Origin of the sequence: Paenibacillus sp. NPDC101420, assembly GCF_050277435.1 — a bacterium.
Classification (GTDB): Bacteria; Bacillota; Bacilli; order Paenibacillales; family Paenibacillaceae; genus Paenibacillus_AQ.
The window spans coordinates 1,104,031-1,161,701 of sequence record NZ_JBNNSE010000001.1; the positions used below are offsets into that span (position 1 = coordinate 1,104,031).

Below are 57,671 nucleotides of genomic sequence, written 5' to 3' on the forward strand. Positions count from 1 at the left end.
TGCTCCCTGTTCTTGAATCGCTTCGCTAAGCTTGTTCATTTCCTGCGCTGCTTCAGCGTAAGTAGTGAATTTAGAGCCTTGAAGCGCCACGAGACCCGGCATCACCATCTTTGCATGTCCAAATCCCTGTAGTTCTTCAAGCATGTCAGGAACCTCTGTACATAGCTCTCTTTTCTTCTCCCCAACCGCAGCGAAAATCACCTTACTTCCGCTGTTTAGTCCTGTACCAGAATAATCAAGGGTATCAATCGTTGTATTCGTATAGAAATGAATATCTCTGCGAAGATTAATTCGCTCTAAAATATACGTCAAGAAATCCTCAACATCATGTGTGCTGATAGGTTGTTTCTCTTCGGCTGTAATAAACAAGAATTTAGCTAAACTAAGCTGACCTGTGCCTAATATCCGATTCGCGATCGTAAGAATCTCCGCTGGCTGCTTCACTTGTTGATAAGGTGTATAACGTTCACTGCCAATCGCAAACAAAAGGGGATGAACACCTGCAGCATCTACTGCATGAACTTCTTTGACACCCGGGATTTCTTGTCGGATAGCTCCGCCCGTCAACTCGTGAATTAACTCACCAAAAGCGGTATCCTCTTGTGGGGGTCTGCCGACAACCGTAAATGGAAAGATTGCATTCTTTTTAGCGTACACTTTATGTACTTTCATAACTGGAAAAGGATGCACCAAGCTGTAATAGCCTAAATGATCGCCAAAAGGTCCTTCCGGCTTCGTCTCACCAGGATGAATCTCCCCTGTGATCACAAAATCCGCATCATTACTAATGCAATATCCATCTACATAGCTATAGCTGAAATGACGTCCCGAAAGTAAACCGGCAACGATCATCTCACTCATACCCTCAGGCAAAGGCATTACAGCCGATAACGTATGCGCTGGAGGTCCGCCGATAAAACAGCTCACTTTAAGCGGTTCTCCTTTTCGATTGGCTCTTTCTTGATGCACGCCGATACCGCGGTGAATTTGATAGTGAATACCAACCTCTTTATTGAGTTCATAATCATTACCATTCAATTGAACACGGTACATCCCCAGATTGGAGTTCATAATGCCAGGCTTGTCTGGATCTTCGGAATACACTTGCGGCAATGTGACAAAAGCGCCACCATCCTCTGGCCAATGTGTGATCAGCGGAAGATCAGAAATACTGATTTCCTCAAAACCACTTGGTAGACCCCCCGGCTTTTTGATAGGCAATGCTTTTCTCGCAGATAGTCCTGTCCCTACATATTTAAAAGGATTCTTAAGTGCCTTCATAGGATCGTTACGAAGTGCAATTACGTTATGTGTGGAGTTCCAAGTACGCCGAAAAATAAACTTACTGCGCTCTAGCGTTCCAAAAAGGTTAGATAAGGCACGAAATTTCGAGCCTTTTACATTTTCAAATAATAATGCAGGGCCACCAGCTTCATAAACCTTCAAGTGAATCGCGGCCATCTCCAGATAAGGGTCCACTTCTTCACGAATACGAACCAAATGTCCATGTTTCTCTAAATCATTAACACACTCTTCTAAATTGCTATATTTCATTTCATTACTCCGATCTCTAGAAGGTTATTACAAGATTTCTTGGATGCTTTAATTATACCCTGTAACTTTTTAAAATAAAGCGATACCCTATGTAATAGAACATCCCGCCGTTATCTTGTATTCTCAGGTTTGGGTTCATCTCTTAAAATATTTCTGGCAGGAATCCCTACTGCCGAAGCATTATCCGGCACATCTTTAACCACAACAGACATAGCTCCGATATTAACATCGTTCCCCAGCGTAACCGGGCCTAGTATCTTAGAACCTACTCCGATAAATGCTCTATCACCAATCACGGGTTCCCCTAAGTTATTTCTCCCCCCAATGGTCACTTGGTGAAAAATAGTAGCGTTGTTGCCAATCACCGCTTTAGGACTAATGATAATTCCATTTAACCCATGCGGTAAATGAAGTGCATCACCAATTTGAGCCTCTGCATGAAGCTCTCCACTGGCAACAATTCGAACAAAAAGCACATCCATTATTCGATATAGGAGCCACAAAGGTTTGCGGATCAGGCCACTTTTCACCCGATAATACACCCAATTTCCAAAACGATAAGTAAACAAAGCCATAATCGTTTGTGGATTTTTTAGATTCGCCTTCCAGTCCGTTTTGAATAATTTCATCATTGTATCATCCTCCTATTGGGGCAAGATATGAACTATATTCTCGTGAAATGAAAGCCTTAGTGTGGCAAGCATAAACGCCTTCGGCGTCCTTACAAGGACGGTAAGCGTTTAAGCGAGAAATATAAGGATGATGTATAGCGTGAAACTTATACTTTCTTATATTTTGAAAAAATATTCTGGGAGGATCGCAGGATGGAGAGTCATTCGGGTGATTGTGCTTTCACCAGTGTATGTTAGATTCAGAGATTCATCAAGAAGTGGACAGTTCTCCCTATATAAACATCAACCGATTACAAGCCTTCTTAAACAACAACACGCGTCGAGGTGATATCGGCGCGCGCTGAATGCTATCTTTTCTATTAAATAAGATCCAGAACAATCACGTTCACAGAATGGGCAGCTAGATTTACAATTGCAGTGTCTTTATCAAACCTGATTTCCGTTTCAACTGGAGTAACCTTCTCATCATTTTTTCTGTTCACATTAGGTGTGTGAACTAGCGAAGCATCGCCCGTTAAAGTAATCCATTTACCGGTAGTAGCTACGTTTAAGCCTTTCAGATCAAGCTTCGTTGCTTTATCTACACGATCCGCATTCACAAGCTTCACATAGAGATGCTTATCATCTTTAGTAACGGAATTGTATAATTCTCTGTTATACGCTTCGAGCTTATAATCAAGCACTTTGCTTGTTGCCTTGCCATCTGTGTAAGAGCAAATCAAATGCTTGCCATCTGCTCCACCATAATTAACAGTGATGGTATATTCCGTATGATCCGCTAGCTCTTCATAGCAACTAGCTCTAAGGTTACCCGCTGCTGTACTAGAGGAATAATCGCCGAGTGTATAAGCCTCAATCCCTTGCTTGTACACCTTGACTCCTGTGGCATCGCCATTATAGCCAATCGCATATTCGATAACATCTTTATTTTCCGGTGAAATGTCTGTCAGACCTGCACCTACATAGAAGCCATCTTCGCCGGAAGCTTTTTCAAGAACGACCTCTACTTTATAATTAGTCCACGCGTCATTGAGAATATACAATCCATTCAGCCCGCTGTTCTGTGCCTTCAAGACTAGACCTTTGGAAGGATCAATCGTATATCCGGCAGAACCAGGAATGACTTTCCAAGCTTCATGCAGCGGCTGTGTAAAATCTTGCTCTAACATAACGCTGCCATCCGTATTCGAAGTAACCTTCACCCGCTTCACAACTACAGATGATTTCCCGGCAGCCACTTCAATTCCTCCGTGAGGAATGAGGTCTACCTTTTCCCCGTTGCGATATGTCGAGAACGATGTGCCAACCACTTTGGTGCCGAGATATTTAGCGTACAGCTGTTGAACATAGTAGTTCGGCGTGTACCATACAGTTTCATCATCAAACCAAATACAATCTGGTGTCCATCTGTAGGTGCCATCTGTTAATACCTTATTGAACAAAGGTGCCGTTGCAGCTAGTCTAATCACATCAGAGTTATTCTCGAAGCTGGACATAATCGCTGCTTCAGCAATCGCTCCTGCCAAAGTATTTTTATCTGTCGAAGCATATTCACCCACAAAAACCTTCGAAGTTTCAGCCTCGTCCAAGCTGCCATCTTCTTTATAAGCTCTGTAATAGTAATTGTAGCGATCCGCATTCTCTAACAAATACTCGTTGGAACGGTAGTAATGCTCGTCCGCAATCGTATCCATGTAGTTCTTTTGTTTCTCATACCAGGTAACCGTCTCTTCAATACTCGATGTTCCATCCGTGAAGCTGATCTGTTCCGAGCCCTGTAGATTTCCACTTAGGAATTTCCAGCCTTGTTGATAGGCATCATCATCTGCTTGTGCTCCAACCGTAGAAAGAATGGTCAGTTCATGATCAGGGTAGTTTTTCACCATATATTCATCAATCGTTGTTTTAAAATACTCGAAGTTGGCAAAAAACTCTGTGCCCCAGTTTTCATTCCCCACACCCAAGTAACGCAGGTCAAACGCTGCTTCATGGCCCATCTTTTTACGCAAAGCGGCCCACTCGTTATTGTCAAAATCCATGCTAATCGCGAAATCAATCAGATCCGTAAAGTTCTTCACATAATAATCTCTTAACGCACCGCCAGCTGGATTCGCATAATCCGAACGAGCTTGACAGAGTACGCCGCAGGCCATAACCGGAAGTGGTGTTGCATTCAAATCTTCGGCTAATTGAAAATACTCCATATATCCAAGACCCATGGTCATCATGTAGCCCCATACATTATAGTTCTCTTTGCGAAGCTCAATATCGTTGACAGACTCTTTCCAATCGTACACATTCTCCCAAATGTGAGAGCCTTCAGAAATACAGCCCCCCGGGAAACGTAAGAATGTAGGATGAAGATCAACAAGTGCATTCACTAAGTCTTTTCGCAATCTATAGTTGGAATTTCCTTTATAGTTAGCATGAGCTGTTGCAGAGCGTTCTTCTTCCCCAGCGCCCCAAACATCTTCCGGCATTAAGGAAACCATATCAATGGAAATCTCACCGTTAAAGGTTAAAGCAAGCTGACCAAGTACAGTTTCAGATCCTGTTAATACAAGCTTAGACTCTACACCATACTTCTTCCAGTTACCGTCACCGTTCACCTCAACTACCGTTGCATCACTAATGGCTTTACCATCTTTGTCGAGCAATTGCAGGGTGATTGTTCCCGCTGCCTCTGCCTTCGCCCAAATCGTGAAGTTATACTTAGCATCCTTCTTAATAAACATTGAGCAGTGCTGATTGGAATCCGCAAAGCCTCTATTATTGATCGTCGCGCCATCTGCCACTGTCACATAATGCGCATTCATATCTTTATCTTCGATTCCGAAGAAATCATTTAATCCGCCTGTATGATGAACCGTCATTTTGTCCGTGTCACCGGACCATGCATGAAGAGGTGTATAATTTCTTCCTGTTGAAGTCCCGTGCACACCACATACATGCGAATAGCTGTCAAAAGCAAACGACTCAAAGGAACGATTCTGCACTAGCTCTGCATAAATTCCACCATCTGCCGCATTATTAATATCCTCATAGAAAAGGCCATATAAAACTTCGCTAACATCCAAAATCTCATGGTTTCCATCGATCGTTAAGGTGTAGGGTGGCAAACCTTCTGGGAGCACAGATACGGTGAAGCTCTTCTCTACTGTACTGTCACCTTTTTTCAAAACTGCTGTAAGCGTTACACCTTTAGCAGAATGGACGGTTTTATTCACAACTCCCGCATTAGAAATAATTGCTGAGTCACTGGATACCCAGGACACGTCAACTTTTCCACCCATGAGCGAAGCTGGTAATTCGATATCTTTGGTGATGATTGAACTAGTGAAGTTTAAATATTTATCTTTTGCGAGCTTAACGATCTCTTCATCTGTCAAAGACTCGCACATAATCGCAATCACTTCGTCCTGCGTTAATCCCGCTTTATATACACGGAAGTCCGAAAGAGAGCCGCCAAAATCTACATCTGCAGCGTACTGGGACTTGCCGATCGTATTGTTACTATAATTCACTTGATCCTCAAATGTAGCAAACCACGTGCGTAGCTTAGCATATGTACCGCTAGAAGTCTGACTTATCATTCCATCTGCAACGATCTCACCATTGATATACATCACAGGTCCTGCACTGCTTAGTGTTCCACCTTTTGTTCCTGTGACCGCAAAGGCAACGTGCACCCATTCACCAGCAGCAAAGGATTTACCAGGATCTGCGACTAAATCTTCCCCCGCAAAACAAGTCCCCCGGAAATTACGCGTTAAAAAAATATAGGGTCCTGTCTCGCCTTTGCCGAAATCGAACAGTCTTTCCCATAAGCTCCCGCCAGCACTTACATGCATCCATGTCGAGACAGTAAGGCCAGTTTGGTCGCTGACCTCTTTAAGAAGATCATCTGGCAAAGAAATATAGGATGTGCCATGTTCTCCACCCGCTAGTGAAACAGCAATTCTACCCGCTACAGTCTGTATGGATGGCAGCTTAGTCCCTGAAGCGGTTCCATCTTTCCCATTCCCCGAGTAATCTTGACCCACATGATCGGGGTTATCAAACTTATAATGCGCTATCAAGTTACCATTAATAGATTTGTTACTGTTGTCATTGTTCATAGAAGATCACCTGTCATCTTTTGTATTAGAAATCATAAAATCCTAACCAATCTACTGATTACTACGACAAAACCGCCCCATCCGTGAATCATTTAACCTTTATACGAAACATAATAACACACTTTATAATCAATTAATATATTAACTAATTAATATTTTTGTGAAATAAAAGAAAACTTTTTTTATAATCAAAGATTACCAAATCGTACTTTTTATTCATGATAAAATGAATTTGAATGCACGAAGGAGAGATGAAATATGAATAACCATGTAGGTTATGAAACAACAAAACGCGATTTATTTACAATTGAATGTAAAGATATCCTGTTACGAGAGTTTAGAGTGGAGGATTTAGACGAGTTTCACGCACTTACCACGCAGCCTGAAATCATAGAATTTCTGCCTGACTGGAATGTCCCTAAAGAACAACGGCTAGATTGGTTAATAAACTATGAAATGAAAGAAAACCAACAATTTCTACAAGCGGTCTCAGCGGATGGAAATATCGGGGAGCTTCGTCTTCGTTTAGGCATTATTTTAAAAGAGACGAATGAGTTTATCGGTTGGTGCTGTACAGGAATGAAGGATGAATTACCCGCTCCGAACAGAGAAATCATGTATGCCATATCCAAGGATCATCGCGGCAAAGGGTATACCACACAAGCTGCCAAGGGGTTAATTAAGTATTTGTTTGAGCACACTTCTACCGATGTATTAAACGCTATTGCTCTGGTACACAATACACCCTCAAATAAAGTTATACAGAAATGTGACTTCGAGTTAATTAATGAAATTACGATTGAAAATGAAAGTTATAATTATTACCAGCTTTCTAAGCGGTAATGGTATAAGAAAGAGCTGCCTGAATAATCTCAGGCAGCTCTTTCTTTAGTTCCAATTAGTTTATGAATTTAATGGATTGTAGAGATTGTTTAAGAATCTTAACCGCTTGTGCACGAGTTGCCAACGCTTTAGGAGCGAAGGTAGTCTCTGTCATCCCATTCATAACCTGGTTAGCGATTAATTCGGAGACAGATGCTTCAGCCCAGCTTCCAATAGATCCTTTATCTTTATAAGAAGCTAAAACATTACTTGGGTTCGCTGCAGATGAAGTATAGCCTGCATAGGTCAGTGCACGAAGCGTCATCACTGCCATTTCTTCACGGCTGATCGGTGCTAATGGGTGGAAGCTGTTATCTTCAAGCCCATTTACAATCTTCGCATCTGTTGCTGCAGCAACAGCGCCATAGAACCAATCACTCGCCTTCACATCCTTGAACTTCACCGTTGTCCCTTGAGCATCCAGCCCAAGTGACCGTACTAGTAAAGCTGCGAACTCCGCTCTTGTAATTTGCTGCTCAGGTGCAAAACGTGTAGAGGTTTCACCCTTAACAATTAATTTAGATGCAAGAAGCTCGATATCGCTCTGCGCCCAATGACCTTTAATATCATTAAACGTAACATCAGAGTGGATAACTGTGTAGGTGCTGTTTCCATTTCGTTTCATCTCTGCTACGGTTTCATTGCCTTTTACCGTAAAGAATGTCGGTACGAATACAAGCTCACCAGTTGCTTCATCATAACGGACTCCCGTACTGACTCGTGGATCAAGTACTGTATTCAGATTAATGCCCCTAGATACATAATACGTACCAAAGTTATTAATCTTTATCATCTTGCCATTACCCTCTGCGGTAATTTCAAACTTCAACGCCTGGCTTATCAAGCTGGCATTCTTTCGATTCACTGCTTGATTGATAAGACTAGCTAATTGATCATCCACTTTTGAAATCACAATCGTAATCGTAATATCTTTCATATCCACACCTAGACTACTAATCAACTCTGCCGAAGGAATCACACTAGAAGGAAGATTATAGAAGTAGCCGTTATTCTGAATCAGTAGACTAGATCCTTTTCTAGAACCGTCCGTTGGTGCAAATGCCTGTAAAGGCAGTTCGATTTTAATCGGATTTGTGGAAACCTGAACTCCTAGAACTGCTTGTGCATGCGCTTGAAGAGCTTTAGTAAGTGAATTGGCATCGACAGATACTTTATCGTATGTCACGCCATCCTTACCCACTTCAGTGGTCACGGATATCTTACTGTTATCCAATAATGCCGAATGATCTGCTGGCACTGGTGTTGACGTCGGTTTCGGTGTCGGTGTCGACACTGAAACTGGTGATGTTGGATCTGCTGATGGAGATGGTGTTACCACCGGTGTTGCTGTTGCTGTTGCTGTTGCTGTCGGCGTTGGCGTTGCTGTCGCTGTTGGTTCCGGCGATACTGTTGCCGTAGGTGTTGGTTCATCTGTACCTTTAGCCAATTCCTTAGTATCCCGTACACGGATACGAGTTCCTTCCGTATTCTTGCCGGTAACCCCCACGGCTACCAACGTGTCACCGATTGCCAATACCGGAACAGGACCACTCTGTTTCACGATATACCCATCGGCAAAGACCAGAATTGGACCTGAGCCATCATCAATAACATAGGAGTTCTCATCGAATTGTGAACGAACCTTCCCCGTCACTTTTACTAACAGCCCTTGATTACTATCCAAATTAGCCTGTGCTGTAGTTAATGTAAGTGGTTGTACCGGATCCGTATGTCCTGTTTTAATTACGTCCATTGCGAACGAATCAAATTCAAGTTCATAGTTATTCTCGAATAGTTTCGTTTTTCCGTAAATTCGTACAATATCCCCTTCAACCAAACTCTTCTCAGGAACTTCTTTAAAGGCCATAATCCCACCGGAAGCATCCTGAACATAGAACGCATCGAAGAAGATGTCCGAGCCCGTAACGACTGTTCCCTCAACTACTCCAGCTGTTCCTTCTGGTTGTGTCTTAAGACTAGCAATAGTGTCGATCTTCGTTTCTCTGTGAGCTAGCCAATTGATAGAATTCAATCCAAGTTCATTATTGCCTTTAGGATTATAAGATTCATCCAATTGCTTATCATTCACAAAGTTCATGCCGGAGACAATAATACGTCCCTTTCCTACTTCTTCCGAAGCAATGGCAGGAATTGCCGAGCCACCAACACCGTCATCGACGATATCATAAACATATCCGCCGGCAGCGATCTTATCTTGGTAGGTCGTTTCATTTCCTGATACAAGGACGGTTACTTTATCCGTATCTGCTAGTGCTTGATGTCCGACTTTTTCCAAGCTGGCCCCACTGTAATACTCAACGGTCAATGCCCGGTCTGTAATATAGTTTTTCACTAATCCTGGATGTAATCTAACCGTATATGTGTTCGTTCCTACAGGTTGAGACCAGAAGTTACCTTCAGGACTTGTATCAAAAATACCGTCATTACTGACCTGAATCGTAGATCCAATCTTTGCTAGTAGATCATTACTGATGGTAGGTCTTGAACTACCATTATTACTCTTCTCTGTTAAGAACAATGAACCTCCGTGCGCTATAAAATCTTTTATCGCCGTGCTTTCAGCATCAGTCACAGCCGCCGAAGGATGTGTAAACATTAGTACACTTACATCCGTAAATGTTGTATCTGTGATAGCTCCAGTGTTCTCTACGACAGTGTATCCTTCCTGCCGAAGCTGTGTGGTGAAACTTTTCAGATTGTCTTTATACGTACTTCCATCGGTTGATGTGTTCTCATTTTTATGTGAGGCATCGATCAATACTTTAATTCCCAAGGAAGCCTTAATGGCCACTTCCAACTCGAACTGGTTATCATCCGGTGAATCGCCAGGCGGCGCATCTACTACTGCAATTAATTTATGATTGCCTTGAACTGGATTGGACCATAACACTTGAGCAGTTGCTGTACCCTTAGATAATACGGAAGGAACTACAACTTCGTTAATCAAATGAGCGGAGTCAACAACATCATAATAAAAGTGAACCTTAAGATTACTTAGATCCTGTGATCCAAGGTTAGTTAATCCCGCTTCCAAGGTAGTCGGACTACCGGAAACCAAGCTGTTGCCTACAATATTAATACCGCTAATCTTAATGTCTGTAGTTACATCTTGTGACCAGATTGGAGCGGAATAAATTTGCTCTCCGTCCATTTGTGTTACCTTTACAACGAACCATTGTTGACCGCCTGTTACTTCAACAGAAGGACTCCAAGTGAAATCTTTAGTCATTGGTTTTGCTGTTTGGATAATTTTGTTGCCATTCGTGATCAATTCTACCTTAGCAACACGATCGTCTGATTTATATGAACTGCTGAGGTAACTATATTCAGGCTTGCTCTTCTCTTCAACAACATCATCTTTCCCTGCGATTGAGAAGTTAAGGGTATTGCCCTTCACTGTTGCTCCCATGTAACTGCCATTCGCAAGAACATCTAATGTAAAGTTTGGATCTTCACTCATGTACACGCGCATATTGCGCATCGACTGTAGCAAAGATTCCTGCGACAAATCATCGGATACGATTACTGTTCTCGCATTGGTCTGACCCCATGTACCATCATGGTTATCTTCACCATAAGTTGGGGCTACATGCCATCCCAAATCCAGTGCTTTGAAATATTTACTTTCTGCATTCGCATAGCCATAATGACCTGATCCATTACCCACCTCAAACATGGTGAACAATTTATCAACATTTTTGTCATAAGGTGCGAAATTATTAAAAGCGTTCGCTGACATATCGGGATGATTGAACTGCGCCACGATATCGTCATACGTCAATACCCATGCATAATACTTACTCAAATCTTGATATTGACCGGAGTTTTGTTTACGATCAATAAAATTGTCGGTTCCAAATACGTTGGAATGACCCCAAGTAGTTGAAGTCATTTCAAACGCTGGGAATACAACAAAGCTATCATTTTTAGTGTATTGCTTCGCTAGATCCTTCGTTAATTTCCAGTCTTCTCCACCCGTACGTTCCGGTTGACCTTTATGATCTACGGTATCCGAGCCTACCATCGCGGCATCAATATCATGCGAATGATCTGAAAAAGCGAAAAAATCATAGTTATGTGCTTCGGCTGCCTTCAATGCATCTTCAGGCGTACCCGCAGCATCATGTGAAATATTAGTGTGATTATGAGTGGTTCCACGATAGTGGTTACCGCCTGTAAAGATAGGTGTAATTGTAAAAGTCCATTTATACGTTCCCGCATTATGCTTGTTATCACTAACATTCACGACAACCGTATGATCACTAATCGCAAGTTCGCTGCTATTGGTAATCATAATGGTATCTCCGTTAATGGTAGCCGGAACAGTATTTCCATCCAGCTTGACCACTAAAGTGGATGCATCCAAACCGCTTGGTTCATCATATTTCACGGAAATTACTGGCTGTCTATCTTCAATCCTCGTACCTGACATTGGAGTCTCTTCGAAAAACTCAGGTGCAAATGTATCCTCAACTACAGAAACCTTAAAGGGTGCATCCGGTGTACCCAACTGCTTAGTGACTTCACCCATCTTAGCCTCTATGTAATACTCAAAACTATTACCTGAAGCAACAAAGCTAGAATTCAAATGTGCTGTGTAGCTGCTGCCATCAGTAGTACTCATAGGTAATGAAGCATATACCCCACCAATGGTTCTGTAGTGAATAATTACAGAATCAGCATTTTTAGCTTTAGCGGCAAATTGAATATCCGCATTAGCATAAGCCTGTGTAATCGCTTGATGTGTAAGTGCAAGCTCTTTAACTTCTTTTACATCTTCGATGGATCTAGGAAATACCTGATACCCACTCTTAAAAGTAGTACCTGACACATACTGACTGAATATCCCGGTAAATGTGTAGGTTAAATCCTTCTCCAGCTTCGTCGGAACATCAATTCCACTAGCTGTAGTAACACGAACCGTAATCGTTTTGTTCGTTACAGTCTCTGCAACGGTAATGTTATAACCATTCCCAGCCATCGCTGGAATGTTAGTGATTTTACCTGTGAATTGAACTAATGTGCCTTCCAGTGGTTCTGCCTTTGTGTAATTGATTAAATCTAACAAAGTAGATTCTGTAGGAATAGGAAGCGCGGCTTTTCCATTCTTCACAACTTTCGTAGGGGTTATTTCTGTTAAGCCATTATAAAATTGAATCGCACCTGTGACTGTAACTAAATCACCTTGTGTTACTGTAACACCCGTTGGAAGGGTTCCAAAGACCGCGATTCCTCCTGTAGCATCTTGCATATAGAAGGTATTACTTGCTGTCAATTCATTATTACCAATGACTACACCTTGAATCGTAAACACTTGATTAATTTTATCCGATTTACCGTTGCTATCATTCGTGTGTATCGTGCTGATCGGTGTAATAACCGATGTGTCTTCTTTAGTAACTACAGTTCGAGGACCCTCCAAATTTCTACCATTAGAGGTTACGGTCAACTGTGATACATAAACATCATCCATACCACCTGTGAAAGTAAAGGTGAACGATCCATCTGCTCCAGCAACAACATAGTCTTTTCCATCTGTTGTATTGGAGTTACGGCTTCCAGTTGTGGAGCTATTGTAGCTGTAGATTGTTGAATTAGGAACAGCAGCACCTGCAGCACCTACAATTCTACCTCCACCTTGGGAATCAAGATAATAGTTAAGCTTGTCCGGATTAAGAGCTGCACTCGGCACAGCCAAACGAATAACTACAGGACTACTTGCACTTTTATCTAGATCTTTAGCCGTTAGGTAAACTTGTGTACTGCCGCCAGTATTATCAAAGGTTAAATTGTTAAATGCCCCTGACGCATCTGCATAAACAGCATTCGTGACCGCAACTGAACCTGTACTTGGATCATTAAGATACAAGGATACGTAAGTGTCTGCTGTAACAGATGCAATATTTCCTGTGACCATACCCAATGTATCTTCATTAGTGAATTGAATGTTCTGCCCAAGCGGTTGTGAGCTTTTGGTAATCACAATAGCTGGTGTAGCAGAGTTTCTTGGAGCAAGGACAGGCCCCACAACGAAATCCGTACTGTTGTTATCTGTATCTAATCCAGCACCTTTACCTGGTCCAGTGTTACTTCCATCCTCTGATCTCCGTTGTGCACTGGTCGAATTGCTTAGAGCCGATAATTTAGTTCCTTCTGACTCGTTGGCACCACCGAAGCCTAGAAAGTCAACCACACTAGGATCTGAAATCCCTGAAATGGCAGCCTGTATGCTTGTAAGTGCAACCTTTCCTTCAGTTCCTGATAAATTAATATTTCCAATCACATCAGCTTGAACAGGAAGGTCTGCCGGAGCATTAGCTCCCTTTGCACCCTGAATTAATAAAAATCCATGTGATTTAATAACTTTACCCGTGAGTGGTGTCATACTTACGGTCCCTGATGTAACAGCCGTAAATGCCCCCGCCTTGGAAGCATACTGAACAGCATAATTATTCAGATCCACATCATCGTCAGTTGGGTTATACAGCTCTATAAAATCATAGGAATATGGAGCCCCGTTATTCCCTCCCCCACCAAATACTTGGCTGATTACTACATGCGCAGAAGCAGCTCCTGCAACCTTAGGCAATAGCAATCCTTGCGGAATCATAGACAAGAACAGCAATACAGCTAATGCTAAACTTGTCCGTTTTTTCACTTTCTCAAACTTCAAACTCATGAACAAAATTCCTCCTCGTATAACATGTCAGCTATATTTTCATCATAAACCTGCTTTGTAAACGAGTTGTTATTGTTTTATTTCATTTTGTAAAATTTAATTAAAAAAATATTAGAATTTTTAGTTTTTATTTAAAATATTCGCTCATACAACCCTTATTTTATCTTTTCAGTTAACACTCCAATGACAATTTAAGATTATGATCAACTGTAATAACATCATTTAATACATATTTATCTTCAAGGGGGAACAACTTTGTTAGCTCGTAAGAATCGCTCCAACCTATTAAAATCATTAATTTTTATTGTAATTTTCCTTATTTCTATGACTTCTTCTCAACTAACGGCTTCCGCACATCCACTTAGTGCCAGTTATACTACCGTTACTTTTGATAAGGACAAGACCGATTTTTCATTTTCATTGGACGTCATTTCGATTATTGAAAGCATGGATAACGTAGATATGAACGGAAATGGAATATTGGAAGAGAATGAGATTGAGAGCAATAAGCATCGTTTAGAAGAATGGATCGAAGATAGCGTCATCTTGGAAATGAATGATCAACAGCAAGCTCCAGAGCTTCAAGATCTATTCCTTGATAAAAAAGGGGATAAAGAGGTTCTTACCTGGAATTTTATCTATCCTGCCTTTGAGCCTGGACAAACCATCGCAATCAACAACGGCCTATATTCACAAGCTACAAGTTCACCGTATGTCAATTTAATTACTGCACATAACGGAAATCAGACTAGCGAAACCGTAATGCAAGGAAAAGACCGGACGTGGACCATGCTGCTAACAGAGGATCAACAGGAGCAGCAATTATCATCATCCACCAATTCGTCTTCATCAGGTAATTCTGGGTCCTCATCCGATTGGTTTTCTTTTTTCAAACTGGGAATGAACCATATTCTTACTGGTTATGATCACTTGTTATTCCTATTCGCTCTACTATTAAGAAAACAAACGCTCAAACAATATGCTGCAATTATCACAGCTTTCACTTTAGCACACAGCATTACGTTAACACTCGCAGTTCTGGGCTGGATCTCCTTGCCTTCACGAGTTGTTGAATCTGTAATTGCACTCAGTATTTGTTATGTAGCGCTTGAGAATATTTTTCGTAAAAAAATCCGTTTCCGCGCGTTCATAACTTTCCTGTTCGGACTCATTCATGGCATTGGCTTTGCAGATATTCTTCAAGAAATGAACTTGCCAAAAGCACATTTGGCTGTGGATCTGGTGAGCTTTAATGTAGGAATTGAATTTATCCAATTATGTATTGTTATTGTTTTGCTTCCGGTACTTATTTTTCTCCAAAAAAGAAATTTCTACAAACCGGTTATCGCATATGGTTCATGGTTAATTACTGCACTTGGCGCCTTTTGGCTAGTGGAGAGATTGTTCTTCTAGAATAAACCCTATAGTCTCACGCAAAAAAACCTCTGCATGGGAAATGGAGATACGATCCATTTACCTAAACAGAGGTTTTTTTGAGCTGATTCATGATTGCTGCTTCATACGAAGCATTTGCGCTAGAAGCTGTTCCACATCTTTTTCCGGGAATGCCTTCATTAGCGTGTCTTTAAAGGTTTCTTGTGCACGGATGAGCTTGGCCTCACCAATGGAGGTTAGGGAGGTATAAATACTTCTGCGATCACTGTCGCATGCTTTTCTCTCTAAAGCTCCGCAGCCCTTGGCTTCAAACCGGCTAACTAAACGTGAAACGGCACTTTGGCTTAAACCAACCATCGATTCAAGTTTCTGCAGTTTCAGTTTTTTCTCTGGGGCTTCCGACAAGAATAATAACAAGTAGAACTCTTTTAAAGATAAACCATGATTCGCTTGCAAATTAACTTCTAATTCATTCGTCACATTCATTTGTATATGCGTTAACGTCAACCAATTCGCGATAAGGTCATTGTTAAGAATTTTGTCCATCTATCTCTTCATCTCCTGAGCGTATGACTATTCATGAATTTTTTCTTCTATATAATAGTACTACACTCCACATCTATTGTGCCAAGCTTAATCCAAAAAAGAGAAAAGACCGTTTCTCCAAGAAGCCGGTCTTTCCAACTGATTTCATTTAATTTCGTTAGTCCTTAGCCTTTAATTCTAGGAAATCCAAAGGCATACTGTCGAGGAATACTAGGGTCTTGCTGAAGCTCAACTCCAGCCTCCAGCGTCCAATATGGATTTCTCAGCATCCCCCGACCAACTGCAACAAGATCTGCTTCCTCATTCCCAATGACTGCATTAGCAAGAGCAGGTTCATCCAATCTACCTACAGCAATCACCGGTACATTCAAACCATATTTGATCTCTCTTGCCAAAGGAACTTGATACGCCGCATGTGTTCCTGGCTTGCCAGCAGCCGCGATAGGACCTTCACCACCTGCACTAATATGGAAAATATCTGCGCCAGCTTCTTTATAAGCTTTACTAAATGCCAAGCTTTCTTTAATGCCGTATCCGCCCTCTACATATTCTTGAGCTGAGATACGCATGATCAATGGCATTCCTTCAGGCATTTCACTTTTCGCTGCACGAATGATTTCAGTACCAAACAAGGTCAAATCTTGGCCATATTCATCTGTTCTTTGATTCGTTAATGGTGAATGGAACTGATGAATAAGGTAACCGTGCGCACCATGAAGCTCGATAACATCAAACCCCGCTTGAATCGCACGCTTCACGCCTAACCGGAATTTTTCAACCATACCCTTCACTTCTTCAGTCGTTAGGGCACGTGGTGTTTTGGAGTCAGCATCAAATGGAACGGCAGAAGAGGATACAGGAACTGCTGCATCTTCAGCCTTACGCCCAGCATGAGCAATTTGAATACCTACTTTTGCCCCATAAGCATGACAAGCATCAACAATTCTAGCCAATGCAGGTATTTGCTCATCGGACCAAATGCCAAGGTCAAAATCAGTAATTCGGCCATCAGGCTCTACATCGGTCATTTCAATAATAATTAATCCTGTTCCTCCAATGGCGCGGCTTACGTAATGATTATAATGCCAATCGGTAGCAATTCCGTCCTTGTTAGTCACTGAATACTGACACATTGGAGGCATAACCACGCGGTTCTTCAATTTCAAATCCTTCATTTCATAAGGGGTAAACAAGTTCTTCATGATATCTCTCCTCTTTATAAAAAACTAAATTTATTATGAACATTAAAAACATGTTTTAGCAGAATTTAATTAATGTATGCTCATGCATGTATATTATTATAGAATATCTATGATGTCAACCATGAATGTCTCCTGCGGTTTAATAACTCCACGTATTGTTGAAATCTTTGTCGCAAGGTAATATATGGGTATCTATTTTCTTAGAAAGGATGATCTCACAAGTGGACAAAAAGCTTTTACAATCACATAGTATCTTTCCTACCCTGAATATTGAGCGCACCGCTGCTTATTACAATCAGTACTTATGCTTTCAAGTTGTGCCCTATTTAGATACGGAAGAACCGCATGTTTGCCTCTATCGTGATGATACAGAAATTATCCTTACTCAATCCCAAGGACAAAGGGTTATTCCTAATCGAGAATTGTATGGCTATGGTTACGATGCCTATTTTATTACGAAACAGCAAGAGCAGCTGGAGAAAGAATTTGAAGCGGCTGGTGTTAACATTGTCCGAGCATTAGCAAACACCGACTATAATAACAAGGAATTTGTTATTGAAGATGTTGATGGGCGCTGGATTGCTTTTGGGATTAAAGGATAAGAAAAACGGCCCTCGGCCATTTTTCTTATTTTTCAAAAGAGACCTCATAGCTTCTTACCCACACGAACATCCCTTGAAATCCTGTATGCTAGTTTACAGAATTTCATCTCCACTGCCATTGATCTCACAGAAATCACTATGATTATGACTTATGAATGTAGAATAAGCATTCCCCTGATTTAATAAATGCTCTTGAAAAAACTTAGCGACAAGCTCATTTATCTGATTATGAATCCCACAAGTTCTATGATATAAAGTCTCGTCCTCCTCAAAAAGAGGCATATCACTAAAGGACATATGCGTTGCCTTTCGTATTTTCAAAAAAGATTTATATCCATTCCAATTCCGGAAAAGCTTCTCTTGTCCTTTGATGAAATCATTTGCTATTTTTTCCTGTAAAATAATGCTTAAGGATTCTAAAGTAGAAGCTTTTTGCCTTAATACAAGTAGGGGTACCGTATTCTTCGCTTCATTCTCAATATATAAATGCATACTTGCATCTAATAAAACTGCGGCTTTAATTCTATCATCTTCCATAGTTAAATCTAATGCAGTAGCACCGCCGATTGAATGTCCAACAATGCCAACCTTGTCCATATCAAAACTTTCCATTCTTGAATTCAGATTGGATAGGTGATCTAATACATACTCTATATCCTTTTTTCGAATAGAAATTAAATGATGTAATTCGCTATAATCTGTAGCCTGTATTGTCCTCATGACCTCTGATTAATTCATAAATTCTCCACTTGGACTAACTGTAAACATGGCTTCATAAGCAGCACTGACGGTTACCACTATGAATTCTTGCTTTACCAGCGCTTGTATATTGTAAATATACATATCTCTATCTAAGCCTAGTGCAGGAGAGTAGATAATGACAGGATAGGATCGTTTTGATTTTTGTTGCAATGCTCCCTCGCCGATTGAGGTAGATAATCGATCTATGATATCCATATTCATTCCAATATCTTGTAGAATTTCTCTTGCTTGTTGTTCACAGGGCCGGAAAAGATCCATATATTTCATTTCAGATTCGTTGTTATCGGGCAAACCATCCGTATCCGGATAATAAATACTTATCACGATTTTTCTGGGCTCTGACTCTTCTTGGAACGTACCCTTGCGCGTGTAATCCGTTAATACTTCAACTTTTCGAAAAACTCCCATGGTTCCACTCCATTCTTCCTCGTTCACTATATTTTAATTTATTTTCCTATTTATTGAAATGAATTCTCCATAATGTCCATACTAATGTCGATTGCTATGAATGGAATCAAGTTGAATGAACGGTTATAATACCTAAGTGCAGGTGAATCTTTAAAAAACTCAGGGATGTGGAAACTTTAATGGTGAATAATTCAGCATATACACTTTATTTACGTGAGGATTGGAAGAAGCTAAGCGATTTCACCGCTATCCAATTATCAGAAGAAGAGCTTAGTGATATCCAAAGTATTAACGATAAAATTTCGATTGAGGATGTAAATGAGGTCTATCTTCCTCTATCCCAATTGATACATTTGCAGCTTCAAGCCTCTCATACATTTAAAGATTCTATAAATCACTTTCTTAATAACGATCTTAAAAAAGGTCCATTTATCATAGGCATCGCCGGAAGTGTCGCTGTTGGCAAGAGTACAACCGCTAGACTTCTTCAGAAGCTCCTCTCTCAATTACCTTCTCATCCAAAAGTAGATTTAGTTACAACTGACGGGTTTCTACTTCCCAATGCTGAGCTGGAAAAGCGTGGAATCATGAAGAAAAAGGGATTTCCTGAAAGCTACGACACACGTAGTTTAATTTCATTTTTAACTAAAGTGAAGTCTGGTGTTTCGGGTGTTCAAAGTCCTGTATACTCGCATCTAACTTATGATATCGTGCCAAATGAATGTATTACGATCGAGAACCCGGACATCCTAATTGTTGAAGGATTAAATGTTCTTCAGACTAGTTTGACAATTAATCAAAGTATGCCAAACTATTTTGTATCTGATTTCTTTGATTTTTCAATTTATGTGGATGCTGATGTGAATAATATTGAGAAATGGTATATTGACCGGTTTATTAAGCTTAGAGATACCGCCTTCCAAGATGAGCAATCTTATTTTAAAAAATATGCACAGTTATCACTAGAAGAATCTATCGAGATCTCGAAAAGAATATGGAAAGAAATCAATTTTGAAAATTTGATACACAATATTTTACCTACCAGAAATCGTGCAGATCTTATTCTATTTAAAAATAACAATCATCACATAGACTGTATTAAGCTGCGAAAATAAGAAATCGTTCTAACAAACCAAGTCTCTGATTTGCAGAGCTTGGTTTTTTTATGTGCAAAAAAAATTGGGTGAATATCGTAGGTGTAATGCCTTTATCCTCTTGCCAGGGCAAACGTATACTGTGGTACATTCGTACACTAATGTAGAGAGAGGATAAATCAAATGATCGAAATTGCCTTGGCCTTTCAAGATAAGGATGGAAAGTATGTAGAGCATGCCGGTGTCGTTTTAGCGTCAGTTTTTCATCATACAAGTTCCCCAATCCATGTTCATATTTTACATGATGCCTCTTTAACCGAAGTTAACAAGCGAAAGCTCACCAGATTAACCACTAAACATCAGCATACGATTAGCTTTTATTCGATTACTTTACCCGAAGATATGCTCCAGGTTCTTGCCAATATTAATTCTATCGATATGTGGACACATGCAAGTATGTACCGATTGCTGCTTCCCGCGTTAATTCCTTCTGACAAAATTATTTATCTGGATTGTGATGTATTGGTAAACATAGACATCGCGGAGCTGTGGCAAGTCGAGCTGAATGAAAAATATTTAGGGGCGATTTGGGATCAGGGCATTATGGATGTTGCATCTATTGTGAGCGCCAAAGGGCTGAATCCCGAGATTTATTTTAATTCTGGAGTGATCGTATTTGCTTTGAATAATATCCGCCAGAATTCGAACTGGTACCAAGAGATGCTGAACTTCTTGCGCACTTTCCCTGATGTCACCATGCCTGACCAGGATGTTCTAAATGCAGTTTTTGGAGCGAATTACCTCCCTCTCGATATCCGTTTTAATTCATTTAACATGGCCATCCCAGATCATGACTACAATAATAAAATTGTCCATTTTGCCGGGGATGAGAAATGCTGGAATAAAGATTCCTCAGGATTTGCGCTATATCGTAAGTTCCTAAATCTAACCCCTTGGAGAGCTTTTAAAGCCAAATTAAAACGAAGAAGACGGAAGGTCAGCTATGTTAAGCGGCGGTTCACACGAAAAAGTAAAAGACGAATCATTTATAGCCGTAGAATTAAAATTATTCGCACAAGAACCTCACCCCTTTCGCTGTTTCAATTGAAATTAATTAGAACGATTAGAAGAAGAAAAGGAACTTTAATCAACACAAGAATTCAATATCAACGACGTATTAAACGTAAAAAAACAGCCCCTATTAGATAGGGGCTGCAGGATCTCGAGAAACCCAAGGCCATCCAGTGAATTGGGTTTCTCGTCATTCTGAAAAACGGTATCTCTGCCGTTTTTCTTAAACATAATCGTATAATAGATCCTTTTAGTTCACTTTAGTAAAAAACCATTTCTGAGCATCGCTTCCGTTATCCGTCCACTGCTGAACCGCTGCGCCATCTGCCGTTGAGGCTCCGTTTACATCCATAGCTAATCCACTCACTTTAGAAATTAGTTTGTAGTAGCCACCCCCTACATCTACAATGCTCCACCGCTGAGCGTTGGTACCATTGTCATCCCATTGCTGCAACTGTACGCCGCTGACGGTTGATGAGTTCGGCACATCCAACACTTTTCCACTATGCACTGCTGTCAGCTTATAGTAGCCGTCTCCTGTACTTTCCACCTTAAATTTCTGATTATTGGCTGTGTAATTGGTCCATTGCTGCATCTTTGCCCCACTTGCTGTGGATACATCCACTACGTCCAGAACCTTGCCACTAGCCTTGTCGGCTAAAGTATAAATCCCACCACTAACGATGTTTGAGGTAGGCGCGGATTGATACACACGTACATAATCAACCAGCATTTGCGCCGGGAAAGCAGTTGAAGCGTTTGGACTTCCAGGCCAATTCCCACCAACAGCAAGGTTTAGCAGGATAAAGAAGGGTTTTTGGAACTCCTCCGTATTTCCCGTTCCATTCTCGATATAAAAAGCATTAAATTGGTTGCCATCTACAAACCACTTGATATAATTCGCATCCCATTCAACGCTGTACACATGGTATTGAGAAAAATCCAGATTTCCGGATACCTGCCCATACTCGGCATGCCCATTGGCATCCCAGTGTACCGTCCCATTAACAAAAGCATTATTGTTCACACGTTCCATAATGTCTGTTTCACCGGATTTAGGCCAACCTACTGTATCAATATTTGATCCAAGCATCCAAAATGCCGGCCAGAGTCCTTGACCTGAAGGCACCTTGATTCTAGCTTCAATTTTCCCATAGGTAAAACTTTTGAGTCCTTGTGTTTTGATCCGTGCAGAGGTGTAATTCATTCCACCGTAGGATTCTTTTTGCGCTGTAATAACCAGATTTCCACCCGTAACTTGCAGGTTCTGCGGACGACTAGTATAGTACTGAAGTTCATTGTTACCCCAGCCACCGCTCCCTGTGCCGATTTCGGCGGACCAATTACCAGTATTCAGAGAATTCCCGTCAAATTCATCACTCCATACCAGATTCCAGTTCGAGGCTGCACTTGAATTACCTGTAGGCACTAAAGCAATCATGAGTGTAAACAGCAGAAATAGACTTAGCATTTTTCCTTTTCTCAACATCATCGTCTCCTCCTAATAAATAAAAAAATTATAGGACACAGGAATGCTTAAGACGATATCTGCCCAGGGTCAGCCCAATGGAATCACCTCTTTGATCTTATTGATTTCATTGCACGGCGCGCTCGTACATTTGAAACCGGTTTCGTTTTTGGATAAAACAAAGCACTATCCCCAAAACCAGCTATTACAGCCAGAGTCAGGTTAACGCATCACTTCATTTGCAGTGTACGTCTTCTCTACCCGTAATATGCCAAGATTTCAACCTTACTTATGTACTTTAATCCCATAGCCACTTCCTAGTTTACCTCCTGCAATTAAAAAGGCTTTTGCACGCCGTTGCAGTTGGGTGTTCTCTTCGTACGCTTGAGGGGTCATACTTAGTTTACTAAATATTCTTTCTTCTGCTTCCTTGGAACTTTTATCGACTTCATAAATGTAGAACCGACTTTGAAACTGAATAATGTTCGATTCTGGGTTCATGATCTCACTTAATTCCGGATCAAGCAGCCATGAATGACAAATAAACACTGGAGTTATACCTCTAAAAAAAACTCTGGCTAACTGAAAGGATTCCTCGACACTTTGAACGGATAAAGGCTCTCCCGCTGGAATGTGCACATTAAGCACGATTTGATTGGTAAAGATTTTACAACCATCAACAACTAAATCGCGGTCCATCGCAAAAGGTTGAAATTGCATTCTTCCCAAACGAAATAAACGAAGCTGAACATGCTCTTGCAGCCAGTTATATTCTTCAATACCATATTCACCGTAATCACGTAGACATTGCATGCACCAGATCTGAATATCTGAGAATGTATCATAATAGATCTCATCCTCAATGTTACGAATACGATACTCTTCATAAGCATCTACTGCGAATCTCACAAATAAATATAATAGTAGCTTTCGATAGCCCTCCGATGCTTTCACAGATTCAAAAAAAGAAAATCTGTCAAAATAAAAATGTTGTTTATAAACTAGATATTCATCCTCTTTCATCTGAAACTCATAAACCTGCTGTCTAACCGCTGGATCAAGCTTTATCCCTTCACACAATGCTCTGATATTCACTAGAAAACCTCCCTATTTCCTATGGATACAGCACACCACTTGTAAAAACTCATAAAATATAACAAAGAAACGGCATTTCTGCCGTTTCTTTGTTATATGGATGGCCAAGGCTCAGAGCCTGTTTTACTCCAACCCATGTTCCTTGCGGATGTTATACATACCTTGAACAAGCAGCTCGGAAGGATCCCGATTTAATTGCAAGTGCGTTAACAATAAATGCAGTGGGAACGCACACACGTTATTTCCATCGCTTATCGCTGGAAAACCAGCCTCGAAGACTGGACCTAGTTTTTCGTTCCAAGCTAGACCTACATGTACATCCTCTGGCGCAAATTCTTCAGTTATTTCTTTAATACATTGCGGAACTAATACATTGTCTATGATCGCTTTAGCTTCCTCTTCACTTGAAGGCGGTGTTGGAAGCGTTTTGCCTCCCTCAATCTTCATCAGATCAACAAAGAATGAAGCCATCCATGCCGCAGGATCCTTACCCGATTGGAATCTTGCAATCAATTCACGCAGAAAAAAGCCGCAAGAATAGACATGGTCTAACTCAGACTTTACGTGAAAAACAAAAACCGGGCCGTAAGCCTCCATATTCAACACTTGTCCTTCAACGTCTTGAAAGTGCACTCTCAAAGCTACGAGACCGTTATGATGAACAGCCATCACTAGCTTATTCATATCCTCCTCAGACATTTCTGGATCATTGGTTATTTCCTCGTTCTCGTTTAATGTTTCTTCGTTCTCATTGGTTATCTCATTGGTCATTTTAAATTCCCTCCCGCTCTTATCATACCATCTAGCGAATTGAACTAACACTTTAATAATAGACAAATTCCTACCAGTTGTGGAGAAAATAAAAAAAACGGCATCTCTGCCGCTTATTAAATATCCTCTTAATCCATCAGGTACATATCCCCGAAGGCATTAACATCCTTCGAAGAACCTATGCCACTATTGTATTGCAGCCAGCCTCTACGCCCCTCGCCGTCATTATCATTGACCAGCAGCGAAAACTTAAGCTTCATTCCTTGCTTCACCTGCGTAATGTCATGGCTCAGTTCACGCCAGGGTATGGCTAATTCGTAGCTGGTTGTTGAATCTGAACGACTCACCGCATACTTTAGCTCTAGGACATCATTTATATTGAATCCCCTTGGGGTTAGCCAGCGCCACTTGAGTAAATTCCCTGCATTTCCCCGAGCCACACCTAGTTCATGATACTCCGAGGGTACCGTTCCGTCTGAGTTTGCAATGCCAATCCCAATCTGAATGCTGTCCCCACTCCAAATAGCATCACCTGATGCCGACTGTTCATGCTTGTCATCTATAACTTCTACCCCTAGATAAAGGTTATCCTCGTCCCAAGCTAAGGAACCGATCGCACTGATATCCTGCTCACCTCGCCAACCATTGATTTTGATATCCTTCACATTAAAGCGAGCCAGATCACTCCAATCTGATAGGTTACCATTGATTTCAATGGGCTTACTGAGTTTTGGCAACAACAGTGCGTTAAAGGAATCTAACGTCGTCTGCAATAGATTACCTATGTCATTATAAGACTTAAGCGTCCGTTGTCCTCTAGCAAGCTCAGGAATCTCTAACCGCACACTCTTTCCTGATTCCAGATTCTCCACAGTGGCGTTGTAGGTCCCCTGAGTAGAACGTCCTGTTTCATAATCGGCTTCCACTGAACCATTGAAATTGTTCGTAGACTGATTAGTAACATCCATATGAGTTTTTAATTCCTTGGCAGCTTCATCATAAAATGTCTCATATTTCACCGTCAGCGGGTCGATTACGTTAACATTGACAGCGAAGCTCATTGCCGTTTTAGGATCTTCGCCTCGTGAGACAAACAGTGTATCGTTTCCTCGCACCAAGCCTTCCGGAACCTGTATCCGAAGTCTGTCTTCCTCCTCCTGCTCACGAAGTATCCAACCCTCAGGCAAATCGATGTTCATCGACTCCTTCGCAGGAATGCGATAGGCCTTAGGCAGCTTAATATCAAAGGCATCGCCGGAAGCAATCGAAATTCCGGAATTCTCTGGCAGCTTTGCAAGATCAGAACTATTCATGACATTCCATAGAAAATGTGTTGTCGTCTCCATAATTTCATCGATGTATTTATCATTCTTGTAGTCATGTCCGACACCTTCCATGGTGAGTAGATTATGATACACCCCCTTCTCTTTCAGCTGTTCGGCCAAGTCAACACTTTGCTGGTACGGCACCAGTTTGTCTATCGTTCCATGAATGATGAGGACCGGCGGCAGCTTGCTGTCCGCACTTTTCGTCAGATCACCGCCATAAATATCAACAATAGAAAATACAGATTTAATGATGGAAGGATCCTGTGATACATATTGATTGACAAAATTTATGGCTAGATGTCCCCCCGCCGAATCACCACCGATAACAATACGGCTTGCATCCATCCCGTAAATCTCTGCGTTATCGTTGATCCATTTAATCACATCGGTTATATCTTCATAAGCGTCATTAAGTGTGCGGCTGAAATTAGTAAATGGATCTTTTTTCAGCCTATAATCAACGGACACTACAGCATATCCTCGCTTCGCCAATCCCGTAGAAAAATCTGCTGCATCGTTCTTATTCCCTTCTGTATAACCACCACCGTGAATGAAAATAAATACAGGCCTCTTCTCGTTATTATCGCCAGACGGCTCGTACAGATCGAGTTTCAGCGGTTCTACGGCATCTGTCTCATTCTTCTTGCTCGCATACAAAATATCTCCTTTCACAGTAACCTTATAAGCAGGAGTCAAGTACTGAACAGGTATTTGTCCATTATTGACAGTAACTTTAGCCGCTGTTGCGCTACTGTCAGTAGCATTCACATTAGCCACTTCTTTTCCTTCCTTTTCTAAAGCGCTCTTATTCTCTTGGTTATACAGTAACAACCAGGAACCTAGAACGATTACTAGGATCGTAAGAACGTAAATAAGCCTACGCATCATTATGACAACCTCCCAGAATGATTTTGGATTTGAAAAAGTAATATAATTCCAATATTATCATTCTAGAATTCAAGGCATCGTTTAACAATTATGTATTCCTTCGTGAATTAGGTTTAATATTACGAACTTTTAGTGAACAAGAAAGCGTATAATTAGGTAGAATCGGCTTTGTCATAGAAATAGATAGAGGAGGACATTACAATCATGAAGTTGAGCATGAATTGGGTAACGCTTAGGGTGCGCGATCTGGAGGCTTCCCTTGATTTTTATAACCGGATTCTGGGGCTTCCCATTGACCGCAGATTTGAGAGTAGAGGAAAACAAATTGTTATGTTAGGCACGGTGGATCAGCCCAAAATCGAGCTTATTCAGGGTAGTGATCCGGCACTGAAGCCGGAATGCGGCGTTTCTGTTGGTTTCGAAGTGGAATCGCTCGACGATGCCATAGCGTATTTGAAAAGCCAAGGTATCCCCGTCGCACGCGGACCGATCACACCAAATCCCCATCTGCGATTCTTATATATACTGGACCCGGACGGCTTCGAGGTACAGTTAGCGGAGCATAGCTAGGCTAGCACTCTTCAAGCAAAAAAAGGAAGTGTCCCAAAAGCCATGAAATGGCTGCGGTGACACTTCCTTTTTTTTGATTATATCTGCTAATTTGTTATGGGTTGAAGGCTACTACTCATTCTGTTATCTTACGAGCTACCAGCGCTAAGTCTTTCAAATCAATCACACCATCTTTATTGATATCGGCACGTTTAGCCTCAGCCCAATCCGGACTGCTGGTATCCTTGCCATAATTAGCAGCGACAATCGCTAAGTCACCGATGGACACTTTGCCATCTTTATTGATGTCACCAGTCATACCAGGCTCCGGCTCTTCTGCTGTTATCTTGAGCTTATGGCTCGACGTGACAGTTTCGCTCTCCTTGCCTTCCGCATCGGCTACGATCACTTTTTCAATCTGAATAGTACTCTCTGTAGCTTCCGCTACTGTCTTAGTACCAAAATCCAAGGATAACAGCTGCAGATTGCCAGTCACAGCATTTCCCGCACCTTCACTCACCACCAGCAGTCGTAGTTTTCCAGGCGTGTGATTAGCAGTTTCAAGCACCTGGATTCCACTACGCAAGGAAGTAGCAGCCTTGAATTCCAACAGCTTAGGATCATAGTTCATGGTTATATCCATCGCATATACAGCATCTGTTACACTTTTTACCCCAAACGCCAGTTGAAAGTCATTACCTCCAGCTACAGTGTCTACCCCAGACAGAACAGAAGTCATCTTACCCGATGGATCAACTTCACCATTCCCGTCTTTTTTAACGGTAATGATCTCGTGGATTTTGGGTTTAATCGAACCCTCCCACTGAATCTTCACTTCAAACACATAACTATACTTGGAGGTATCAAATGTATTATAAGATGAGGACAGGTTACCAACCTTATGCCATCCAATCGCATCTCGAACGGACACCACAGCGTTTGAATTATCCGATGGATTTTGCAAAACTATCACTTCTTTTACCTTCGTATCCTTCGACAACTTATAATTTAAGGAACCCGTATTCCCAGCACCCGGCATATAGAAGGTGGAGAGCTTTTTGTCAACGGACAGCAATGCTTCATTTCCTATGTTTCCAGCAGGTTCAGCCTGGATAGCCGGATTGGAAGTTCCCGGTCTTTCAATCCCTTCATTAACCAAAATTTCATTAAGCGCGAGCCATGCATCATAGGTTTCAGTTGAAATCAATCTTACATAGCGGGCTTGCTTGCCGCCGTCAACTTGAACACGCTTATAACGGTAAGGCACCTCATGCTCAGGGAAATTCAAACTCCGATCATTTGGATTAGTAAACGTATGGATCGTATCCCATGTCTGTCCGTCTAGTGACAGCTGTAAATCTCCCTTACGGAAGAAATCTCCTTCACCGTCTCCAATCACGACAGCTACATTCTGGACATTCACCACACCGCCCATGTCGATCTGAATATACTTCCCTTTCGATTGAATCGAGCCGAACCAAACCTTGTTCTCTAAAGAAGCATTGTACACGTTGTTGATAGAACCTTCATAAATGCTTCCGTAATTATGAGTAATCATTGGTGGAGAGAATTTGTTCAGCTTGATCATGAGCCTTGTCAGATCTACAGTGATATTCTCAGTTCCCTTGTTTATGATCCGGAAATAGGCAGCACTAGCAAACGCCCCATTCCCCTCATTAACCTGTTCCCATTCCACACCGTTCTTTGATGATTCTAACCGGACTTCTCCGTTTGAAGCTTCCAACACCACTTGCGTGATCTCTTCAATGGATTTCAAATTAATCCCAACATATTGGGATGGCTTTAATGTGATTCCGTTCATATTCGATAATTGCACAGAATTATCTGCTACCATAACAGGAGTATCCTTCAACTCTGTCACATCGGTGTAAATGGCTACCTTATCTTTACCTGCATTTACGGAAAACTCGCGAACTGCCGTCCATAAATCAGGCTTACCTCCAGGTATTCCAGCATGAGTCAATCGATATCGAACCATCCTTGCCTCCACATTGAGCCCGGAAGCAGAAATTTTATACCCGGAACGCTCTTCTCCGATTGCAGTCCATTCTTGACCGTTCACGGAATACTCTAGAATCCCCCTTTGGAAAATATCGAAATCCGTGTCATTTCTACCTTGTGTGATCGCTATTTCTTCCACTTTAATGGTTTTGCCAAAATCAATGCCATACCAGTCCCCATTCTGTTGAAGCGTCTGAATATAGACGTTCGTTGCTAAATCTCCGTCTACCATCAGGTTTAATCCTGAAGGAGAACCATAAGAGCTTACAGCTAGAGGTTTAACATATTCCTGGTCTACCAAAGTATAAATCTGAGCATCCAGTTTATTGATGAGCTGCTCAGCAAAAGGAACCAGCCGCTTTGCTCCTGCCTCGACCGTCACATCTGGAGAATTAAGCTTCTCAATTTTGAATGTTTTGGATAAGCTTAATGCGCTTGTGGCCTTAGCCAGTGCTTCCCATGCCTGATCAACATTCTCTTTCTGGATTGCTATCGCAGAGAGAACTGCCGATTTATCGGCAAGAACGACATTTTGCAAGCTATTTAGCCATGGATCAATTTCTTCTTCCATATTTTCATTCGTGTTATTTACTCTAAACGACGCGATGGCATCCAATACTAGATCAAATTCTTGAATCAATGTATTCCCCGTTGTTTCTATCGGCTGACCACTTGAGTATTGACTTAAGAATTGCGCTAGCTCAGCTTTAATATTTTCCGATTCACCTACTACAAGTCCATGGCCGCTAGGCGATGGGTCACTCATATGATAGGCGATCGTATTAAGCTCAGAGGCAACTTCAGGAGCAATATGCTTAAATGAATCGAGCCAGCTCTCCTCTTGATCAAAATCATCTACATTCCAAGTGTAATCCGCAACCGCGAAGATACCGATCTTAGATAATTCCGCATGCTTCATAGGATTTGACACTACACCTGAAATATTATGTGTACCTGGAATGAGCACTTCTGCTTTACCAAGCAGCAGTCTTGCATCCTTATAGTCATTCACTGGCCAGTTTAACCACATATAAGGGTCTCTTCCATGTGCATCTTTGGGCCACTGCATATCTGCTGCATTAACAGAGGCAACAACACCGTTTCCGGTCCACATTATATCTACATTCTCTGGCACATTTCTCAAGGCTTCAAGATAGGGTCTGCCAGTCGTTCCTGTCCAGCTTTTATTATAATATGGAGGACAATAAATTAATGATTTGACGTCTTTCTTGGACGTTACCCAATTCGCAACATCCGTAATAAGCCTAACATGTTTGTCCTTATCCACTAACGATTGTGATGTGCTGATATCATCCATAAATAGTCCAAATTGACGTACGCCGACACTGTACAATTGTTCAAGCTTCGCAAGTAAGGTTTGGAGTTCAGCATCATAATTGTTCCAATTGATCATATTGAACCCTGGATGAATCGCCCATACAAACTGCGTCTTGGATTCATGACCGACATCCACCAGTTCTTTGATCTTGGCAAGCTCAGCTGCAGGATAAGGTGTTCTCCATTGCGCGTTATGGTACTTATCATCTTTAGGTGCAAAAATATAAGTGTTCATCTTCAACTCTCCACCGAAACGCATCAAGCTCATTCGATCTTCATGTGACCAAGGTGTGCCGTAAAAGCCTTCGATAAATCCCCGTGAGCGAGTATCAGAGAAATCTTCGATGGTGAGATTACGAACCTGCAGATCAGGAATTTGATCAAAAATCATCTTCAGCGATGCCAGGCCATAATAAGCCGCATCCGTATTTTTACCTAATATCGCAATAACACCTTTATTCTGTTGCTTGGTGCTAACGTTAAGAACATAAGCGTCCAGCTCATTGAAGTGATCCGCCTCATAGGGAATATTCTGAGTGAAGTAGTTGTCTACATAGCCTGATGAATTTCTAGTTCCCAAAAAGATATTTGTTTTCCCTGCTACTACAGCTCCTGACTCAGTGACCTGAAGTGATTTGGAATCCAGTATCCTTTGAAGCAGCTTTCTTGTCGGCTGGTCAATCGTATCTTCAATAACAACGTTTACATTTTGTGTGATGGTTAAGGTTGTTGCTTCTTCGGTTTGTTGCTGCGGTAATGGATAGATTTCATAGGATTCCGTTATTTTCGCATCATTTTGCGGAAGATCAGAAGCTACATCCGCTGCAGCTGCAAAACTGGAGAACAAGCCGGCCACCATTATAAGTGTAATGAAGATACTGAGAATCTTCTTCGGCATTTCCTTAACACCTCCTATAATTAACCTTTCAACGCACCTGCTGTTAACCCACCCGTAATTTGACGTTGATACAACACATACATCACAATGACGGGAATCATAGAAATGGAAAGACCCGCAAACAATGGCCCCCATTCCGTTCTGTACTGCATTTCCCCTTGCATAATGGCTATTCCGACAGGAATGGTGTATTTCGCTGGATCGTTGATCAATACCGTGGCCATGATGTACTCATTCCACACCGTTAAAGCATTCATAATTCCTACTGTGATTAATCCTGGCTTCGATAATGGCAACATGATCTTGAAGAAAACGCCGTAAAGTGAAGATCCATCAATTGTTGCGGCTTCTTCAAGCTCACGGGGAAGTGCCTTGAAAAATCCAACCAGAAAGAAGATACCGAATGGAAGGATGCCAATCGTTCCGACAGAATAAACAAGCGTGAGCCCTACTAAGGAGTTGGACAAATTCATATCTCCGAGAAGAAAGAACAACGGTATCAATCCGAGTGTGGTTGGAATCATCATTGAAGCAACGTATACAAAATAAAACAGGCCTCTAGATTTAAAGGTAAACCGAGCTAATATATATGCTGTTGTAGCAGCCATAATAAGCGATAACAGTGTACTAGCCACGGTTACTATAATGGAGTTCAGGAAGTAATCGCCAAAGTTTGCTCTGCTCCACACATTTGAATAGTTTTCAAAACGAAAAATAGATGGGAAATCCCACGGTTTCCCGAGCATAACCTGCTGATTATCCTTTAAGGATGTCAGGAATGTCCAAAGAACAGGATATAAGACTACCAAGCTCCACAAGATGAGGAAAAATCGAACTGCAATTTTTGATATCAGCAGAAGTGGTTTTTTGGCGGGATTATCGTTCAAATTATTTTCCTCCTTACATTTCAATGGACTCTCGGTGAAGAATGCGCTGCAAAATTAGAGTAGTGATTAAAGATAACAGTAAGATCAGCACCCCGATGGTTGCCCCGTAGCTTAAATGGAACTGTTTGAAGCCCATCTGATACAAATAATAACCGAGCACTTGTGTCTGATTATCCGGGCCACCATCCGTCATCAGCTTAACGATAATAAAGGAGCCGTTCAGTGTTGTGATTACGATGTGAATGATAGAGGTTTTGAATTGCTCCCAAATCAGGGGTAAAGTAATTCGAGTAAACTGTTGCCATTGCCCCGCACCGTCAATACTGGCTGCTTCATATAGCGAGGAAGGAATACCTAGAATAGAAGCGATAATGAGCAGCATATAGAATCCGATACCAGCCCATACACTAGGAGGAAGAAGTGACCACATTGCGAGGTTTGAATCCCCTAACCAGTTCGTTTCCACTGGTTTTCCTGTAAATAACGAGATGAATGCATTCAGGAATCCAAGACGGGGATTGTATATAAAACTCCACAATACACCGATAACGGCTACGGAAATGATATTCGGAAAGAAAAACACCACTCGGTAAAAACCGTATTCTTTCAATTTCAAACGGGTCAATGATACTGCGAAAAACGTTGCAAATAACATGATTAAGATGACCTTCCAAAAAATCAAGAAATAATCATTCGAAATGGCTTTTGGTATGATCTCATCCGAGAATAATTGTCTATAATTATCAATACCGATAAAATTCATCGATTCGGAACCGCCTGACCAATCGAAGAAGCTTAAGTACAAGCCTCGAAACAACGGATAAATAGTGAATAAACAAAAGATAGCAAACGTAGGCAGCAAGAAACTCGCAATAAACAAATTACGTTTCCACAATTTATTGTTCTTCATGGGCGTAAGCCATCCTCCCCTTAAATTTGAAAGAACAATCAGAGGCACGTATGTCCTCTGATTGTTTAGAAAGAAGAGTCATGAACTTACTTCCGGATTTTGGCTGCCGCCTTCTCCATACGGTCCATCCATTCTTCTGGTGTAATGGAACCTTGCAGCAATGCAATGGTTGCATCATTCTCAGCCTGCTCAATGTCCGCGGCCAATTTAAATACAGGAGCAACGATCGTGTCACTACCGTTGAAATATTTCATTGCCGTTTTAACAACATCACTTGCGCCTGAAGATTCCAGATCTGCCTTGACGTTCATCAAAGCGCCAGTCAGCTCAGCCCAACGAACTGCGGCTTGTTTCGTAAAGATAAATTCAATAAATGCTTTTGCTGCATCTGGATTTTTAGCCTTCTTTGCAATTGCAATGTTACTAGTGTAAGGAATAGCTACAAATTTACCGCCTGGCTTTTGCATAACGGAAGGAATGAATCCAAATTTGAAGCCTTCTGGAACATCTTTTTTCATTTCATTTTCGAGCCACAAGCCATTAGGAATCATTGCATCTTTATGCTGTAAGAAGAGCATTTGGGAGTCTGTATGACTCATACCGAACGATGCGTTATCGAAATACCCTTTGTCCCTCATATCAACGATCTTTTTCAAGGTATTCGCTACAGCATCATTTTTGAAAGAACCTTCTTTTGCTGCTTCTTGATCCTTCAAGATTTGCGGATTGTCTCCATTCTCAGATACAAAACCTGTATTTAAGAGACCTCCCACGATGTAGTATGGGTATTTACCGGTATGGATGTAAGGATATACGCCATCCGCTTTGATTTTTTCACTTGTGGCGAGGAAGCTATCCCAATCTTTCGGAACATCCCATCCCTTTTCAGTAAACAGGGTTTCATCATAGAAGGTTCCCCATGATCCGAATACGAGTGGAATCGTATAGTTTTTGCCACTGTAGTCTTGTGGAGGTGCGATCAAGTTGCTCGTAAGCTGCTCGCCGTCCACATTGCTCGCATCTTTAACCCAATCTGTAATATCCATCAATTGGTCGTCGAGCACCATTTGCGTTTCGTTCGATCCTGCTCCATCGATGTATACAACATCTGGCGGATTACCTTGGATCCAGCGGGGCTTCATTTGCTCGTTGATTTGTGAACCTGCGGATTCTTTAATGTTGACATCTGGGTACTTCTTCTTGAATTCACCAATGACTTCTTTCCACCAACCGTCTCCATAACCACCGACAAAGTATTGGATTTCGAGGTCTCCCGCTACTTTCGGCTCTTCAGGCTTGGGCTCGTCTGTCTTCGCTGGCTCAGTCTGCGTCGCAGCTGTTGTTTTCTCGGGAGCTGGAGCTTCAGCCCCATTTGTCCCCCCGCCACATCCTGCCAGAGACAATACAATGGACATCATAACTAGACTTAATGCCGCTTTCTTTTTACCCTTGCTTTTCATTGGCTATCCCCCTCGAATAAACTTGCTCGACTTCTCTAAGCACTTGATTTTACAATTCTGACTGTAATTCCATTAACACTTTTCCATTATATAGGCTATAAAAACGTAACCACATGATCTCTTTTGATGTGGAGTTGATACTTTTTGTCCTATAGAACCTTTTTTGTTTACAAAAGAAGGACACCTGAGTAAAAACTCAGGTGTCCTTCTCTCAATTCAATATTTTTTGAGCAATTGCTGCTAAATCCATAATGTCGATCTTTCCGTCATTATTAAGATCTGCACGCTTAGCCGTCTGCCAATCTGCACTGTTCTGATCTTTACCATAGTGCGAAGCTGCAATCGCCAAGTCACCGATGCTCACTTTACCATCCTCATTTAAGTCTCCGGATTTCATCGGCGGCTGCTCATCTGCCTTAATCTCGACTTCGATATTTGAAAGATCGGCTTCTGTCTCCAGTCCATTCGCGTCACCAAATACAGCACTGCTTACCTTTATGCTCGCTAACTCAGACTTCGTCACTGGCTTTGCTTTGAAGTTTAGTTCAAGCACCTTGGCATCACCGGTTAGACCAGTTCCCGTACTAGCCGTGATTAGGCGAATGGTTCCGATTGGATCATTCTTTGATTCTAACACCTGTATCCCATCGTTCCTCGATTCGCCCGAGATGTACTCTAGAAGATTCTCGTCGTACTTCAATCGAATGTCTTGCGCATAGGTCGCATCCGTGACATTGCTAACGCCCATGTCAACTGTAAAGGTCTGACCTTGATTTATCGACTTAGGTCCACTTAAAGTTATTGCAGTAGGTTCATTCCGTTCAACAGGAACATATTCGAAAGCATCAATCATCGCAATGGTATTCGAAGAGGCGTTGTTCTTCGCCCCTTTCACGACAATCTTAATTGTATGTTCCCCTTTGGAGAAATCGGATTGTTGGAATAATACCTGCTGCTTCATCGTCGATGGACCATATCCATCAACACCCTCAGCGACTAGCCCTCCATCGAGATACACATCGAAATGTCCGTGGTTTGCCTGCAAAGCGCTGATAAATTTAATCGATGTTCCTGTAAACGTGAACGACGCTGAAGCCCCTTGCTGATTACTATAGCTTTCTGTGCCCTTGTAATCGCCTGCGTCACTGTAAGGACTCCACGTTCCGGTATATACAATCGACGGATCTTTATCATCTACTTTTATTGGAAGCACTGGTGGCTTTACACTGGATACAATCTTATATTGCTGTCCTTTCACTGTTGGGAATTCAATCAAGTTCCCATTCACCGTGAAGTTGATGGATTCCCCGTTTCCTGCGCGAACGACCTTGAATTTATTGGATTGTACAAATCCAGGGTATTTAACAGAAGCCTTATTACCCTGCTTAGAAGTAAGCAAGGCTTCTTTCAAGATCGTACCTTCCCAGCGCATATCCACTTCAAATCCGCCTCTTGCCACAAGTCCTTTAACGTTTCCGGTAGCCCATGCATCTGGTAAAGCAGCTAATAAATCGATACTTCCAGTTTGGCTTTGTAGAAGCATTTCTGCGATTCCTGAAGTTGCTCCGAAGTTACCGTCAATTTGGAACGGTGGATGTGTATCGAACAAATTGTCGAGCGTGCTGCCTCTAAGCTGCTCACCTAACAGTTTATGTGCACGGTTACCATCAAGCAGACGTGCCCATAAATTGATCTTATTCGCTTTACTCCACCCCGTTCCACCATCGCCACGAGAATTCAAGGTGACTCTTGCTGCTGCAAATAACTCCGGATTATTCACTTCATTAATAAGCGTACCTGGATACAAGCCGATCAGATGCGAGATATGGCGGTGCTGATCTGTTGGACTATCGATATCATTCTTCCACTCCTGCACCTGCCCCCAGCTTCCGACCTGCGGCATCCATAGCTTGCTTCGTTTCTCCATGACCTCGTTACGCAGCTGTTCATCCACACCCAAGATTTCACTAGCCTTGATGAACTGTGTGAACAACTCCCAGACTAATTCCTGATCATAAGACACACCGACGGATATATCCCCTTGCTCTGGAGAGTAGGAAGGAGATGATACTAGACTTCCGTCTGAATCTTCGACCAGGTATTTAACCCAGAATTGTGTTGTTTCCTTGATAATGTCATACACTTGGCCTCTTAAAAGATCTTTATCTCCACTAAAAGCATAGCGATCCCACACCTGCTGCACCATGAAGGCGTTGGCAGCCGGTGACCAGCCCCAATAAAAATCAGAGCCTGGCGCAGTATAACCAAATGGGTTGTTGACGGTATGAATCGCCCAGCCTTCCCCTTCAATTCCATGATGTCTTTGGGCTGTTTCCCTACCTGGCTCGCGCAGGGAATCAATATAATCAATGTACGGAATATCGGTTTCCGCTAAGTTAACAACCTCGGAAGGCCAATAATTCATCTGCACATTGATATTCGTATGATAGTCACTGTTCCATGGTGGACTATTTACTTGATTCCATACCCCTTGTAGGTTAGCAGGCAGTGAGCCTTCCCGAGAGGATGCGATAAGCAAATAACGGCCATATTGGAAAAATAATGCCTCCAAGCTTCTTTTCTCTCCGTCACTAGCATTCGTTTTATAACCATTCAAAAGCTCATTCGTAGGAAGATTTGTAGCAACCCCACCAAGTTCAAGTGAGACTCTATCGAACAGTTCCTTATAATCTGTCAAATGGGATGCACGCAACTGATTGAATGATTTAGCGGATGCTGCGTTTAGGTTCGCTTCTACAATTTCTTTTGGCGTCTTGTCACTCTTATACGTAGGATAATTATTGGCATAATCTGTTGCAGCGGTCATCAGGATCGTGACAACACTCGCACCGTTCACGGTAAGTTTCCCATCCTTCGCTGTTACAGTTCCTCCTTCATGCTGTACTTGCAGCTGCGCTTCGTATGCCATCTTATTACTGGGTACCTTTCCACTTAGCGTCAGTTTATTTCCTTCCCCCTTCACCGTATTGGACGGCTGAGCTCCAGTAAGGCGAACATCGAAGGTCATCGGCTGATGCTCATCCGTTGTCAGTCTCAACACCATGACCTTATCCGGATAACTGATGAAATACTCACGCTTGAATTTTACATTGCCCGAAGTATAGGACACTCTTGCCATGGCATCATTAAGATTCAATTCACGCCGATAATCAGAGTACGTCTGAGCACCGCTATTCCCCGATGCGCTTGTCATCTCCATCTCGGACAATTGAATTTTCGTACCACCCTTGCTTACAAGATCGAATTTATAGAATTTATAAGCTGTAGCATTGGAAAAAGTATATGATTTCTTCTGTTTGCGGCTTGCAAACTCTTCATTGGATCTGTTATCTAGCGGGGTCCACTGCTGCCCGTCATTCGAGCCTTTCAGCGTCCAGCTCTTCGGATCCCGATCAGGCACATCATTCCCTGAAGTGAAAGAATAGCCGGTAATTACCTTAGTCTCTTCATATGCCCACTGCACCCAAAAAGGTGGTGCTCCATCACCTGAATACCATTTCGTATTTACCGAACCATCGGTTAAATTGGAAATAGGCTCGCCGTATTGTGGATTATCCGAGCTCGCTGTTACCGTATACGCTGACTGACGGTTAAAATCTAAGAACACGTCACCAAATGCTTGATACGCTCCGAAAGAACTATCACCAGCACCCATAACACCAGTAATCTTCCCTACAAGAGCCTTAGCTTCATTAATTTTCCCTTCTTTTAGAAGCTGTCTTATGGTCTCAACATGTTGCTGAGCACCGTCTTTAATACCATATTGGTAATTAGAATCTGCTCCAGGCCCACCGCTCCACAGTGTCTTTTCATTAAATTGAATTCGCTCCTGCTCAACACCACCAAATACCATCCCACCCATATAACCATTTCCGATAGGGAGCGCCTGCGTCTCCCAGTTCGTGGCCGGTGCTTGATACCATAATGACAAATCCTGATCTGCCGTAGGCGCAGTTTCAGCTGCCGACTGAACATCTGCATACACTTTTGGACCTAAGACACCATTAGACGGAAGTATGCTGATAAGTATCTGCGAGCAAGCGATCCATACAGATAGTAGAATTGCAGTCTTTCTGACTAATCTACTTTTACCGATTGGCATGCGTTGATCCCCTCTCATAATAACAACCACTGATTGTAAAAATGAGGCAACCTACTACTCCACAATCTTTTTCGCAAGTGCAGCAAGATCAGTAATATCTATTTTGCCGTCCTTGTTCAGATCTGCGTGATTAATCTTACTCCAATCTGGACTGGAGGAATCCTTACCGTAATGGGCAGCCATGATTCCTAAATCGCCGATACTCACTTTGCCATCGCCGTTTAAATCTCCAGGTAATCCCGTATTTACTGTGATCTGAATGGTTAAGGATGCCGGTTGGAGCACGGATTCTTCCCCTTGACTGTCACTTATTATCGCTTGAGTAAGCCGGATAACTCCCTCTGTGTCTTGTGTTACATCTGCTGCTTTGAAACCAAGTTCAACAATTTCAGCATCGCTAGTAATCGGATACTGACTACCCAAACTTGCCAAGAGAACCCGTAGCTTACCGGGAGTACTTGTAGATGGTTCATTGATAATAATTACGCCTTCCTGCAGTGAGCGGATTGAACCTGGAAGGTATTCCATGACAGCCGGATCAAATTCAAAGGTAATGTCCTGTGCATACACATCACTGGAGACACTGGTGATCCCATACTTCACGGTAAAAGACTCCCCCGGCGCAACAACCTTCTTACTCCCTACTAAAGTAGCAGAAGGTGTAGGATCAGATGCATCTGCGTTCACTACAGGGTTCGTAAAAGATACACAGCTTAAAACCACGGCGATAATGGTCATCATTACCGCCTTTTTGTACCATCGACTACTGTTCAAATTCTTCTCACCTTCATCTTTTAAATTTTGTTCAGGATGTTAGTGTGTGTTATTGAGTTACGATTTGTTTCGCTAATTGAGCAAGATCTGTAATATCGATCTTACCGTCACCATTCATATCCGCACGCTTCGCTTGCTGCCAATCAGGACTTGATGAGTCTTTGCCGTAGTGTGCAGCAACGATACCCAGGTCACCAATGCTGACTTTTCCGTCGCCGTTAAGATCGCCTGATATTCCTGTTTGTTCTGGTTTCACTTTTACAGAGATTGTAGCTGGTGCAGCTGTAGTCTCTGTTCCGTCTTCATCACCTAGCAATACCTCTGACACTCTGATATTAACGGTAACCGTCTCAGATACTTCTTTTGCCTGAAATGTCAGTTCGGCAATTTGTTGATTTCCGCTTAATCCGTATTCCGCACCTTCACTCGCCATAATCAAACGAAGCTTTCCAGGTGTTTTAATTGTCTCTTCAACAATCGCAACACCTTGGATCAGTGATTTAGCGGACACATAATCCATGCGGTCAGCATCGTACTGAATGGTGAAGTCCTGTGCAAATACCTTCCCGGAGATATTGTTCACATCATACCGGACAACAAAAGGCTTGCCGGAAGTAACGGATGCATCAGCACTCAATACGGCTTGCACTTGAGCCGTTTCCTGCTGCACTTGATACACTGTAATCTCGGCTGCGGATGCGAATTCACCCACGCCTTTTACAGCTTCCAGCTTAATGTGAGTCGCTTCCACCGGAGTGAAATTCACTTCCTTGAGCTGTTTGCTTCGCAGCCAGTTCCCGCTTGTCATGAGCGTGTAATTCACACCATCGGTGCTTGTGTACACGTTGTAAGCAGTAATTGTGCCATTGCCTTCATCCGGCCGAGGTAAGTATCCTAGCTTGCTGATGGTATACTTTCCGCCCAGATTCACCATAATCGATTGCGGAAGTGGATCAACGTTAAACCACTTCGTATGCCAATGTGTATCCGGATCGCCGTCCAATGCCAAATTCGGATCGTTTTCACCTGCTTCATAGCTCGTAGCTTCTGCACTCATTTGACTTTGCGGAATTTCGGTTAGGTTGTTCTGTCCAGTAACCGTCACCACACTTGTTGCTGTAAATCCGCCTTCTTCCGTCGTCGCGGTAATCGATGTCGTACCCTGCCCTTTTGGTGTGACCATTCCCTTACTGTCCACGCCGGCAACACCAGGATCACTGCTTCCCCACTTAACTGTCTTATTACCGGCATTCTCAGGCTCAATGCTCGCTTTCAATTGAACCGGTGCGTCCAACGCCTTAAGTGAGAGTGTCTCACGGTCAAGCTTTATGCCAGTAACCTTCTGTCCGTCTTCCAGCGGGATGCCGAACAGCTTGAATTCACGAATAGCAGCCTTTGATTGAGCATCAGGCAGTCCGGTGATCGTAATTCTAGCGAATCTACCCTGGCTTCCAAATGTATCCTGAATGGTGCCAGTTTCCTGATTATTCGTTCGATTCGTTACTGTAATCCAATTGGAGTTCGCGGTTTCCCGAACTTCAATTTTGTACTGATAAGCCTTGTTACTGTGTTCAAAAGAAACTTCGGAGGATTTAATGGAATGCATCATACCGAGATCAACCGTCCAGCTATGGCTATTGTTCTTATCCGCTGCTGACCAGAATGTGTCCACATTCCCATCATTAGCGAGGCCAGCCGGATGCGCTTGATCCTCACTGTCCGCTGTAGCAGGTTTACCTTCTGAAATCAATCGAACTTCAGGAGCTGCCTTCGGCGCCTCATAGACATCGACCTCCGAAGCCGAAGCGAACCCTCCAAGTGCAACAGCTGCTTCAAGCTTCACATAGCGGGCGGAAACACTATCGAAAAGGATGTATTTTTTCAAGTTGTTTCTGAGCCAGGTACCACTGGATACCTTCGTATATGCTTCTCCATCTGTGCTGACGTAAAGGTTGTATGAGGTAATGGTTCCGTTCCCAGCATCCAGACGTGGTGCATACCGGAATTGGCTAACATTGCGAACCTTACCTAAATCGAGAATGATGGATTGCGGGAGCTTATCGGATCCATCCCATTTCGTATGCCATGCGGAATTCCGGTCCCCATCAATCGCTTTAGCTGCTTCCGCACCAGGCTGAAAGCTTTTCGCTGAGGCTGTCATCTCATTTTTAGGTATCACTGTCGGTGAAGGCTGTGATAGATCACGATACAGATTGATCTCTGCAGCAGATACGACACCCCCAACAGCTTCTGTCGCTTCAAGTTTCACAAAAACAGCTTCAACTGTATCAAAATTCACCGTCTTCTCTAGTTTGTCATCATTCCATTGTCCACTGCTTACGAGCGTATAGTTGGTTCCATCCATACTCGTATACAGCTTGTAACCTGTAATTGTGCCATCTTTGCCACCGTACTGTCGTGGCAAGTATTTCATTTTATTCACATACTGTTTAATCCCCAGGTCTAAAGTGATGCTCTGCTTACTTCCAGCATTTGCTGAAGAAAGCCATATCGATTCATAGCTGCCATCCAGCACATTAGCTGCCGGTGTATCCGAAGCCGCATTCGTTGCAGTTGCAATCATATCTTCCTGCGGAATACGACTTGGGTCTGTGTCCACCTGAGGCAGCTCAATTTTGACAGCATCTACTAGTGGAGTCGTATCTGCTGTATAGCCTGCGACTTTCACAATAAATTCCTTATCAGTGGATATGGATGGTGTTTTAATGTACAGGATGCCGCCTTTATCTTGCTTAGCATAGTACCAGCCACTTGTTGCTCCATCCCATGCTGCTTTGGACTGCAATTCAGGATAGGATGTTCCATCTACAGAAACAGCCTCCGGGTGATCTGGCATGTGGATCGCAAACTGATTCTTACGTGACTCCAATTTGCCTTTATAATCACCTACGCTTGCTCCAACCTTGATAATCAAGTCTCCACTCCCTTGCTCAGGAGCGGTGGAGGTTATTAATGTTTTTGCAAATTTGCCTGTACGATGCTCCTTCGATGTACCATCATCTTCATACATCGTAAAGCTTGACGATTTATAAGGATAAATATCATAAGTAATTGGATCAGGAGGAAACTGACCGTCGTATAACGATTCAGGATACATCGGGATGATAGCCCCGCCCTTTACTAGAAGCGGCAAGCGATCCAGTGGAGCATTGTATTCGTCTAACATTTTTGAACCGTAATGTTCTTCTCCTGTCCAGTAATCGATCCATTTTCCTTTTGGAAGATATATTCCGTTTCGCATAGTCGTGTCGGTATATACTGGCGCAACCAGGAACGATTCCCCAGACATGAATTGATACTGTGTTAAAGTTCCTTTGGAGTTCGGATCATTCGGATAAGAATAGATCATTCCCCGCATGATCGGAGCTCCGGACTCGTAAGACTCATTGAGATAGGTATACAAGTATGGTGTCAATTGCTGTCTTAGCTTCAAAGCATCCCTGTTATAGCTCGTATAAGGTTCTCCCCATACCCAAGGCTGCTTATCTTTGGCTGACCAACCAGACATGTTCATCAGGATTGGAGTGAAGATCTTCCACTGTAAGTCTCGAACGTAGGTTTTAGCGCTTCCTCCGAAAATCCCATCAATATCTCCGGTTGAGTACGGCATCCCAGATAGCCCTGCCCCGATCATCGACGGGATATGAAATCGAATATACTCCCAGTTTCCCGACTGATCTCCGGACCAGACGGTAGAATATCGCTGGGTACCTGCCCATCCACCAACGGACCAGACATAACCTCTGTCATCAGAGTTATCTTCAATTCCTGTAAACGCCTGTTTGCTGGCACCCAGGGCGAAATCGTATCCAGGTCCCACCCAGGCAACGTCGAGTTTAGCCAGCCTTGTACCCTCTACGCCAACTTCTTGCGCGATTTTATCAACACCATTTTGAGTCCATAGTCCGGTATAGAAACCTTCCTTATGTAGTTCGTCAACGGTGTTGCCTAGATCCGTATAACCGCAACCATATCCGTCATTCGGCAAAATCCAGGCTCCAGGCATATCATTTTCCCGATATTTTTTAGCAATAAGGTTAACGACATCGGAGGTCTTTTCTGGATCTCTGTTGTAACAATCCGCATCACCAAGTCCCATGCCCCAACGAGGAATCAAGGATGGTTTACCTGTAAGATCTGTATATGCGTTCAAAATATCTTTCATTGTCTCACCGTAGAAATAATAAGCATCAAACCGATTTTCGTTATGCGTCAGCTTGACGGTCGAATCAAAATCATAAGTACCGCTTTGAAAAGTGTTACGAAGCACTCCGTATCCTGCAGTACTCAAGTAGAATGGTGCAGGATTCGAAACCGTGCCGCTTCCCCAATCCCCATAGTTGTTAGCGATGGTAATTTTGCGATCACGATGATTGAAGAATCCATTCTGCATACCGCCGCCGTAGAAATATTCATCCTCACCCCGGATAAGCTGTTGTGAGACTGACTGTCCGTTATAGTTCAAGCTAGCGGATTCTTCCCACACCACCGTTTGGTTGTCACTTTTGTACATGGCGAATTTTAACGGATTTTTGTAGGCTCTCAGCACGAATTTTCCTGTTTCCATCTTGTAATACGTACCTTCATCAGACCACTTTACGTTAACAGGTCCGAAATCATCCTTGATGACGATTTGCTCGATCGGCTTTTCCGCGCTTTTTCCTGTCAATTCCTTGAATTGCCCGTTCACACCAAGCCAAATCCGGAACATATCCTCCCGCTGAAAAATCACTTTAATCTTGTCAGAGCCTGACGTAATCTCAAACGTGTTATTATCTTTCTTTACGAAGTCAGAAATGTTACCAACGGAAGCACCATGGGCGGTTTCCGGGCGAATCATGAGCGCTGTAACCATAAGGATCATCAATGCCAGCATCCACATACCAAAGCGATTATAAATTGATCTCAATCCATTCCCTCCATTCAAATGAAGCGGCAAGACAGGATACAGCCTCCACTGTAGTTTGAATTCCTTGTCTTGCCGCTTGGATTCAAGTTGCTATTGTTATTCGATAACAATGTCTTTAGCTATAAGCACCAGGTCCGTCAGATCGACCTTGCCGTCACTATTGATGTCTGCCCGTTTCGCCTTATCCCAATCTGGGTCTGCAGAACTCTTTCCGTAGTTAGCTGCGACAATAGCCAGATCGCCGATGCTGACTTTGCCATCACCATTCAAATCCTTAGAAGGTTCTGGCACTGTTGTTGTAAACTCCACCTGAGCCGAGGAAGTGGCTGCGCTTATTTCCTGTCCATCGCTATCTCCAAGCGTTGCACGCTTTACAGTAATACGTCCGGTTTGGGGTTCTGTCAGATCCTTAGCCTTAAAGGTAATCTTAGCTACATCAACATCCCCTTTAATCGCACTCCCTGAACCTTGGCTAGCCAGAATCAGACGTACAGTGCCTTCTGTATTCTTCGTCTCAAGGATACTCACGCCGTCCACCAACGCATTAGCGGATACATAATCCATTAGTGAAGCGTCGAATTCAATCGTGATATCTTGGGCGTACACCGCCTTTGTAACATTGTGGAGACCTAACGTTATGTCGAAATTCTGACCATAAGGAACGCTTTTCGGAGCAGCTAAACTTGTTGCCACTTCACCTGGAACCTCCCTAGCCACTGTAATCTTACTCACCGCTTTATGTCCTCCGGATACGGTAGTTGCAGTAATATCAGCGGTTCCTGCCTTTAACGCAGTCACGACAGCTTTCCCGCCTTGAACTTGAACAGTCGCAATAGCTTCATCGCTGCTATTCCAGGTCACCTGTTTATTCGTTGCATTCCCCGGTTGAAGTGAAGCACTCAGCGTTTGTGTTTCTCCGGCCTTCATCGAAATTTCAGTTTTATCCAGCTTGATACCGGTTACCGGAACTTCAGGAACGTTATTGCTGTACATAAAATTATCAAACACGGTAACTGAAGGACCGAATACTCTAGCCCCCATTTTCCCAGCGTCTGTTGGGATCTGTGCAATAGCATCATCAAAATAAGTCGTTCCATTGATAATCAGCGCTACATGTTTCCCTTCAAATTTCACTTTTACGGTCGATGTTGTGCCTTTTTTCAATTTGGCGGCCTGAGCATTGGTCAATAAACCATAGGAATCCTGAGCGTTCACCCAGTACCAAGCACCTTGATCAAAGCCTATTGAAGCCCAAGCGTCATTATTGACATAGCGAAAAATAACACCCGTTCGGATAACATCACTCTGCGGTGTAATCTTAAACTCGATCTCACCATCTCCAATGCTCGGAGATTGCTGATCGATAAACAGATTATTTACACTGTTCGAGGTGAACTTAACGGCACGCTCACCCGCTTGATCAGGTGCTTCTACAAGCTCCATACGTCCGACACCTTTACCGATGACATGCTCCCAGCCTTCGAGCGAGTTATTCTCAAAGCTCGCTGAATATCTCACAGGCGCTGGAACTTCTACAGGATCCTCTGGGTTAGGAGCGTAGACTTCAAATTCATACATGGAGTAACCATAGGTTCCCACTCGCTTCGTACCTAACATTCGGACATATCTCGCTTGTTCAGTTGGGAATTTGACAATCTCTACTCCGCCAATGCCAGCGTTAGTCGTGTATACGTCCCGCCAGTTCTCCGCATTATCGGATACTTGAACTTTATAGCCTTTGGCATAAGCACTTTCCCATTTGAAAATAACCTTGCTAATGTCAGTACTTTGGCCTAAATCAACATAGATCCACTCGTTGTCGGTATATTTAGAGGACCAGCGAGAAGCACCCGTATCAACCTCATCCACTACAAGACTAGCCGGAAATTGAGGTACTTCGACGGAAGAAGCTACTGCTGTTTTGTGAGCAGCTAAATTGATGGTCCAAGCGGGTGATCCTGCTTCCTCCGCAATTTCTTTTCCTGATAGCACCCGATTAAAAATCTTGAATCCATCCAGTAGTCCAGTGAATGCTTTGGATGAACTGCCGATTATAGCCGCAGGTAGCATTGTAGTTACAGCAACAGAACCTTTTAGATCCCCATCAATATACAGAGAAGTTCCATTTAGATCTCCTCTGAAGGCAACATGTACCCAGCGCCCAACAGGAATCGCTGCATTAAAGCTGTAATCATAGCCCTCTCGGGTGAATCCGGCATTTGGTGTCCCTTTCTGCTTCAGCTTAATTGCACCATATTCGGATTCTATCAGTATTTTTTCATCTGCTTCTTGTTGATCATTAAGCTTAACCCACGTGGAGACCGTCCAAGGGAAGCCCTTTATTTGCAGCGGTGTTTGAATATGATCTGAAGTCCCTGCAAACCGTACGCCTTTTCCTGTTTTTCCATCATCCACGCGAGTAACGCCAGCTCCTAATGTAGCATCATAGGAATTTCCGGACTGATCAGAGACCGTCTGCGCGCCTTCTTCAAATGGATAATGAACAACAAGATCAGTGGCCGTATTCACTTCATGTAATAAATTCGTTCCAGGACCTTCGCCTAGCATCGCTGACAACTGCTGGAACTCGGTGAATGTGCTGTCCGTGGACTGGCCTCTCCACATCTTTTCTGCAAGGACAGGCATCGCTTTCTTCACACGATCGTGGACGTCCGCCTCACTTACTTTCTTGCCCATCATATCGTTCCAAGCCCCAAACATCGCACCGAGCAGGTTCGGCTCACCTTCCTGCAGCTTCGTATTTCCACCAAAATTCGTTGGGTCCCAGTTATTAAACAACCACTGAGAATCCAGATAATCATGGTAATATCCAGCCTTCGGTACAATGTAGAGCGTGGAATCCACCGTATTGATAATTTTGAATCCATCTCTCACCGATGCTACCGGATCTTGCCAACCGTTATTCCAGGCGTTTACGGCTATATCCTTATCTACTACCGTGGTACCTGGGAATGCATTCAAGCTGCCCCACATTCTTGATTTCTTCCCCTTGCTCTTTAAGTGCTCGTTCATCGTGTTCAAAAACTCGCGATACTTCTCAAAAGTAGTCCGATCATTAGGTGCGAATTCATCGCCTCCAAAATGAACCGTTTCTGAATCAAACCATTCCCCATCTAAATATTCGTCCCATACATCCTTGATGAAATTGACCGTTTCCTGACGTGTAATATCCAGATGATCGACAGGCAAATTATCCTTAACCAGATCTGGTCTAACCTTTGTAAATGAAAGAGCATGGCTGGGGGTATCAATTTCCGGCGTGATGTTAAGCCCCCGTATTTTGGCGATGTCCTGCAATTCACGCATATCCTGTTTCGTGTAGTGTCCATCCTTTGCCGTTAATTCCGGGTACTGGGTACTTTCTAAACGGAAAGCCGTATATTTGTTCCAATGCTCCCGGCTGTTATCCTTAAAAATCTCGTTATCGTTCAGATGGAGCTGGAAATCATTCATTTTGTAGTAGGACATAAATTTGGCGTAATCCTTCAGGAAGTCTATCGTGAAAAACTTGCGTCCTACATCAAGCATAAAACCGCGTTCTCCATACTTAGGAAAATCCTTCGCTACCCCTTTTACAATGCTTGCCTTCTCAGGATCTTGCTCCAAAATTTGTAGTGCCGTTCTTGTTCCATAGAACACACCGGTCTCAGTGTTTGCATGTATTTCCACATAATCTCCTACTTCAAAGTAGTAGCCTTCCTTGCCAATCGATTCATCAGCTGTCTTATCGAGCCTAAGCAGGAAGTCCCCTTTAGAAGCAGGCTTATTTTGAACAATTGGCAAATCATATCCAGTTAATTCTTTAAGATCCTCTTGAAAGACCTCTGCGGTAGCTGGTAGTTCACATAAACATTCACTCGTGGGGATTACGATTCTGGAACTGTCAGTCATCTTGAAAGAACCACTACCGCCAGTCCACTCTTGTAAACTTGGTATCACTTTTGGTTTAACATTCTCTGCTTCAGCCGCTGCTGCAAATGGTAGTGGAGTAGAGTAAAGCACTAGACAAAAAACTGTAAAGCCGTACAACCATTTTTTCATCTGTCATCCTCCTACTAGTCAAATCATCCCTTTTGAAAAAAACCAGGTACATCATGTTTAGTTACTCACACATGTACCTGGCCTATGACTTTGATTACTCTACAATTTTGCGTGCTACAATAACCAAATCTTCCAATCCGACTTTGCCGTCACCGTTCATATCTGCTTTCTTCGCTTTCTCCCAATCAGGGCTTGCTGTAGTCTTGCCGTACTGCGCTGCAACCATTGCCAGGTCACCAATCGTTATTTTGCCGTCACCGTTAATATCGCCTTGCGTTCCTTTCTTACCAATCTCTACGTTTACGGAAGAGATCGCTGCCGAAATTTCTTTACCCTGATCATCTGAAATGATTGCACTCTTAACGGCGATTGCCCCATTTACCGTTTGGTTAACTTCCTTCGCTTTAAAGGTTAATTCGAGGACGTCTGCACTGTTACTAATTCCATGGGTCGCACCTTCACTTGCTACAATAAAGCGAAGTTTACCTGGGGTGCTGTTGATTGAATCAATAACGCTTACCCCACTAATTAACGAACGCGCCTCAACGAATTCCATAACATCCGCTGCATACTCTAGGGCGATATCCTGCGCAAAAATCTTATCAGACAGATTCCGTAGTCCATATTGAACTTTGAACACTTCTCCTGGCTGAACTTGACTTGGCGCTGTCAAAGTAGAGGAAGATTTTAACTCACCGTCTGTTTCTGTTACGATAACCCGACTGGTCGCAGAGAAGCCCCCATCCATTGTCGTTGCCGTAATTAAGGTCTCGCCTACCTTTAATCCCTTAACTAAAGCATGACCTTCTTGCTGTTCAACGGTTGCTACAGCTTCATCACTGCTGCTCCAGAGTACTTTTTTATTCGAAGCATTCAGAGGCTCTATCACAGCGTTCAATTCGCCCGTGCTGCCTACTTTAATCTCTAGCTGTTCTTTATCCATAGCGATGCCTGTGACTTTTACCGCTTCTGACTCATCCTCCGTCTTGAACACATTGAGTTCGGCAGCAGAGGCAAAGGTACCCACGCCTTCTATAGCCTCAAGTCTCAAATATGTTGCTTCTACAGCTGTAAAGCGAACAATTTTTGTGGTCTGATCGAGGGGCCATGATCCATCTGCAATTTTTGTGAAATTCGTTCCATCAACACTCGTGTACAGGTTATAGCTTGTAATCGTTCCATTGGTTCCAGATACTCTAGGTGAATAATTGAATTGATTAATGTTATATTTGCCTCCGAGGTCCAAAGTAATGGATTCCGGTAAGTGTGCCGGGGTCCATTTCGTATGCCAGATTGTAGACATATCTCCATCGAGTGCAAGACTCGCTTCACCTCCAGGCTGGAAGCTACTTGCCGTTGCAGTCATTTGCGATTGTGGAATTTGCTTGTTAGGCATATACACATTAATCGTCGAGGTTGCACTTTTTTTACTTCCATCCTTTGCGGTAGCAGTAATGATGGCTGTTCCCGCTTGAAGTGCAGTAACTTTTCCGGCCTGATCCACCGATACAATTTCCGGATGGTCAGAAGTCCAGAGCAGTGTCCGGTCGTGGGCATTTGCAGGTTTAACCAGAGCGCTAATGGAACTAGACTCTCCTTTGTTCAGATCCATCTTATTTGGCGTTAGTGTAATAGTCGAAACAAGTACACCTTCCTCCGGAACGATCGCACCCTCATCATCGACTCGAATGTTATCGACCACCAGTGTACCGGTTAACTCCTTCTGACTATTCAGCTTGTTTTTGATAATGGCCAGATAGGCATCTTTCGCCCCTTCGGTTGTAAAAGATAGATCCAGCGTGTCGCGTCCTTCTTTCAAATTCTCACTCACCAAATCACGAACTACCCCATTCTCCTTCACTCGAATAGCCACTGTGTACATATCCGTCTCATCTGAATTGTAGTCCATCGTCAGATGGTAACGGTTATCCTCCTTCATTCGGAGCGTGTGAGGCAATGTACGCAGCCATTCACCGGTTGCATCTTCATTCGTTTTAAGCGACCAATTACCATCCAGAACATAATTCATGATCTGATTGTCGCCTTTTTCAACTAAATGCGTACGAACTGGACCTATTTTAGAATAAACGAAGGGACCCCAGCCCTCATCAACGTTCTCGAAATCCTCGAACAATACAGAATTACCAGCGTCAGTCTTGGTTGGATTCTCCCATACTCTTACATCGTCAAAGGTTACAGTCGAACTTCCATCTTCTACATTCAAATAGAGATTGGCGGTCTCACTAACCGCATCAAAGGTAACCTTAATCCGCTGGAAGTTCGTGCTCACATATTTATGCTGCTGGGCTAAAAAGCCATGCTCTGTGTTATCCAGTGTATTGACAACCTTGTCAGCCCCTTGCTTCACACCGATTTCCACGGTGCGTTTCCCATCTACTTTCACCCATACTGATGCAGAATACGTCTTGCCCGGTGTAAGTCCGGTAATCTCCTGCTGAATTACTGCATCACCAGGACCCTTCACTTGAAGCTGATCATCGGCGTTACTGTTCTTCACAAATTTAATGTGATCATCACTTGCAGCTGTGGAAGATTTCTTCCAGCTACCGAATGTTTGGCTGTCAAAGCCCGGGTCCTTTACCGAACTCCCTTCGCCCCATACCATTTCCGGCTCTTCAGCAGCTGTTGTCTTATACAGGGCATAACCAATCCCCGGCTGCGCGGTAAGTGTGACTTTACCTCCAGTTACTTCTACACTGCCAACATGCTCACGTCCCAAATCTGTCAGCTTATATAACTGTGCCGTCGTTACGTTACTCCATGAGTCTGGAAGACTCCAAGTCGTTTGGCCACCCGCTGGATTCCAGTGATAGATTTTATCTTCTGTCTCAGGACTCCATGGAATAAAGACCGTACTGTCACTAATGTTGCTGCTATCTGTCATGATAGCGATTTCACGACCATCCTTACTTAAATGGATCTTACCGTCCTGCTTACGTTCAACTACAACCTTCTTTTCAAAATCGATACGGTTATCGGTCATCTTGATGATCGGGAAATGCTGCATATATTTTGTTGGTAGATTGTGATTGAAGAATGCCGCACTAGTTGATTGGTAGCTGTAGAATGGAGCACTGTTCTGCCAATAACCCACGCCTACCTGCTTATTCCCTTTCAGTAAAGGGGTTGTTAAGAAGCCATCCAGCGATTGATTCCGTAGGAAACGGGTAACCTTGCTGTCGTCACCTTGGTTCGGGTACCCCGGATCTGTTCCCCAGTGAACCCAAGCTGCCTGCTCAAACAGAGGTCCTGCAAATTCTGTACCGAGCATCCAGCCGTTACCATTGATATAATCTGCGAGTTTCTTCGCATTGTAATCGGCACCATCATATACATCTACATATACAAAGGAAAGGTTGTCACCTGTATCGCTTTTCAGCATATCCAGACGTCTTTTCAATTCACCGGACTCCACATCTTTGGTTTTGTTAACATAGAATGTCTGATCCAGCCAGCCCCAGCCTTTACTCAATGGCTGATTCATATTTTCCATTTTGGTACCGAAAGCATCCAGCGCGTATTCTGTTGCGTTAATGTGTACACCGCCACGGATATTGTATTTCTTGCCTTCACTCAAAATATAATTAAAATCCTTCTCTCCACCCTGACGAATACCGATATGGCCGCCGTAATCTGGGTGAGAGTCATCATGACCTTCCGCTTGATATCCTTTGAATAGAATCAGCTGTCCAAAGCCATCCGTGAGATTAGAGATCTTCTTCGCATTATCAAAAGCACGCAAAAACGGAGAGGTTGTAGTAGATCCGATGTTCATGCTGATATAGGAGATATTGTCCCTTATCATTTCACTGCCGGTTGGAGCATCTGTATTCTGACGATATACAATGGCTCCATCTTGCCAGTCAACAACTTTGTCTCCATTCGCATCTGGAGTCAGTACAACCTTAGCCCAAGGCAGTGGCTCCGGATCAAGCACAGTACTTCCACGATAAACCCATGATCCTCCTGATAACGCTGCTTTCTTTGTATGGAGTGCTGTATCATCGCCTACCTTAATACGTACCTTATCAAAGCCATTTACTACATTAGTGATTACACTCGCAGCTAAGACGTCGGAGTTAACGAATGCATATGCACGCCCCCCACTCACGTCTGCTCCTCCCGCCTTAAGGTCGTTAAATTCGTCCTGTACAACGTTCCAGCCCCCAGTTATCCGGACAGCCGTTTCCTGCGCTGTAGGCTGGGTTCCAATTACAGAGACAAGGTCATGATCAGGGAATTCGATCGTTCTTACTTTTTCAGTACCATTCTCTTCAATGCTGGCCACTTTGAACTGAAGAATGTTATCCTGAACCTCCATTTCAACTTTGAGATTCACTTTAATTTCTGGAATCTGAAGCGTGTAGGCTGCAGACTCACCATGAGTGGCATCTGCTGCTTTTTTACTAAAATCAGAAGCGACTATGAAATAGGACTTCTCGTTGATTTTTATCTCATTAAATCCATTTAACTGTCCATACATTTCCGCGCCGCTGTCTAACCATGTGTATTGTTTAACCCGAGGGAACTCTTTATCGATTTCAACCTTCATGGTGTCAGAGCTTAGAGTTTCAGTAATCGTAATCGGCCTCGGTACTGGATCAGTGGATACAATTGGAGTTACCTTCACATCGTCAATCCATAGGGTCTTGTTATTAAACCAGCTGCGTAGTCCAATCTTCCCTGCACTTGTCGATAATGAGGGAAGACTCGTCGTAAGCACGTTATTGCCATCGATCGATAAAGCTACGCTACCTTTCTCATAGCGCAATTTGAGGGTATACTGTTGGTCAGCAGCAAAGGTAAAACTAGGAGCCGTAATATTTCCATACGATTCCGTCCCTCCTTTCATTGCATCCCAGCCCCAAGAACCCGCATCATATTGGATAACATTGTAGTTATTGCTATCGACGAATCGGTAGACCAGTCCAAATCGTGTGGCAGGCTGACTAAATTTTAACTTCACCTCATATTCAGCATTGGCAACCTGAGGTGAATCTTGGTCTGCTAAAATAACAACCCCTTGTGTCACCGCCTTAACAGCACCTTGATCCGTCGAAAAAGTAGTGGTCCCCTTAGCTGCAGCCCATCCGTCGATGTTGCCATCATTGTAATCTCTGAAATACACGTCCGATTCTTGAGCCGCGAATACGGCTGCCGATGGCAAGCCAAGCTGTACCCCTAGCAACAACGTCAATAGCAAGCTAACCGCTTTGTAACGTTTTCTCATCTCTACGACCTCTTTTCACTTAAATATAAGTAGAATGAACATTATCAATTCACATATTTCCTTTAATTGTATGTTTTTGACATCACAAGGACATAATGAGCCCTCCTTCCATAAGAAGGTGCGTCATTATATGTTTTTTTTTATTACTTGGAATTTAACAATCGCTTGATAACAACGGCTGACTCGGCTCTTGTGGCAGATTCTTTGGGTGCAAAAGTAGTCTGAGTTCTACCTTTCATTAATCCTGATTTCAAGGCAAACCCCACCGACGCTTTAGCCCACGGGCTTATTTTACTATCATCTTTAAATGCAGTAGTGGAATCTGAGGCCATACTATCGACCTTTACGCCGGAAGCATAAGCTTTCGCACGCATCAGCATCGTCGTCATTTCCTCACGGGTAATGCTTTTTTCCGGGGCAAACTTCGTCTTCGACAAACCACTAATAATTCCGGCTGCATAAGCTTTCTTTACCGTATCTTCGTACCAAACTCCTGATTTCACATCCGTAAACGGATTACTTCCAGAACCTTCTGTAAGATCTAATGCTCTGGCTATAAGAGCTGCGAATTGTGCGCGAGTGATGTTATTATTCGGGGCAAAGCTGTCGGCATCCATGCCTTCAACAATTCCTTTTGTGACCATTTCCATGATATCTTGCTTCGCCCAATGTGAGACGATGTCGCTGAAAATCTTGGTGAATGTTGAGGATTGATTCGGGGTAAATTCCTGATCTTTCAGATTACGATCAAGAACCTTTAATGCGGTCCATTTTACTGCAGTTGTACCAGCCCTTTTAGCTTTAAAGGTAATCGTGGCAATGTCCAAATTACCCTTTTCACCATTCACATTTCCGATCTTGGTATGGGCTATCGTAATTTCATTGTTTTTAACGATTGGAGATACAGAAAAGCCTTTGATCTTCGTTTCTGCTTTTACAATCTCAAGCACTTTCGGGTCAAAATTAAATTTAGCTTCATATGCGTATAAGTCTTGAATATCTTTCCCCTTTAATGTAACGGTGAACGTAGAATTAGCAGATTCAGTAGCTGATGTCTGCATCTCGAAGTCAGAGACTTTTTCAGCATGGACTGTACTCAACCACATGGAAGAACATAACGTACAGATTAGTGCGAATGTGAATCGTTTGCGTCTCATAAGAACATCCCTTCACCCGTGAATTTTAACTCCCCCCTATCATATGGATTTTGAAATCGGATACACATGATTTATTTTGTTCAACATTGATTATTTTTGTTATTCATTCTCTCTGCGATAAGCTAAAGGACTAATTCCTGTGATTTTTTTAAAAATACGACTGAAATGTTCTGGATTCACGTATCCTACTTGCTCAGAAACCTCGTATATTTTCATTCCGCTCTCAAGCGCCTTTTTAGCCTTCTCGATTCGCAGATTCGTCAGAAACTGAATGAAATTAACACCTATTTCTTTGGAAAATTGTTTGCTTAAATAGCTCTCGCTTACACCGACAATCTGACTAATATTCGACAAATGGACATCTTCGTTAAAGTTTTTCTCTATGAGCTCTTTCGTTTTAGCAACAACAGGGCTAAGAAAGCATTCCTTGGGTTGATCTTTCGGATGCAGCTTTTGATGCAGATGTTCCAAGAACAGTCGGCACCAATGCACCGTATTCTCCCAGGTTTCCTGCTTATAAATATGATCCGTGATGGGATAAGGCAGCTTATCATGAAGCTTTTCCCAAGAAACGCCTTTTTGATAAATTAATGCGCTTGCCTCCCAAGTCATATCGACTACATCTGATTTGATAAGCTCAGGTGAACAAGGGTATCGCTGAATCAACAAGCTACAGCAGTGTTCATAGACCTCCTGCCATTTCATTAAATCCGGATCACTTAATGACTTCAGCATTTCGGTTCTAGCCAAATACCATGCTTCTTTCCAGTCACTTTCCTTAATAGATGGACGTCTTTCAGCTTCCGGATAATATAATCGATTGTACCCCTGGTAGAAACTCAACCCTGCTAATCGTTCAGCTTGGCGGAATAATCGGTTCCACTGCTGATGACCATCCACAATATCACTGATGCCCATAGATAACTTCAAATTAATAAATTGCTTTAATCTCATGCTCACCTCAGACAAGATTATGTCTGTCAATCTACGAATGGCGATGATGCTGCATTGCTCTGGAAAAGAGAAGAACAAAACATAATGTCTGTCATCATATCTGCATACTTTGCAGATCCCTTCACTTCTACTTCGATTCGTTACCGTTCGTATCGTCTGCATAATCATACGGTGTGAATCTTCAAATTGAACGGTATCTGATAACCTAAGAAGCGCAACCTCCAGATTTTTTTCCCCCATATGCTTTCGAACAAGCTCCAACGAAGGTGTTATATCATCATCTGTCACTTCTAAAGAATCCGATAGGCAAAGTCGATGCAGAACGGAACAGATCGAAGCTTCTACGTCCTCTAAGGTTGATACTGTCTTTGAGGAGCTTTGCCGCCGCTTCAATTCATCCACAGTCTTAGTCAGTACCGGTGCAATATAAGTTTCATCTAACTTGGCTTTAACAATGTAATCAAAGGCGCCGAGCACAAAGGAATCTCTTACAAAAGAATAATCTCCGTATGCGCTAAGCATGATGGTTAATGGTTGATTCGAAAAAGTAGTGTTATTCAGTGCTTCGAGTAGCTCTACTCCATTCATATTTGGCATTTGAATATCCGCCAGAACTAGATCCACATCCTGATGGATTTTCAGCATATTTAATGCCTCCTTACCATCTCCTGCTTCCCCTGCAATCTCAAAATCGGTCGAAGCAATGGATATATACTCCCGGAGGGCTAACCTAGCTAATGGTTCATCATCAACAATGAGAGCTTTAAATTTCATCATAAATCCCTCCATAATTGATCTATAGGATTACCTCAAAGCCTCAACCGCTATCTCCCAATCATCATTCAATTTTTCTTGGATATCGGATACCTCAGCACCTGAAAAAATTTCTTGTGCAGCCTTCTTTTCATCAAACTGTATGGCATTTTTTACTTTTTCAAACTTCTCATCGATCCCCAGGTACATAAACGGCTCAAAGGGGTGCTTCTCTTGAACATTGTTGAAGAACGGCAGGAATGATTCAATATTGATCACTGTCGATGAATTTTGCGAATAATTAATATACACTTGGTAAACATCCCGGCTAAATACCCACTCCAAAAATGCTTTAACTTCTTCCGTATTTTTGGAATTTTTATTGATCGCCATATATTGATCTGGCATAGTGATTGCCTGCAAACGCTCAGAAGTTGTCTCTCTCCAGGGCAATGTGAACGCATCTAAATCTTTATCATCCTTCATTTTGGATAAATGATCTCTAAGATACCACTGACCGAGTGCAAGCATAGCCGCTTTATTATTTTGAAACAGCAGCGTTGCCTGATCCACACCAATATTGAGTGCATCGGGCCCTGCTAGTTCATTTTCTGCTATTTTCTTAATCATCACTGCTGCTTTCTCGAAAGGAGAACCTTTTCCGAAAGGGCGTTTCGTCTGTGCGATTGAAGATAAATAATTTTCATCCTTGGATAGTAGAGGCGGTCCGAACTCAGTGAAAGGATAAAACGTCCAATTCTCTTTCCCGCCAATCGCAATCGGAATATATTTGCCATGCGCTTTAATCTTCATCATCACATCCATAAATTCATCCATCGTTTGCGGAATCTCTACGCCGGCCTCTTGAAAGATACTTGGATGGTAATAGACATATTCAGAGAAGGATACAAGTGGTAGACCAAGAATGGAATGATCTAATCTAGCGGGATATTTATTGTTTTTTGCTGCGGTTAATCCATCCAGTGGAAGAAGTACTGCTTTGTAAGTGAGTAGGTCATCTGGCTTCAGGTAAAAAATATCCGGCAAATCATTGGCTGCTAAACGAACCTTTAAATACTGACCGCTA

30 protein-coding genes (1 of these 30 running past the window's edge) are annotated in these 57,671 nt (G+C 42.7%); 6 read left to right on the top strand and 24 right to left on the bottom strand.

What is annotated here, in order from left to right; all coding sequences use genetic code 11:
- From ACQKMP_RS05085 to ACQKMP_RS05095, 3 genes are all read right to left on the bottom strand, one after another.
- Positions 1-1,554: UbiD family decarboxylase (locus ACQKMP_RS05085; RefSeq protein ID WP_427468934.1), on the bottom strand; the 1,554-nt coding region annotated here is incomplete at its 3' end.
- A 110-nt stretch (positions 1,555-1,664) separates the two neighbouring features.
- Positions 1,665-2,186, bottom strand: coding sequence for a serine O-acetyltransferase (locus ACQKMP_RS05090; protein WP_042186629.1), 522 nt, complete (start codon positions 2,184-2,186; stop codon positions 1,665-1,667).
- Between the two features lie 359 nt (positions 2,187-2,545).
- Positions 2,546-6,304, bottom strand: coding sequence for an alpha-L-arabinofuranosidase C-terminal domain-containing protein (locus ACQKMP_RS05095; protein ID WP_427468935.1), 3,759 nt, complete (start codon positions 6,302-6,304; stop codon positions 2,546-2,548).
- Between the two features lie 258 nt (positions 6,305-6,562).
- On the opposite strand from ACQKMP_RS05095, the gene ACQKMP_RS05100 reads away from it, so the two are divergent.
- A complete protein-coding gene (locus ACQKMP_RS05100) occupies positions 6,563-7,147 on the top strand; it encodes a GNAT family N-acetyltransferase (RefSeq protein ID WP_340968542.1) in 585 nt (194 codons plus the stop codon).
- A gap of 55 nt (positions 7,148-7,202) precedes the next feature.
- Here the strand turns inward: ACQKMP_RS05100 and ACQKMP_RS05105 are convergent, their stop codons facing one another.
- Positions 7,203-13,886 carry an S-layer homology domain-containing protein gene (locus ACQKMP_RS05105; protein WP_427468936.1) on the bottom strand — a complete coding sequence of 2,228 codons (6,684 nt, stop codon included), beginning with the start codon at positions 13,884-13,886 and terminating at the stop codon, positions 7,203-7,205.
- A 255-nt stretch (positions 13,887-14,141) separates the two neighbouring features.
- Here ACQKMP_RS05105 and ACQKMP_RS05110 point away from each other — a divergent pair, with 255 nt between their 5' ends.
- A complete protein-coding gene (locus tag ACQKMP_RS05110) occupies positions 14,142-15,299 on the top strand; it encodes a HupE/UreJ family protein (RefSeq protein WP_427468937.1) in 1,158 nt (385 codons plus the stop codon).
- 90 nt (positions 15,300-15,389) lie between these two features.
- On the opposite strand, the gene ACQKMP_RS05115 is transcribed toward ACQKMP_RS05110, so the two are convergent.
- Both ACQKMP_RS05115 and ACQKMP_RS05120 read right to left on the bottom strand, forming a co-directional pair.
- Positions 15,390-15,827, bottom strand: a complete 438-nt coding sequence (locus ACQKMP_RS05115; RefSeq protein WP_081951075.1) for a MarR family winged helix-turn-helix transcriptional regulator — start codon at positions 15,825-15,827, stop codon at positions 15,390-15,392.
- A gap of 164 nt (positions 15,828-15,991) precedes the next feature.
- On the bottom strand, positions 15,992-17,029 hold the full coding sequence (locus ACQKMP_RS05120; RefSeq protein WP_042186618.1) for an NADH:flavin oxidoreductase/NADH oxidase: 1,038 nt from the start codon (positions 17,027-17,029) through the stop codon (positions 15,992-15,994).
- Between the two features lie 221 nt (positions 17,030-17,250).
- On the opposite strand from ACQKMP_RS05120, the gene ACQKMP_RS05125 reads away from it, so the two are divergent.
- A complete protein-coding gene (locus tag ACQKMP_RS05125; RefSeq protein ID WP_427468938.1) occupies positions 17,251-17,631 on the top strand; it encodes a VOC family protein in 381 nt (126 codons plus the stop codon).
- A 93-nt stretch (positions 17,632-17,724) separates the two neighbouring features.
- Here the strand turns inward: ACQKMP_RS05125 and ACQKMP_RS05130 are convergent, their stop codons facing one another.
- Together ACQKMP_RS05130 and ACQKMP_RS05135 are read right to left on the bottom strand one after the other, a co-directional pair.
- The gene (locus ACQKMP_RS05130; RefSeq protein ID WP_427468939.1) at positions 17,725-18,351 is read right to left on the bottom strand and encodes an alpha/beta hydrolase family protein; all 627 of its coding nucleotides are present in this window, start codon (positions 18,349-18,351) and stop codon (positions 17,725-17,727) included.
- Positions 18,352-18,360: 9 nt separating this feature from the next.
- A complete protein-coding gene (locus ACQKMP_RS05135) occupies positions 18,361-18,801 on the bottom strand; it encodes a hypothetical protein (protein WP_427468940.1) in 441 nt (146 codons plus the stop codon).
- A gap of 179 nt (positions 18,802-18,980) precedes the next feature.
- Between ACQKMP_RS05135 and coaA the strand changes: the two genes are divergently transcribed.
- Both coaA and ACQKMP_RS05145 read left to right on the top strand, forming a co-directional pair.
- A complete protein-coding gene (coaA, locus tag ACQKMP_RS05140) occupies positions 18,981-19,916 on the top strand; it encodes a type I pantothenate kinase (RefSeq protein ID WP_339270052.1) in 936 nt (311 codons plus the stop codon).
- A gap of 162 nt (positions 19,917-20,078) precedes the next feature.
- Positions 20,079-21,104 carry a glycosyltransferase family 8 protein gene (locus tag ACQKMP_RS05145; RefSeq protein ID WP_427468941.1) on the top strand — a complete coding sequence of 342 codons (1,026 nt, stop codon included), beginning with the start codon at positions 20,079-20,081 and terminating at the stop codon, positions 21,102-21,104.
- Positions 21,105-21,216: 112 nt separating this feature from the next.
- On the opposite strand, the gene ACQKMP_RS05150 is transcribed toward ACQKMP_RS05145, so the two are convergent.
- The 4 genes from ACQKMP_RS05150 to ACQKMP_RS05165 all read right to left on the bottom strand — a co-directional run bounded on the left by ACQKMP_RS05150 (position 21,217) and on the right by ACQKMP_RS05165 (position 26,516).
- Positions 21,217-22,458: an RICIN domain-containing protein gene (locus ACQKMP_RS05150; protein ID WP_427468942.1), complete on the bottom strand. Its 1,242-nt coding sequence runs from the start codon at positions 22,456-22,458 to the stop codon at positions 21,217-21,219.
- A 261-nt stretch (positions 22,459-22,719) separates the two neighbouring features.
- Positions 22,720-23,529, bottom strand: a complete 810-nt coding sequence (locus ACQKMP_RS05155; protein ID WP_427468943.1) for an acyltransferase domain-containing protein — start codon at positions 23,527-23,529, stop codon at positions 22,720-22,722.
- Between the two features lie 123 nt (positions 23,530-23,652).
- A complete protein-coding gene (locus ACQKMP_RS05160) occupies positions 23,653-24,300 on the bottom strand; it encodes a hypothetical protein (RefSeq protein WP_283911103.1) in 648 nt (215 codons plus the stop codon).
- A 128-nt stretch (positions 24,301-24,428) separates the two neighbouring features.
- Positions 24,429-26,516, bottom strand: coding sequence for an alpha/beta hydrolase fold domain-containing protein (locus tag ACQKMP_RS05165; RefSeq protein ID WP_427468944.1), 2,088 nt, complete (start codon positions 26,514-26,516; stop codon positions 24,429-24,431).
- Between the two features lie 204 nt (positions 26,517-26,720).
- Between ACQKMP_RS05165 and ACQKMP_RS05170 the strand changes: the two genes are divergently transcribed.
- Positions 26,721-27,086 (top strand): VOC family protein, encoded by a 366-nt coding sequence (locus ACQKMP_RS05170; protein ID WP_052404224.1) that lies wholly within the window; start codon positions 26,721-26,723, stop codon positions 27,084-27,086.
- 115 nt (positions 27,087-27,201) lie between these two features.
- Here ACQKMP_RS05170 and ACQKMP_RS05175 read toward each other — a convergent pair whose 3' ends face one another.
- The 12 genes from ACQKMP_RS05175 to ACQKMP_RS05230 form a co-directional block, all read right to left on the bottom strand.
- The gene (locus tag ACQKMP_RS05175) at positions 27,202-31,323 is read right to left on the bottom strand and encodes a beta-N-acetylglucosaminidase domain-containing protein (protein ID WP_379422356.1); all 4,122 of its coding nucleotides are present in this window, start codon (positions 31,321-31,323) and stop codon (positions 27,202-27,204) included.
- A gap of 20 nt (positions 31,324-31,343) precedes the next feature.
- A complete protein-coding gene (locus tag ACQKMP_RS05180; RefSeq protein ID WP_339246646.1) occupies positions 31,344-32,210 on the bottom strand; it encodes a carbohydrate ABC transporter permease in 867 nt (288 codons plus the stop codon).
- 13 nt (positions 32,211-32,223) lie between these two features.
- Positions 32,224-33,120, bottom strand: coding sequence for a carbohydrate ABC transporter permease (locus ACQKMP_RS05185; RefSeq protein WP_042186594.1), 897 nt, complete (start codon positions 33,118-33,120; stop codon positions 32,224-32,226).
- Between the two features lie 86 nt (positions 33,121-33,206).
- Positions 33,207-34,580 carry an extracellular solute-binding protein gene (locus ACQKMP_RS05190; RefSeq protein WP_379422359.1) on the bottom strand — a complete coding sequence of 458 codons (1,374 nt, stop codon included), beginning with the start codon at positions 34,578-34,580 and terminating at the stop codon, positions 33,207-33,209.
- 211 nt (positions 34,581-34,791) lie between these two features.
- A complete protein-coding gene (locus ACQKMP_RS05195; RefSeq protein ID WP_427468945.1) occupies positions 34,792-38,703 on the bottom strand; it encodes a glycosyl hydrolase family 95 catalytic domain-containing protein in 3,912 nt (1,303 codons plus the stop codon).
- A 54-nt stretch (positions 38,704-38,757) separates the two neighbouring features.
- Positions 38,758-39,477, bottom strand: coding sequence for a cohesin domain-containing protein (locus tag ACQKMP_RS05200; RefSeq protein WP_427468946.1), 720 nt, complete (start codon positions 39,475-39,477; stop codon positions 38,758-38,760).
- 49 nt (positions 39,478-39,526) lie between these two features.
- A complete protein-coding gene (locus ACQKMP_RS05205) occupies positions 39,527-44,407 on the bottom strand; it encodes a discoidin domain-containing protein (RefSeq protein WP_427468947.1) in 4,881 nt (1,626 codons plus the stop codon).
- A 96-nt stretch (positions 44,408-44,503) separates the two neighbouring features.
- Positions 44,504-48,469, bottom strand: coding sequence for a family 20 glycosylhydrolase (locus ACQKMP_RS05210; RefSeq protein ID WP_427468948.1), 3,966 nt, complete (start codon positions 48,467-48,469; stop codon positions 44,504-44,506).
- Positions 48,470-48,563: 94 nt separating this feature from the next.
- Positions 48,564-53,720 (bottom strand): endo-alpha-N-acetylgalactosaminidase family protein, encoded by a 5,157-nt coding sequence (locus ACQKMP_RS05215; protein ID WP_427468949.1) that lies wholly within the window; start codon positions 53,718-53,720, stop codon positions 48,564-48,566.
- 143 nt (positions 53,721-53,863) lie between these two features.
- Positions 53,864-54,877 (bottom strand): S-layer homology domain-containing protein, encoded by a 1,014-nt coding sequence (locus ACQKMP_RS05220; protein ID WP_052404220.1) that lies wholly within the window; start codon positions 54,875-54,877, stop codon positions 53,864-53,866.
- A 99-nt stretch (positions 54,878-54,976) separates the two neighbouring features.
- Positions 54,977-56,608: a response regulator transcription factor gene (locus ACQKMP_RS05225; protein ID WP_179085719.1), complete on the bottom strand. Its 1,632-nt coding sequence runs from the start codon at positions 56,606-56,608 to the stop codon at positions 54,977-54,979.
- Between the two features lie 27 nt (positions 56,609-56,635).
- Positions 56,636-57,671: the 3' portion of an ABC transporter substrate-binding protein gene (locus ACQKMP_RS05230; RefSeq protein ID WP_427468950.1), read on the bottom strand. It continues 260 nt past the right edge of the window; 1,036 of the gene's 1,296 nt are visible here — the last part of the coding sequence; its start codon lies beyond the right edge, outside the window — the gene reads right to left on this strand; it ends in the stop codon at positions 56,636-56,638.

Coding starts and splice junctions, on each gene's coding strand:
- ACQKMP_RS05165 (WP_427468944.1), bottom strand. CDS start 26,516: ATGATGCGTAGGCTTATTTACGTTCTTACGATCCTAGTAATCGTTCTA.
- ACQKMP_RS05095 (WP_427468935.1), bottom strand. CDS start 6,304: ATGAACAATGACAACAGTAACAAATCTATTAATGGTAACTTGATAGCG.
- ACQKMP_RS05175 (WP_379422356.1), bottom strand. CDS start 31,323: ATGCCGAAGAAGATTCTCAGTATCTTCATTACACTTATAATGGTGGCC.
- ACQKMP_RS05115 (WP_081951075.1), bottom strand. CDS start 15,827: ATGGACAAAATTCTTAACAATGACCTTATCGCGAATTGGTTGACGTTA.
- ACQKMP_RS05170 (WP_052404224.1), top strand. CDS start 26,721: ATGAAGTTGAGCATGAATTGGGTAACGCTTAGGGTGCGCGATCTGGAG.
- ACQKMP_RS05120 (WP_042186618.1), bottom strand. CDS start 17,029: ATGAAGAACTTGTTTACCCCTTATGAAATGAAGGATTTGAAATTGAAG.
- ACQKMP_RS05090 (WP_042186629.1), bottom strand. CDS start 2,186: ATGATGAAATTATTCAAAACGGACTGGAAGGCGAATCTAAAAAATCCA.
- ACQKMP_RS05145 (WP_427468941.1), top strand. CDS start 20,079: ATGATCGAAATTGCCTTGGCCTTTCAAGATAAGGATGGAAAGTATGTA.
- ACQKMP_RS05105 (WP_427468936.1), bottom strand. CDS start 13,886: ATGAGTTTGAAGTTTGAGAAAGTGAAAAAACGGACAAGTTTAGCATTA.
- ACQKMP_RS05210 (WP_427468948.1), bottom strand. CDS start 48,469: ATGAAAAAATGGTTGTACGGCTTTACAGTTTTTTGTCTAGTGCTTTAC.
- ACQKMP_RS05195 (WP_427468945.1), bottom strand. CDS start 38,703: ATGCCAATCGGTAAAAGTAGATTAGTCAGAAAGACTGCAATTCTACTA.
- ACQKMP_RS05150 (WP_427468942.1), bottom strand. CDS start 22,458: ATGATGTTGAGAAAAGGAAAAATGCTAAGTCTATTTCTGCTGTTTACA.
- ACQKMP_RS05225 (WP_179085719.1), bottom strand. CDS start 56,608: ATGATGAAATTTAAAGCTCTCATTGTTGATGATGAACCATTAGCTAGG.
- ACQKMP_RS05135 (WP_427468940.1), bottom strand. CDS start 18,801: ATGGGAGTTTTTCGAAAAGTTGAAGTATTAACGGATTACACGCGCAAG.
- coaA (WP_339270052.1), top strand. CDS start 18,981: ATGGTGAATAATTCAGCATATACACTTTATTTACGTGAGGATTGGAAG.
- ACQKMP_RS05185 (WP_042186594.1), bottom strand. CDS start 33,120: ATGAAGAACAATAAATTGTGGAAACGTAATTTGTTTATTGCGAGTTTC.
- ACQKMP_RS05130 (WP_427468939.1), bottom strand. CDS start 18,351: ATGAGGACAATACAGGCTACAGATTATAGCGAATTACATCATTTAATT.
- ACQKMP_RS05100 (WP_340968542.1), top strand. CDS start 6,563: ATGAATAACCATGTAGGTTATGAAACAACAAAACGCGATTTATTTACA.
- ACQKMP_RS05160 (WP_283911103.1), bottom strand. CDS start 24,300: ATGACCAATGAGATAACCAATGAGAACGAAGAAACATTAAACGAGAAC.
- ACQKMP_RS05215 (WP_427468949.1), bottom strand. CDS start 53,720: ATGAGAAAACGTTACAAAGCGGTTAGCTTGCTATTGACGTTGTTGCTA.
- ACQKMP_RS05220 (WP_052404220.1), bottom strand. CDS start 54,877: ATGAGACGCAAACGATTCACATTCGCACTAATCTGTACGTTATGTTCT.
- ACQKMP_RS05190 (WP_379422359.1), bottom strand. CDS start 34,580: ATGAAAAGCAAGGGTAAAAAGAAAGCGGCATTAAGTCTAGTTATGATG.